The sequence below is a fragment of the Bradyrhizobium sp. AZCC 1678 genome (genome assembly GCF_036924765.1).
In the GTDB taxonomy this organism is placed as follows: Bacteria; Pseudomonadota; Alphaproteobacteria; order Rhizobiales; family Xanthobacteraceae; genus Bradyrhizobium; species Bradyrhizobium algeriense.
Map to the genome: position 1 here is coordinate 7,442,065 of NZ_JAZHSE010000001.1, position 56,243 is coordinate 7,498,307.

At 63.1% G+C, this 56,243-nt stretch carries 56 protein-coding genes and 1 pseudogene (1 of these 57 running past the window's edge); 28 read left to right on the plus strand and 29 right to left on the minus strand.

Annotated elements, in window-relative coordinates; all coding sequences use genetic code 11:
- Positions 1–59: 59 nt before the first annotated feature.
- The 4 genes from V1294_RS35490 to V1294_RS35505 all read left to right on the plus strand — a co-directional run bounded on the left by V1294_RS35490 (position 60) and on the right by V1294_RS35505 (position 4,515).
- Positions 60–1,103, plus strand: a complete 1,044-nt coding sequence (locus V1294_RS35490) for a glycosyltransferase family 2 protein (RefSeq protein ID WP_334485286.1) — start codon at positions 60–62, stop codon at positions 1,101–1,103.
- A complete protein-coding gene (locus tag V1294_RS35495) occupies positions 1,100–1,942 on the plus strand; it encodes a ChbG/HpnK family deacetylase (RefSeq protein ID WP_334503829.1) in 843 nt (280 codons plus the stop codon). The genes V1294_RS35490 and V1294_RS35495 overlap by 4 nt, the downstream gene beginning before the upstream one ends.
- A gap of 129 nt (positions 1,943–2,071) precedes the next feature.
- Positions 2,072–2,923: a DUF2076 domain-containing protein gene (locus V1294_RS35500; RefSeq protein WP_334503831.1), complete on the plus strand. Its 852-nt coding sequence runs from the start codon at positions 2,072–2,074 to the stop codon at positions 2,921–2,923.
- A 242-nt stretch (positions 2,924–3,165) separates the two neighbouring features.
- On the plus strand, positions 3,166–4,515 hold the full coding sequence (locus tag V1294_RS35505; protein WP_334495671.1) for an IS5 family transposase: 1,350 nt from the start codon (positions 3,166–3,168) through the stop codon (positions 4,513–4,515).
- Positions 4,516–4,671: 156 nt separating this feature from the next.
- Here V1294_RS35505 and V1294_RS35510 read toward each other — a convergent pair whose 3' ends face one another.
- Positions 4,672–5,460, minus strand: coding sequence for a L,D-transpeptidase (locus V1294_RS35510; RefSeq protein ID WP_334503833.1), 789 nt, complete (start codon positions 5,458–5,460; stop codon positions 4,672–4,674).
- Between the two features lie 307 nt (positions 5,461–5,767).
- On the opposite strand from V1294_RS35510, the gene V1294_RS35515 reads away from it, so the two are divergent.
- Entirely contained in the window at positions 5,768–6,544 is a 777-nt protein-coding gene (locus V1294_RS35515) for a protein phosphatase CheZ (RefSeq protein ID WP_334485295.1), read from the plus strand.
- Between the two features lie 203 nt (positions 6,545–6,747).
- Here the strand turns inward: V1294_RS35515 and V1294_RS35520 are convergent, their stop codons facing one another.
- A complete protein-coding gene (locus V1294_RS35520; protein WP_334485297.1) occupies positions 6,748–7,263 on the minus strand; it encodes a hypothetical protein in 516 nt (171 codons plus the stop codon).
- Positions 7,264–7,599: 336 nt separating this feature from the next.
- Between V1294_RS35520 and V1294_RS35525 the strand changes: the two genes are divergently transcribed.
- The 4 genes from V1294_RS35525 (at position 7,600) to V1294_RS35540 (ending at position 11,997) form a co-directional block, all read left to right on the plus strand.
- Positions 7,600–7,896 carry a co-chaperone GroES gene (locus V1294_RS35525; protein ID WP_057853021.1) on the plus strand — a complete coding sequence of 99 codons (297 nt, stop codon included), beginning with the start codon at positions 7,600–7,602 and terminating at the stop codon, positions 7,894–7,896.
- Positions 7,897–8,130: 234 nt separating this feature from the next.
- Positions 8,131–9,777 (plus strand): chaperonin GroEL, encoded by a 1,647-nt coding sequence (gene groL / locus V1294_RS35530; protein WP_334503835.1) that lies wholly within the window; start codon positions 8,131–8,133, stop codon positions 9,775–9,777.
- Between the two features lie 170 nt (positions 9,778–9,947).
- Positions 9,948–11,150, plus strand: coding sequence for a hypothetical protein (locus tag V1294_RS35535; RefSeq protein ID WP_334503837.1), 1,203 nt, complete (start codon positions 9,948–9,950; stop codon positions 11,148–11,150).
- Positions 11,151–11,307: 157 nt separating this feature from the next.
- On the plus strand, positions 11,308–11,997 hold the full coding sequence (locus tag V1294_RS35540; protein WP_334503840.1) for a hypothetical protein: 690 nt from the start codon (positions 11,308–11,310) through the stop codon (positions 11,995–11,997).
- Between the two features lie 32 nt (positions 11,998–12,029).
- Here the strand turns inward: V1294_RS35540 and V1294_RS35545 are convergent, their stop codons facing one another.
- From V1294_RS35545 to V1294_RS35555, 3 genes are all read right to left on the minus strand, one after another.
- The gene (locus tag V1294_RS35545; protein ID WP_334503841.1) at positions 12,030–13,013 is read right to left on the minus strand and encodes a hypothetical protein; all 984 of its coding nucleotides are present in this window, start codon (positions 13,011–13,013) and stop codon (positions 12,030–12,032) included.
- A gap of 11 nt (positions 13,014–13,024) precedes the next feature.
- The gene (locus tag V1294_RS35550; protein ID WP_334503842.1) at positions 13,025–13,441 is read right to left on the minus strand and encodes an META domain-containing protein; all 417 of its coding nucleotides are present in this window, start codon (positions 13,439–13,441) and stop codon (positions 13,025–13,027) included.
- Positions 13,442–14,130: 689 nt separating this feature from the next.
- Positions 14,131–15,795, minus strand: a complete 1,665-nt coding sequence (locus tag V1294_RS35555; RefSeq protein WP_334503843.1) for an L-lactate permease — start codon at positions 15,793–15,795, stop codon at positions 14,131–14,133.
- Between the two features lie 293 nt (positions 15,796–16,088).
- Here V1294_RS35555 and V1294_RS35560 point away from each other — a divergent pair, with 293 nt between their 5' ends.
- Positions 16,089–17,834: an ABC transporter ATP-binding protein/permease gene (locus tag V1294_RS35560; RefSeq protein ID WP_334503846.1), complete on the plus strand. Its 1,746-nt coding sequence runs from the start codon at positions 16,089–16,091 to the stop codon at positions 17,832–17,834.
- Positions 17,835–17,849: 15 nt separating this feature from the next.
- On the opposite strand, the gene V1294_RS35565 is transcribed toward V1294_RS35560, so the two are convergent.
- The 6 genes from V1294_RS35565 to V1294_RS35590 all read right to left on the minus strand — a co-directional run bounded on the left by V1294_RS35565 (position 17,850) and on the right by V1294_RS35590 (position 24,669).
- The gene (locus tag V1294_RS35565; RefSeq protein ID WP_334503849.1) at positions 17,850–18,362 is read right to left on the minus strand and encodes an HPP family protein; all 513 of its coding nucleotides are present in this window, start codon (positions 18,360–18,362) and stop codon (positions 17,850–17,852) included.
- A gap of 67 nt (positions 18,363–18,429) precedes the next feature.
- On the minus strand, positions 18,430–19,461 hold the full coding sequence (locus V1294_RS35570) for a TorF family putative porin (RefSeq protein ID WP_334503850.1): 1,032 nt from the start codon (positions 19,459–19,461) through the stop codon (positions 18,430–18,432).
- A gap of 414 nt (positions 19,462–19,875) precedes the next feature.
- The gene (locus tag V1294_RS35575) at positions 19,876–20,244 is read right to left on the minus strand and encodes a hypothetical protein (protein ID WP_334485314.1); all 369 of its coding nucleotides are present in this window, start codon (positions 20,242–20,244) and stop codon (positions 19,876–19,878) included.
- A gap of 220 nt (positions 20,245–20,464) precedes the next feature.
- The gene (gene glcF / locus V1294_RS35580) at positions 20,465–21,793 is read right to left on the minus strand and encodes a glycolate oxidase subunit GlcF (RefSeq protein ID WP_334503852.1); all 1,329 of its coding nucleotides are present in this window, start codon (positions 21,791–21,793) and stop codon (positions 20,465–20,467) included.
- Complete coding sequence (locus V1294_RS35585; RefSeq protein WP_334503854.1) at positions 21,790–23,028, minus strand: FAD-binding protein; 1,239 nt, start codon at positions 23,026–23,028, stop codon at positions 21,790–21,792. Before V1294_RS35585 ends, glcF begins: the two co-directional genes overlap by 4 nt.
- Before the next feature lie 147 nt (positions 23,029–23,175).
- Complete coding sequence (locus V1294_RS35590; RefSeq protein WP_334503856.1) at positions 23,176–24,669, minus strand: FAD-linked oxidase C-terminal domain-containing protein; 1,494 nt, start codon at positions 24,667–24,669, stop codon at positions 23,176–23,178.
- 228 nt (positions 24,670–24,897) lie between these two features.
- On the opposite strand from V1294_RS35590, the gene cycA reads away from it, so the two are divergent.
- Positions 24,898–25,290 carry a cytochrome c-550 CycA gene (cycA, locus tag V1294_RS35595; protein ID WP_334485322.1) on the plus strand — a complete coding sequence of 131 codons (393 nt, stop codon included), beginning with the start codon at positions 24,898–24,900 and terminating at the stop codon, positions 25,288–25,290.
- Between the two features lie 213 nt (positions 25,291–25,503).
- On the opposite strand, the gene V1294_RS35600 is transcribed toward cycA, so the two are convergent.
- Positions 25,504–25,797, minus strand: coding sequence for an antibiotic biosynthesis monooxygenase (locus V1294_RS35600; RefSeq protein WP_108519923.1), 294 nt, complete (start codon positions 25,795–25,797; stop codon positions 25,504–25,506).
- Between the two features lie 184 nt (positions 25,798–25,981).
- Positions 25,982–26,950, minus strand: a complete 969-nt coding sequence (locus tag V1294_RS35605) for an alpha/beta fold hydrolase (protein WP_334503858.1) — start codon at positions 26,948–26,950, stop codon at positions 25,982–25,984.
- 263 nt (positions 26,951–27,213) lie between these two features.
- Between V1294_RS35605 and V1294_RS35610 the strand changes: the two genes are divergently transcribed.
- On the plus strand, positions 27,214–27,393 hold the full coding sequence (locus V1294_RS35610; RefSeq protein ID WP_108519921.1) for a hypothetical protein: 180 nt from the start codon (positions 27,214–27,216) through the stop codon (positions 27,391–27,393).
- A 64-nt stretch (positions 27,394–27,457) separates the two neighbouring features.
- On the opposite strand, the gene V1294_RS35615 is transcribed toward V1294_RS35610, so the two are convergent.
- The 6 genes from V1294_RS35615 to V1294_RS35640 all read right to left on the minus strand — a co-directional run bounded on the left by V1294_RS35615 (position 27,458) and on the right by V1294_RS35640 (position 29,912).
- Positions 27,458–27,739, minus strand: coding sequence for a hypothetical protein (locus tag V1294_RS35615; protein WP_442895409.1), 282 nt, complete (start codon positions 27,737–27,739; stop codon positions 27,458–27,460).
- 98 nt (positions 27,740–27,837) lie between these two features.
- Positions 27,838–28,437: a tetratricopeptide repeat protein gene (locus V1294_RS35620; RefSeq protein WP_417021287.1), complete on the minus strand. Its 600-nt coding sequence runs from the start codon at positions 28,435–28,437 to the stop codon at positions 27,838–27,840.
- Between the two features lie 180 nt (positions 28,438–28,617).
- Positions 28,618–28,743, minus strand: a complete 126-nt coding sequence (gene ykgO / locus V1294_RS35625) for a type B 50S ribosomal protein L36 (RefSeq protein ID WP_002718645.1) — start codon at positions 28,741–28,743, stop codon at positions 28,618–28,620.
- 227 nt (positions 28,744–28,970) lie between these two features.
- Entirely contained in the window at positions 28,971–29,420 is a 450-nt protein-coding gene (locus V1294_RS35630) for a MaoC family dehydratase (RefSeq protein ID WP_108519918.1), read from the minus strand.
- Between the two features lie 14 nt (positions 29,421–29,434).
- A complete protein-coding gene (locus tag V1294_RS35635; protein WP_334503859.1) occupies positions 29,435–29,563 on the minus strand; it encodes a hypothetical protein in 129 nt (42 codons plus the stop codon).
- 10 nt (positions 29,564–29,573) lie between these two features.
- Positions 29,574–29,912, minus strand: a complete 339-nt coding sequence (locus V1294_RS35640; RefSeq protein ID WP_334503860.1) for an FAS1-like dehydratase domain-containing protein — start codon at positions 29,910–29,912, stop codon at positions 29,574–29,576.
- A 106-nt stretch (positions 29,913–30,018) separates the two neighbouring features.
- On the opposite strand from V1294_RS35640, the gene V1294_RS35645 reads away from it, so the two are divergent.
- The 4 genes from V1294_RS35645 to V1294_RS35660 all read left to right on the plus strand — a co-directional run bounded on the left by V1294_RS35645 (position 30,019) and on the right by V1294_RS35660 (position 33,240).
- Positions 30,019–30,903, plus strand: a complete 885-nt coding sequence (locus V1294_RS35645; RefSeq protein WP_334485334.1) for an amidohydrolase family protein — start codon at positions 30,019–30,021, stop codon at positions 30,901–30,903.
- Between the two features lie 249 nt (positions 30,904–31,152).
- Entirely contained in the window at positions 31,153–31,629 is a 477-nt protein-coding gene (locus V1294_RS35650; RefSeq protein WP_334485336.1) for a DUF302 domain-containing protein, read from the plus strand.
- A gap of 377 nt (positions 31,630–32,006) precedes the next feature.
- Positions 32,007–32,753 carry a haloacid dehalogenase type II gene (locus V1294_RS35655; protein WP_334503862.1) on the plus strand — a complete coding sequence of 249 codons (747 nt, stop codon included), beginning with the start codon at positions 32,007–32,009 and terminating at the stop codon, positions 32,751–32,753.
- A gap of 1 nt (position 32,754) precedes the next feature.
- Positions 32,755–33,240 (plus strand): YbaK/EbsC family protein, encoded by a 486-nt coding sequence (locus V1294_RS35660; protein ID WP_334503864.1) that lies wholly within the window; start codon positions 32,755–32,757, stop codon positions 33,238–33,240.
- Here V1294_RS35660 and V1294_RS35665 read toward each other — a convergent pair.
- The 3 genes from V1294_RS35665 to V1294_RS35675 form a co-directional block, all read right to left on the minus strand.
- Positions 33,237–33,608 carry a hypothetical protein gene (locus tag V1294_RS35665; protein WP_334485342.1) on the minus strand — a complete coding sequence of 124 codons (372 nt, stop codon included), beginning with the start codon at positions 33,606–33,608 and terminating at the stop codon, positions 33,237–33,239. The genes V1294_RS35660 and V1294_RS35665 overlap by 4 nt on opposite strands.
- A gap of 125 nt (positions 33,609–33,733) precedes the next feature.
- Positions 33,734–34,723, minus strand: coding sequence for a tripartite tricarboxylate transporter substrate binding protein (locus V1294_RS35670; protein WP_334503865.1), 990 nt, complete (start codon positions 34,721–34,723; stop codon positions 33,734–33,736).
- Positions 34,724–34,982: 259 nt separating this feature from the next.
- Positions 34,983–35,891 (minus strand): LysR family transcriptional regulator, encoded by a 909-nt coding sequence (locus tag V1294_RS35675; protein ID WP_334503866.1) that lies wholly within the window; start codon positions 35,889–35,891, stop codon positions 34,983–34,985.
- Between the two features lie 115 nt (positions 35,892–36,006).
- On the opposite strand from V1294_RS35675, the gene V1294_RS35680 reads away from it, so the two are divergent.
- The 4 genes from V1294_RS35680 (at position 36,007) to V1294_RS35695 (ending at position 39,495) form a co-directional block, all read left to right on the plus strand.
- Complete coding sequence (locus tag V1294_RS35680; RefSeq protein WP_334503867.1) at positions 36,007–36,759, plus strand: SDR family NAD(P)-dependent oxidoreductase; 753 nt, start codon at positions 36,007–36,009, stop codon at positions 36,757–36,759.
- A gap of 73 nt (positions 36,760–36,832) precedes the next feature.
- On the plus strand, positions 36,833–37,531 hold the full coding sequence (locus V1294_RS35685) for a pirin family protein (protein WP_334503869.1): 699 nt from the start codon (positions 36,833–36,835) through the stop codon (positions 37,529–37,531).
- Between the two features lie 144 nt (positions 37,532–37,675).
- Positions 37,676–38,275, plus strand: coding sequence for an NAD(P)H:quinone oxidoreductase (gene wrbA, locus V1294_RS35690; RefSeq protein ID WP_334503871.1), 600 nt, complete (start codon positions 37,676–37,678; stop codon positions 38,273–38,275).
- Between the two features lie 272 nt (positions 38,276–38,547).
- Positions 38,548–39,495, plus strand: a complete 948-nt coding sequence (locus V1294_RS35695; RefSeq protein WP_334503873.1) for a DUF5996 family protein — start codon at positions 38,548–38,550, stop codon at positions 39,493–39,495.
- Between the two features lie 108 nt (positions 39,496–39,603).
- Here the strand turns inward: V1294_RS35695 and V1294_RS35700 are convergent, their stop codons facing one another.
- The 3 genes from V1294_RS35700 to V1294_RS35710 all read right to left on the minus strand — a co-directional run bounded on the left by V1294_RS35700 (position 39,604) and on the right by V1294_RS35710 (position 42,113).
- Complete coding sequence (locus V1294_RS35700; protein ID WP_334485354.1) at positions 39,604–39,798, minus strand: hypothetical protein; 195 nt, start codon at positions 39,796–39,798, stop codon at positions 39,604–39,606.
- 179 nt (positions 39,799–39,977) lie between these two features.
- Complete coding sequence (locus tag V1294_RS35705; RefSeq protein WP_334503875.1) at positions 39,978–41,168, minus strand: GNAT family N-acetyltransferase; 1,191 nt, start codon at positions 41,166–41,168, stop codon at positions 39,978–39,980.
- Between the two features lie 12 nt (positions 41,169–41,180).
- On the minus strand, positions 41,181–42,113 hold the full coding sequence (locus V1294_RS35710) for a cupin-like domain-containing protein (RefSeq protein ID WP_334503877.1): 933 nt from the start codon (positions 42,111–42,113) through the stop codon (positions 41,181–41,183).
- Between the two features lie 224 nt (positions 42,114–42,337).
- Here V1294_RS35710 and V1294_RS35715 point away from each other — a divergent pair, with 224 nt between their 5' ends.
- Positions 42,338–43,429, plus strand: coding sequence for a hypothetical protein (locus tag V1294_RS35715; RefSeq protein ID WP_334503878.1), 1,092 nt, complete (start codon positions 42,338–42,340; stop codon positions 43,427–43,429).
- A 3-nt stretch (positions 43,430–43,432) separates the two neighbouring features.
- On the opposite strand, the gene V1294_RS35720 is transcribed toward V1294_RS35715, so the two are convergent.
- From V1294_RS35720 to V1294_RS35730, 3 genes are all read right to left on the minus strand, one after another.
- A complete protein-coding gene (locus V1294_RS35720) occupies positions 43,433–44,746 on the minus strand; it encodes an O-antigen ligase family protein (protein WP_334503879.1) in 1,314 nt (437 codons plus the stop codon).
- Positions 44,743–45,744 (minus strand): glycosyltransferase family 2 protein, encoded by a 1,002-nt coding sequence (locus V1294_RS35725; RefSeq protein ID WP_334504965.1) that lies wholly within the window; start codon positions 45,742–45,744, stop codon positions 44,743–44,745. The genes V1294_RS35720 and V1294_RS35725 overlap by 4 nt, the downstream gene beginning before the upstream one ends.
- Before the next feature lie 262 nt (positions 45,745–46,006).
- On the minus strand, positions 46,007–46,993 hold the full coding sequence (locus tag V1294_RS35730; protein ID WP_334485364.1) for a glycoside hydrolase family 26 protein: 987 nt from the start codon (positions 46,991–46,993) through the stop codon (positions 46,007–46,009).
- A gap of 592 nt (positions 46,994–47,585) precedes the next feature.
- On the opposite strand from V1294_RS35730, the gene V1294_RS35735 reads away from it, so the two are divergent.
- The 7 genes and pseudogenes from V1294_RS35735 to galE all read left to right on the plus strand — a co-directional run bounded on the left by V1294_RS35735 (position 47,586) and on the right by galE (position 56,141).
- Entirely contained in the window at positions 47,586–49,061 is a 1,476-nt protein-coding gene (locus V1294_RS35735) for a lipopolysaccharide biosynthesis protein (RefSeq protein ID WP_334503881.1), read from the plus strand.
- Entirely contained in the window at positions 49,061–50,272 is a 1,212-nt protein-coding gene (locus V1294_RS35740; protein WP_334503882.1) for a hypothetical protein, read from the plus strand. Before V1294_RS35735 ends, V1294_RS35740 begins: the two co-directional genes overlap by 1 nt.
- 40 nt (positions 50,273–50,312) lie before the next feature.
- The gene (locus tag V1294_RS35745; protein ID WP_334503884.1) at positions 50,313–51,098 is read left to right on the plus strand and encodes a class I SAM-dependent methyltransferase; all 786 of its coding nucleotides are present in this window, start codon (positions 50,313–50,315) and stop codon (positions 51,096–51,098) included.
- A 4-nt stretch (positions 51,099–51,102) separates the two neighbouring features.
- Positions 51,103–51,855 carry a polysaccharide deacetylase family protein gene (locus tag V1294_RS35750; protein ID WP_334503885.1) on the plus strand — a complete coding sequence of 251 codons (753 nt, stop codon included), beginning with the start codon at positions 51,103–51,105 and terminating at the stop codon, positions 51,853–51,855.
- 156 nt (positions 51,856–52,011) lie between these two features.
- A pseudogene (locus tag V1294_RS35755) lies at positions 52,012–54,317 on the plus strand (exopolysaccharide transport family protein).
- Positions 54,310–55,134: a WecB/TagA/CpsF family glycosyltransferase gene (locus V1294_RS35760; RefSeq protein WP_108519897.1), complete on the plus strand. Its 825-nt coding sequence runs from the start codon at positions 54,310–54,312 to the stop codon at positions 55,132–55,134. Before V1294_RS35755 ends, V1294_RS35760 begins: the two are co-directional and overlap by 8 nt.
- On the plus strand, positions 55,131–56,141 hold the full coding sequence (gene galE, locus V1294_RS35765) for a UDP-glucose 4-epimerase GalE (RefSeq protein WP_334503887.1): 1,011 nt from the start codon (positions 55,131–55,133) through the stop codon (positions 56,139–56,141). The genes V1294_RS35760 and galE overlap by 4 nt, the downstream gene beginning before the upstream one ends.
- A gap of 34 nt (positions 56,142–56,175) precedes the next feature.
- On the opposite strand, the gene V1294_RS35770 is transcribed toward galE, so the two are convergent.
- Positions 56,176–56,243: the 3' portion of a 3-keto-disaccharide hydrolase gene (locus V1294_RS35770; protein WP_334503889.1), read on the minus strand. Its footprint extends 535 nt past the window's final position; only the last 68 of its 603 coding nucleotides appear in the window; its start codon lies beyond the right edge, outside the window — the gene reads right to left on this strand; it ends in the stop codon at positions 56,176–56,178.

The window sequence follows — 56,243 nt, forward strand, 5'->3', positions numbered from 1 at the left end:
ATCGTTGCGACAGACTCTGGCAGGTAACATATACGATTGGATGATCTGGGACCTGATCGATGACGCTGGGCTCTGACGTTTCCCGCCTGTCGACGACCGCAGCCAGCGCCGCGGCGCAAGGCCTGTCGATCGTCGTACCGCTGTACAACGAGGCGGCAGGGCTCGCTTTGCTGCACGAGCGGCTGGTCGGCCTCGCCCGCACGCTGAAGGCACGTTTCGGCCTTGCCAGCGAAGTGGTCTATGTCGACGACGGCAGCGCCGACAATACGCTTGCGATCGCGCGCACGCTTAACGCTGATGCGCTCGACATCCAGGTGGTGTCGCTGTCGCGCAATTTCGGCAAGGAAGCGGCGCTGATGGCGGGGCTGGACCATGCCCGCCGCGGCGCTGTCCTGTTCATGGACGGTGACGGCCAGCATCCGCCGAGCCTGGTCGAAAAGCTGGTCGCGCACTGGATCGATGACGGCTACGACGTCGTCTATACGGCGAAGGCTAATCGCGACAATGAATCGTTCCTGCGCCGCCAGGCGGTGCACGGCTTCTACGCGCTGATCAACTGGGGCGCACGGCAGAAAATCCCCGAGGACGCCGGCGATTTCCGCCTGCTGTCGCCACGCGCCGCCGCCGCACTGCGGCAGCTTCCCGAGCGCAACCGCTTCTTCAAGGGACTGGCGAGCTGGATCGGCTTCCGCCAGATCCGCGTCGATTATGAACCGGCGCCGCGCGCACACGGCGTCACCACCTTCAGCCCCGGCCGGCTGGTGGGGCTGTCGATCGAGGGATTGACGTCGTTCTCGGTGGCGCCGCTGCGCTTTGCGAGCCTGTTCGGCGTGCTGCTTGCCGTCGGCGCCTTCCTGTTCGGCCTGACTATTCTCTGGGAAGTCTGGACCACCGGCAAGCAGGTCCCTGGCTATCCCTCGCTGGTGATCGGCCTGATGACGATCGGCGGCGTGCAACTCATCATGATCGGCATCGTCGGCGAATATATCGGCAAGATCCTCTCCGAGCTGAAGGCGCGGCCGATCTACTTCGTCGCCGAGCATTCCGAAAAGCGCGCCGATGGCGAGACCACGGCCAGCGTCGAACGGACCGCCGCCGAATGAACGACGCTGCGCTGCGCCGGATCTGGCTGTGCGCCGACGATTACGGACTGGCCGAGGGCGTCAACCGCGCCATTCGCGATTTGATCTCCCGCGGCCGTCTCAATGCCACCTCGGTGATGGTGGTAGGCTCAGCGATCGGACGCAGCGAGGTCGCCGCGCTGCAGGATCTCGCGGTGAACAGCCCGCACTGCGCGATCGGGCTGCATGCGACGCTGACCGCGCCGTTTCGTCCGCTGACGATGCACTTCCGCCCCACCGACGGCGGCCTGTTTCTGCCGTTTCCGAATCTCTTGCGCGCGGGCCTGCTGCGGCGGCTCGACCCTGAAATGATCGAAGACGAACTTCTGGCCCAGCTCGCGGCGTTCAAGGAGCTGTTCGGCTGCGCGCCCGATTTCGTAGACGGCCATCAGCACGCACAACTCTTTCCACAGGTGCGCGACGCCTTCCTGCGCGCGGTGAAGGAAGCCGCCCCCGCCGCCTGGGTACGCCAGGGCGGGCGCCTCAAGCCGCTGGTCGGGCTGCTCGGCGCCCCCAAGGCGCTGGTGCTCGACGTTCTCAGCGCGCAATTCCGCAAGCGCGCCACCCGTGCCGGCATCCCGTTCAATCCCGCCTTCGCCGGCGCCTATGATTTTTCAAAAGAACCCGATTTCGCGGTGCTGATGGGTGAGTTCCTTCGGGAATTGCCGGATGGCGCGCTCGTGATGTGCCACCCTGGATTCGTCGACCAAACGCTCGAAAGCCTCGACCCCCTCACCGCCCAGCGCGAGGCGGAACATGCGTATCTCGCAAGCGATCGATTCCCGGCATTGCTGGCGGCGAATAAAGTTACATTGAGTTGATAAGACTCAACAAATCCCGGCGTTTTGTCGCATACCAAAATTTAATTCGGCCACCCACTACTTGCGACACAAACCTCGTCCTACATCTCTCCGGCGCGTTGACGACGATCCGACGCGAGGGAGAGGGCCATGACACCGCAAGAACGCCAACTGATTGACGGTCTTTTCGACCGGCTCACCAAGCTGGAGAACGCCCCGCGCGATGCGGAGGCGATGTCAGCGATCATGCAGGGCCTGCGCAACGCGCCCAATGCGGTCTATGCGCTGGTGCAAACGACGCTGGTGCAGGACGAAGCGCTGAAGCGCGCCGACATGCGCATCCAGGAATTGGAAGCGGCAGCAGGTCAGCAAAATCAATCCGGCGGCTTCCTCGATTCGATGCGCGATGCGATCTTCGGGCAAAACCAGCCGCAAGGTTCGTCACATGGTTCGGTACCCAACGTTCGTGCGCCCGAGATGGGCGGCAATTCGGGCGGCAGCCGTCCGGCGTGGAACACGGGCCAGGTGCTGCAGCAGAGCCAACCGCCCGGGCAATATAATCAGCCGTCCTATGCCCAGCCCCAGCCCTATGGCGCGCAGCCGCCGCAGCAGTCGCCGTTCGGCGGCGGTGGCGGCTCGTTCCTCGGCACCGCAGCGGCGGCCGCGGTCGGCGTGGTCGGCGGCTCGTTGCTGGCCGGCAGCCTCCGTTCGATGATGGGCGGCGGCGGCAACCACCAAAGCTTCGGCGACACGGCCAACCATAGCGGCGGAATCGAAGACCGCAGGCCGTGGGGCGACCAGTCCGGCGGCGACCTGGCGCGCGACGCCGGGATCAACGACATCGGTTCGCGCGGCTCGTCCAGCCAGCGCGCCGACAGCAACGACAACGATTCCGGTTCGCGGCAGGGCTTCTTCGATCAGGCCTCGCATGACGATGACGACATGGACCACGATGCCGACGGCTTCGACGGCGACGATGGTGGTGATGGCGATTACGCGTGAGCGGTGTCTGAGTTGAAAAGTCAAAACGGCCGCCCGATCAGGCGGCCGTTTTTTTGTTGGGACGGATCGTAGTCGGCCGTGAAAAATTTCCCAAGCCGTTGAGAGGGAGTCGATTTTCCTGGCTCGGCGGCTTTTGAGATTGCCAGCTTTTGGGGCTTGATAGCGGGAAAGCTTGCAATTTTGTTTTTTTGGTTTCCCTCGAATCGGGGGTCGTGATTCTCTTGGTGGCATCGGAGGGGACGATGCGGCCAAAGGAACGACGAGAGACGGGACAGAGCGACCTTCTGCGCTCGCGGCTGGACGCGATCATCGATATGGGCCACCCGCTGGTGAAGCTGGCGCGGACGATCGACTGGCCCTTCCTCGAGCAGAAATTCGGAGCGGTCTACGAGGACAAGCCCGGCCGGCCGGCATTGCCGACGCGGCTGATGGCGGGGCTTGCGATCCTCAAGCACACCTACGACCTCTCCGATGAAGTGCTGTGCGAGCGCTGGGTGGAGAACCCCTATTACCAGTTCTTCTGCGGCGAGGAGTTCTTCCAGCACCGCCTGATGTTCGACCGCTCCTCGCTGACGCGCTGGCGGCAACGCATGGGCGAGGAGAAGTTGCAGGCCTTGCTGCAGGAGAGCCTTGCGGTGGCCAGCAAGACCGAGGCGATCAAACCGGCCGATCTTAATCGGGTCATCATCGACACGACGGTGCAGCCCAAGAACGTGATGTTCCCGACCGATGCCAGGCTGCTGAACCGCGCCCGCGAGATCCTGGTCCGGCTGGCGAAACGATATGGTGTCAAGCTGCGCCAATCCTATGCCAGAGTGGGCAAGTTCGCGCTGATCAAGCACCAGCGTTATGCCCACGCCAAGCAGTTCAAGCGCGCCAACAAAGCCTTGAAGAAGCTCAAAACCTATCTCGGCCGTATCATCCGCGACATCGGCCGCAAACTTGGTGGCAACGCCGACTTGCTCGGTGGGATCGTGTTGGAGCGCATGCTGGCACGGGCGCGACGCGTGCTTGAGCAGAAGCAGCACCAGCGTGGACCGAAGGTCTACTCGCTGCACGCGCCGGAGGTGGAATGCATCGGCAAGGGCAAGGCGCACCGACCTTACGAGTTCGGCGTCAAGGTCTCGGTCGCCACCACGCTGGCGCACGCCAAGGGTGGGCAGTTCGTGACCCATGTGAAGGCGCTGCCCGGCAACCCCTATGACGGCCATACACTTGCAACCGTCATCCCCGAGATGGAGGAGCTGATCGGCAACACCATCGAGCGCGCGCTCCTCGACAAGGGCTATCGCGGCCACAACGCCCCGCCCGATTACAAGTTCAGGGTGTTCATCTCAGGACAGAAGCGGCGGGTGACACCACAGATCAAGCGCGAGCTCCGACGGCGTTCCGCCGTCGAGCCGGTCATCGGCCATCTCAAATCCGAGCACCGCATGGGCCGCAATTACCTCTGGCATCGCCAGGGCGATGCCACCAATGCCGTCATGGCCGCCGTCGGCTACAACTTCCGCCGCCTCATCCGGTGGCTGAGCTTTCTGCTGTTCGAAATCCTCTCTCGGCTCAGCCTCAAATTGCGGCTCAGCCCAGCCTGAAATCCCGATTCTTCACGGACGACATCGTAGCCCGGATGGAGCCAACGGGTCGCGCGAATGCGCGCCCGATGACAGGCTCCGCGCAATCCGGGACAGTCGTTGTACTGAGACAATCCCGGATTTCGCTTCGCTCCATCCGGGCTACGATCAAAACAATCAGATCACCACGACCCTGGCGCCGACGCCGACGCGGCCGTAGAGATCGATGACGTCTTCATTGCGCATACGGATGCAGCCGGACGACACGTTGGTGCCGATAGTCCAGGGCTCGTTGGAGCCGTGGATGCGATAGAGCGACGAACCCAGATACATCGCGCGCGCGCCGAGCGGATTTTGCGGGCCGCCTTCCATGTACCGCGGCAGATCGGGGCGCCGCGCCAGCATCTCCGGCGGCGGCGTCCAGGCCGGCCATTCCTTCTTCGCGGAGACGGTCTTGACGCCTGACCAGGTGAAGCCGGGGCGGCCGACGCCGACGCCGTAGCGCAGCGCCTTGCCGTCGCCCTGCACCAGGAACAGGAACTTGTTCGGGGTGTCGATCACGATGGTCCCTGCGCTTTCCTTGCCGTAATACTCGACTACCTGCTTTTCGTATTTCGGATCGAGCGGACGTTGTGCGGGGTCGATCTCCTCCTCCCCGCGCATCGACTGCTGCGGATCCATCGGCGGCAGCAACGCGCGCCGCCCGCCATAGCCGTAATCGGGCTGCGTCTGATAGGCCGGCTGTTGCTGATAGCGCCCGTCCTGCGGCAGGTCGCCGAACAGGAATTCGATGAAGCCGCCGCCCATGTTGGCGCGTTCGGCAGCAGCCATGCGCACCGGCGCGGGCTCGCGGGCGTATATCACGGCGGGTTCGGCAATTGGCGAGGCGTCGATCGCAAAAGCCTCACTGGAGAAGCAAAGGCAAGACGCGCTCGCAAGGAGCGCAAGGGAGATTTTTCCGGACATCGACGTACTCTGTACTGATCGTCATTGCGGGTTGGCGGCAGCGGCGCGACGAGCACCGCTGCACGCGATCAATACAAATCAAAACCTAATCGGTTTGGTAAACAGATCGGCCGTTTCGATTCACCATTTCGGCAATCGCGCGCTGATTTGCCCGCTAGCGTTTATTTTGCATGAACGCCGCCCCTCATGGTTAATCGTTGGTATGCGGCCGCGGGCAAACCGCTACCATGACGCGTTCCGGCGTGAACCTCACGTTAAATCGCATCGGTCTAGAACACACACGGAAGTGAAGGGGTGGGAAAAACTCATGTCGGTCAATCGCAAGCGTTTTCGTATTGAACAAGCCCTTCTGGGCGACGCGCCAATTATGATGCCTGCCGCCGAAGGCGGCGAGATCGGTCCGATGCATCGTGAGATCATGGCCGAGCTGCGCGCGATCCGCGCACAGATGGCGGGCTTCGGCCACACCCGCGACGGTTCGACTGTCGCCACGGATATCGCACGCGAGACCGCGGATGCCCACGCGTTGCTGGAAACCTACCGCGCCCAGATCGAGCAGTGCGCGAAGCTGAAAGTCGAGCTCGATCTCATTCACGACGCCATCAACCGCACCAAGCGCGAAATCGCCACCCTGCACGGCAACAGCTTTGACGGCCAGGAAATGGCCAAGGTCAATGGCGAGCTCGGCGCCGTCGTCGGCGGCACTGAACAGGCCACCCAGCAGATTCTCGAGGCCGTCGAGGCGATCGACCAGGCCGCCACCGCATTATCCAAGAACATCTCGCCCGACCAGCAAAAGCTGCTCAGCGAGGAAATCCAGGAACGCGTCGTCGCGATCTTCGAGGCCTGCAATTTCCAGGACTTGACGGGCCAGCGCATCAGCAAGGTGATGACGACGATGAAATTCATCGAAAAGCACATCATCGAGATGATGGAAATCTGGGGTGGCGTCGATGCCATCAAGGCGCACGCCCCGCCGATCGTCGATACCCGCGAAGGCGACGCCAAGCTGCTGAACGGCCCGAAGCTGGACGGCGACGACGGTCACGCCTCGCAGAACGACATCGACGCGCTGTTCGATTGATCGGACTGGTTAACGCAGACTAAATAAAAACGCCGGCTAGATGCCGGCGTTTTTTGTTGATTTTTGCGCGGTCATTCCGGGATGGTGCGTTAGCACCAGACCTCAGATGCGCAATTGCGCATCGGGGAATCTCGAGATTCTCAGGTGCGCAATTGCGCACCATGGTTCGATGCTTCGCATCGCCCCGGAATGACGGCGTCTAATCACGCCCGCGGCGCGCAGCGGACATAGACCATGTTGCCGTAACGGACCGCGGCATCCTTTTCGATGAAGCGGGTCACGAGCACGCGGCCGTCGAACGAGACGATCTCGCGGTCCTGCTCGCCGGGCGTCGGGCCGGGCGGACCGATATAATTCTTGCCGCTCGGGCTGCCCTTGAGGCGCAGTTCCTGCGGGGTGGCCTGGTCGGCCAGATGCATGACAACACCGCCGGAGGTGCCGGCGCCGATCACATAGGGCTGCTTGCACTGCCCGCGCGCCGCGGCTTCGGTGCGGGCGCGGTCGTTGGGATTCTGGAACGAGGCGAGGCCCCAGCGGCCGACGATCTCGTCGGAGCGGATGGTGGCCGGCATATCGGGCGCGACGCCGGGCTCGGCCTCGGGCGCCGAACTGGACGACAGCGACGGCAGGCTCATGCTGCTGCACGCTGCCAGCAAGATCGTCAGCGCCGATGCGATCGCCAGATTGGCAACCGTACGCGCATTACGTGAGCTGATCATCGTATTCCCCCGAGCAATTCCTTGGCCGCTCCCGTCAAGCAGCCAATCGTAAAAAGCCTGCCGGAGCAATGACGTCCGTTAAATTACGCCGCTGCGCCGATTTGGTTTCTGTGGGACCATCCTATATTGGCCTCAAGAAGGCCTTAACCCCCTTGTTTGCTTGACAGGATCAGCGCCAAGCCATATTCCCCGGCCCCACGTTTAGCACTCAAATCCGACGATTGCTAAGGGTCATGCTGTCCCGCCCGGGGCGGCGTCGAATACGCGGCATTATCAGCCATTTTCGTGGCACAGACCTGAAACCACGCCTTCCATGGAACTTCAAGAGGAGACGTCATGGCCAAATCCAAATTCCGTCCGCTGCACGACCGCGTCGTGGTCAAGCGCATCGATGCCGAAGAGAAGACCAAGGGCGGCATCATCATTCCCGATAGCGCCAAGGAAAAGCCGTCGCAGGGCGAAGTCACCGCCGTGGGCCCGGGCGGCCGCGACGAGGCCGGCAAGCTGATTCCGATCGACCTCAAGGTCGGCGACCGCGTGCTGTTCGGCAAATGGTCGGGCACCGAGGTCAAGCTCGACGGCGAGGAACTCCTGATCATGAAGGAGAGCGACATCATGGGCGTGCTGAGCTGACGCACGCTCCGGCCGTCGCACGTCAGTCGTCGGCGCTGACTTCTTCCCTTCTCCCCTTGTGGGAGAAGGTGGCGCGCAAAAGCGCGCCGGATGAGGGGTCTCTATCCGCGGAGACAGACCCCTCACCCGTCCGCGATGCTTCACATCGCGTCCACCCTCTCCCACAAGGGGAGAGGGGAAGAAACCCGGCGGTGACGGCAACCAATCGTACCCAATCATTCAGGAGTCCAAATCATGGCTGCCAAAGACGTTAAATTTTCCGGCGACGCCCGCGACCGCATGCTGCGCGGCGTCGACGTTCTCGCCAACGCGGTGAAGGTGACGCTCGGTCCGAAGGGCCGCAACGTCGTGATCGAGAAGAGTTTTGGCGCACCCCGCATCACCAAGGACGGCGTCACCGTCGCCAAGGAAATCGAACTCGAGGACAAGTTCGAGAACATGGGCGCGCAGATGCTGCGCGAAGTCGCCTCCAAGACCAACGACACCGCCGGCGACGGCACCACCACCGCCACCGTGCTGGCGCAGGCGATCGTGCGCGAAGGCGCCAAGTCGGTCGCCGCCGGCATGAATCCGATGGATCTGAAGCGCGGCATCGACATCGCGGTCCACGCCGTCGTCAAGGATCTCGAAAAGCGCGCCAAGCCGGTTGCCTCTTCGTCCGAGGTCGCCCAGATCGGCACCATCTCGGCCAACGGCGACACCGCCATCGGCAAGATGATCGCCCAGGCAATGCAGAAGGTCGGCAATGAAGGCGTCATCACGGTCGAGGAGAACAAGTCGCTCGAGACCGAAGTCGACATCGTCGAGGGCATGAAGTTCGACCGCGGCTACCTGTCGCCCTACTTCATCACCAACGCCGAAAAGATGACGGCCGAACTCGAAGACGTCTACGTGCTGCTGCACGAGAAGAAGCTGTCGGGCCTGCAGTCGATGCTGCCGGTGCTGGAAGCCGTGGTGCAGTCCGGCCGTCCGCTTTTGATCATCGCCGAGGACGTCGAGGGCGAAGCGCTGGCGACACTGGTGGTCAACCGCCTGCGCGGCGGCCTGAAGGTCGCCGCCGTCAAGGCGCCGGGCTTCGGCGATCGTCGCAAGGCAATGCTGGAAGACATCGCGATCCTGACCGGCGGTCAGCTGATCTCGGATGAACTCGGCATGAAGCTCGAAAGCGTCACCATCAACATGCTCGGCCGCGCCGGCAAGGTGGTGATCGACAAGGAGAACACCACGATCGTCAAGGGCGCCGGCAAGAAGAAGGACATCGAAGCCCGCGTCACGCAGATCAAGGCGCAGATCGAGGAAACCACCTCGGACTACGACCGCGAGAAGCTGCAGGAGCGCCTTGCGAAACTGGCGGGCGGCGTCGCCGTGATTCGCGTCGGCGGCGCGACCGAAGTCGAGGTCAAGGAAAAGAAGGACCGCGTCGAGGACGCCCTCAACGCGACCCGCGCGGCCGTGCAGGAAGGCATCGTGCCGGGCGGCGGCGTGGCGCTGCTGCGCGCCAAGAAGGCCGTCGGCCGCATCAACAACGACAATTCCGACGTCCAGGCCGGCATCAATATCGTGCTGAAGGCGCTGGAAGCTCCGGTTCGCCAGATCTCGGAAAACGCCGGTGTCGAAGGCTCGATCGTGGTCGGCAAGATCCTCGAGAACAAGTCCGAGACCTTCGGCTTCGACGCCCAGACCGAGGAATATGTCGACATGGTCGACAAGGGCATCATCGACCCGGCCAAGGTGGTGCGGACGGCGCTGCAGGACGCTTCGTCGGTCGCGGGCCTGCTGGTGACCACCGAAGCCATGGTCGCCGAACTGCCGAAGGAACCGGCAGCCCCGATGCCCGGCGGTGGCGGCGGCATGGGTGGAATGGGCGGCATGGGCTTCTAAAGTCCGGCTTTTTCCGATCGATCCATCGAAGGCCGCCTCCAGGCGGCCTTCTTTTTTGGCTTTTTGGCGATAGCGCGGGCCGATCGGTCCAGGACGTGCTTGGCTCGAAAACGCTGCCGGGGTTTGCTACTTACGACCCCTGCCTATTCCATCGTTTCAGGGAATTTCATATGCGCGCGCGGTTCCTTCTCCTGCTCGGTCTGGTCACGGTCTCCCCGGGCCTCGCTTTCGCCCAGATGAAACTTCCCTCCAAGACGGCCCCGGGCGCCATCGAGACGCGCTATTTCACCGCGATCGACGGCCTGATGGACGGCAATGCCGACGTCATCCTGAAGGAAACCCGGCAGGGCAAGAACGTCATCGCAGCTACCCTCGACGTCTGCTACCCCGTCGCGAAGGGCTCCGACCGCAAGGACCGCTTCGTCGCCAATCTCGCCGTCCTCAACGGGCAGAACCTGACGGGCACCACGCAGAGCCTCGGTGACAAGCAGCCGGTCATCGTCAAGCTGTCGCGTAAGCCTGTCGGCGACACCTTCGAATTCCGCGGCCAGATCACGATTGGCCAGACCGTGACCGAAGTGACCTCGACTGATAATTCCGATCTCAGCGAGAAGGAATTCCTCGACAACCAGACCAGCGACGACGGCATCACCCCTGCGCCAAAGGATTTTACCGACGTTTCGCCGGAGGCGTTCGGCGTGCGGGTCAAGCTCGACGCCGCGCTCGATTTCCTCAAAAGCCTGAAGGGCGAGGCTGTCGAGGTCGGACTATCGAGCCTTTCGATCTCCTGCGATGCGCTGCGCGCCGGCGAGCAGACCATCAACCTCACGGCCGATCCGGAGCGCACGGCCGCGCTGATTGCGAAGGCCAAATCGATGCCGGGCGTGGTTGCGGCGGGATGGACCAGCGGCTCCGTCGAGATGGACCGCACCATCCGCTTTGCGGCCGCCGAATGGCGCGACGGCGACAAGATCAACAAGGACAAGATCGCATCGGCGCTGTCGGCCGTTCTCTCCAGGACGCTCGCAGCCAAGGCGGCGGGCGCCGACTGGGACGCCAATACCGGAAAACTGACATTGACCTTGAAGCGGCCGAGCCCGGTCTATCCGCCGCTCGCGCTGACCGAAAGTATTGAAGTCACCGCGCTGGTCTCGCCGGACAAACCGGGCGCGTCCGACAGGCTGATGCTGTGGATCTCGAGCCCGGTGATCACGACCGCAGATGAAGGCACAGGCCCCAAGCTGAACCTGTCGGAAGAGTCCACCGGCGACGAGGAAGGTGGCGAACCGAAGGATGACAATGGTTCGGTCGAGGCCCTGGCCAAGGAGTTCAAGGGCCAGCGCTGGGACGCGGACAAGTCGGTGTGGAAGTGATCCGCATGCCGGCACGATAGGGTGACCGGCAGGCTGCGCACGCATCAATGCCCCCATAGCGGACCAGTGCGCAAATGATCTGGTCCCGGGCTTTGATTGTTAAGATTCGATTCAGCTTCCGGGAACATCATCGGTTCACCGAAAATTGGGTCACGCCATGCAAGACCGCGAGCCGAGTACCTTTGAAATTTGGTCGGGGAATGTGGTTCGCGACCGGCGGCCGCAGCCACCCGCGGGCCTGTGGAATTTCCTCAAATCCGATCGCGACGAAGTATTGGTGGTGCGGGAGCCATTTGGCGATCGGGCACGCGCCACCGTGCTGGTCACTGTCGCACTGCTGGCAAGCTTTGGACTGGGATGGGCCGGCGGCCTGAACTGGCCGCAGTTCGCAAGCGAGCTCGGTCTTGTGGAAGTCGCACAGAAAGAGACGCCCTCGCCGCGAATTTCCGAAGCACGATCAAGCGGCAAGAGCGAAGGCACGCGAAAGACGGCATCCGCGTCGGATTCGCCCGCCATTGTTGGAAGCATTCCCAAGCCATCCACCCTGCTGCCCGCCGGTGCACGCCCTTCTGCGAGCCCGGCCTCCCAGGCCAATGCGGGCCCTTCGGCCGCTGCGCTCGCGATGCGGCAGCCGGTGGTGGCGCCGCCGGAAACCAGGCCGGCGACGATTCCAGGCTGGACGGTTGTCGACGTTCGGGACGGCACCGCCGTTCTCGAAGGTCCTGACGGAATCCGGATGGCCGCACGCGGCGATACCATTCCCGGTCTAGGACGCGTGGAGTCCATCGTGCGCTGGGGCAACCGCTGGGTCATTGCCACCGCCAGCGGATTGATCGCGACGCAGTAATTCCCGCGAACGGGAGCGTCATCTCACAAGGCTTAAGCCGGATGGCCGCGGGGTGCCGGCTGCCGCACGGGATCAGTGAGGCCCGCGAGACGAATCAATTCCAGCTCATCCGCGTCGAAGAGCTTTGCCTGAAACAGGCTGAGAAACTCCTCCGAAACACCTTGGCCGAAAACCAAGACGTCATCCGTGTTGACGGTGACGATGACGCCAGCATCGAACAGCCTTCGCATCGGATGGACAGCCAGTGTCTCGACCCTCCCAAGCATGACGTTCGATGTCGGACAGATGTTCAGGCGAATACGATTGTCCGCAAGGAAACGCATGACCGGCGCGGAATCAACCGCCGCGATGCCATGCTGGACCTCGTCGAGTTCGAGTTCCTCGGCGGCGCGCCAGACCGAGTCCCCGTCGCCCCATTCGCCGACATGCGCCTTCAGTCTCAGACCTGCCGCCTTGGCCATCCGGTACACCGGCTTGAACACCTCGATTGGTTGAGCAAGCTCGTCTCCGGAAAGATCCAGCGTCCGGTAGAAGCCGAGTTCCAGAAACGGCTGCAGCCAGTTGGTCAAACTCGAAACTGAACAGTGTCGCGACATTCCGAGTTGCGGTATCCATTCAAGATCAGGTGCCACGCGCTCGTGAATCTCCCGCAACCTGGCCGTTAATCTGGCGGCATCCCGATCGAACAGGGTGATGGCCCATACGTCCTCACCAACCTCTAGTCGCGTGATGCCGTCATGTCGCGCCTGGACCAGCGTCGCCCCGAAAGCAGTGAGACGGCCGATTGGCCCGTCGAACACCGAGCCGATATGGCGACCAACCCATTCGTGCATCTCTGCCATTGACTGAAGCGGCGTGTCGAGCGGCGCGATATCGCGCCCGGTCACGCGAGAAATCCAGCCGCGGTTGCCGCCACCGAACGCATGATTATGCAGATCGCTCTTTGGAACCGTCCGGAGCGCTTGCAGACTGCCGATCCTCAGTGCCTCCTGAAATGAAATCATGGCTGAAGCCATGCATGCGCACCCTAGTTCGTGTTGATGCGAAACCGCAGCGTCTTCGCGCCGACGAACGACACGAAATCGCCCTGCCGCTTCCAGGTGCCCGCTTCCGTCAGCGCCGCGATCAACTCGTCATCGGCTTGCGCCCGGTCCGGCGGACAGGGCCGGTTTTGCATCGCGCCGGCGACGAAGATCACGGTGTTGCCGGCCACCGAAAACTGGCCCTTGCCGCCCTTGCACCAAAGTTCGAGCACCACCTCGCCGGCATCGCCGATCTCCAGATTGGGTATCCGCTTGGAGCCGGGCTGGCGGTTCACGTCGAGTTGCATTTCCGTTCCGAACGGAAAGCCGTCATCGGCCAGCGCCGGGCTGAAATGCAGGGCGGTTGCGATCAGCAAGAGCGAAGCGGCGCCCGCCTGAAACATACGTGCGAACGAAATCATGCGACCTCTCGAACTCAAACCCAACACCGCACGCCGTTCTAGTGAACAACGACGCGATTGGCTAGAAGCTTTCGAATATGCCGCATGTCGGCGATGCAAGGCGAGGCGCGACTCTTCGGCAGCCAACGTCGATAGCGGGATGATCCCTCCGAATTGATAGTCTGGTCTCTAGCTGCAGCAGTTGCAGCGTGGGATCGACTTGACGGCCCGCCCGGCATATCCGCGTTGTTTCAAAGCCGGACCGTCCGCGTGCGGTGGCACTTCAGGCGCTAGAACCGCGTGATTTCACAAGCCATACCAGGGCAATAGCCACTATGCCGGTGCCGATTACAAGCCAGAGCGAGGCCTGTCTGCCGGTGAGCGTATAAGCTATCAGGAAGCACATAAACCACATTGCGCCGACAGCCGGCGCGATAGAGCGGAGTTGAGTTGGCATAGGGGGCACTGAACCACCTTTGATTGTGCTTATGCGCCACCTATAGCGTGTCCTCGCGGGTTGAAAAAGCAATATCAGGCAAGTTGTGGCTGCAAAGAGCCGTAACCAACATTTTATATTCGCGATTTGGACTAATACTGCCGCGACACGCAGCAACCTCGGCAATGGGTCAACCCCGAAAGTGCGGACACACGTTGAAGACCCGGGGATGTCGGCCGCGCGGGGGTCATGTCGGTTGCTCTTGATGGCGTCGCTATTTCAAAACCATCATCGTGAACGGATGGACGTAGGCCTGCAGCGTCACCAGCACGCCGACGAGGCAGGCCAGCACGATCGAATGCAGAAACACATAACGCAGGATCGAGCCCTCGTGGCCGTACCAGTTGGTTGCGGTCGAGGCGACGACGATGGATTGCGCGTCGATCATCTTGCCCATGACGCCGCCGGAGGAGTTGGCGGCGGCCATCAGCACCGGAGACAGGCCGAGCTGTTCGGCGGTGATCCTTTGCAGATTGCCGAACAGCACGTTGGAAGCGGTGTCCGATCCCGTCAGCGCCACGCCGAGCCAGCCGAGCAGCGTGCCGAAGAAGGGATACAGCACGCCGGTAGCGGCAAAGGCGAGGCCGAGCGTGGCGTCGACGCCGGAGAGCCGCGTCAGGGTGCCGATCGCGAGCATCGCCGAGATCGTGATCAGCGAGATCGCGCACAGCTTGATGGTGCGGCCGTATTCGCCGATCATCTTCGCCGGCGAAAAGCCCATCAGGAAACCGGAAATGATCGCGGCGATCAGCATGCCGGTCCCGGTGAAGGACAGATAGGTGAAGTCGAACAGCGCAGCTTCGGGCGTCGGCTTGGCGGCCACCGGCGGCATCTTGTTGATCATGTTGTGCAGCTCAGGCACCTGATACTTCCAGACGAAGATCGAATTCGCCCAGGTCTTGAACGCGCCGCTGCCCCAGATCAGCATCACCGCGCAGACGATGATCCACGGCAGCAGCGCGCTCCAGAGCTGTGCCTGGCTGAGCTTCGCCGTATCCAGCGGCTTGGCCGGCGCCATGGTCGCAGCCGATTCATCTTTTCCGCGCAGCGCCGGCGACAGCCAGAGCTCCCGGGGTTGCCACACCTGAAGGAACAGGATCAGGCAACCCATCGAGATCAGCGACGCGCCGATGTCGACGATCCACGGGTTGATGTAATTCGAGATCACGAATTGCGGGACCGCGAACGAGACGCCGGTGACGAGAACCGCCGGCCAGATCGCCATCATGCCGCGCCAGCCGGCGAACGCCCAGATCAGCCAGAACGGCACGATCAGGGAGAAGAACGGCAATTGCCGTCCGACCATCGCGCCGAGGATATAGGGATCGAGGCCGGTCACGGACGCCAGACCCTGGATCGGCGTGCCGAGCGCGCCATAGGCGACCGGTGCGGTGTTGGCGATCAGCGAAAGGCCGGAGGCTGCCAGCGGCGAGAAGCCGAGGCCGATCAGGACGGCGCCCGTGATCGCGACCGGCGTGCCGAAGCCGGACGCGCCTTCGAAGAACGCGCCGAACGCGAATGCGATCAAAAGCAGTTGCAGCCGGCGATCGGTGGTGACGCCGCCGATCGCCCGCTGCAGCAGCTCAAACCGGCCGGTCTCGACCGTGATGCGGTAAAGGAAGATGACGTTGAGCACGATCCAGCCGATCGGAAAGAAGCCGATCACGACGCCGAGCAACGAGGCACGGATCGACATGTTGGCGGGCATGGTGAAAATGCCGATGGTGATGATATTGGCGACGACCAGCGCGATGATGGCCGCGAGATGCGCCTTGACCTTGCCGCTGGCGATCAGCACCAGCAGCGTGACCACAGGCACGGCGGCAGCGATCGTCGACAGCCCAGCGTTGCCAAGCGGATTATAGTGTTGGTACCACATTGCGGTTCTCCCACATTGTTATTGGCGCGCCCGCCAGCGTGGATGGCCAGACACGAGTTGAGCGATTCGCGGGAACAACCGTGGAAAAGCGGGGTTGAGCCGCCTTGGCATCGCCAACGCTCACAACCTCGCGAAGTTCGATGGCCGCCGCCCCTCGCCGTCACAGCCATGCTAGGGTCTGGCCGGAAGCCGCGACAAGTCGCCGCAGGCAGCCAATTCCATAACCTTAGTAGTAGACCCTAATTCCTGCATCCCTTCAGGGCTTTAAGCCCCATTTCCGGAGACGGTGATCTGTGAACAACCTCCGCCCGACGCTCGCCACGGTGTGGCGCATCTCCGCCCCCTATTTCCGCTCCGAAGACAAATGGGCCGGCCGCGGACTGCTGGCCGCCGTGATCGCCATTGAGCTTGCGATCGTCTACCTGACGGTGCTGCAGAACCAATGGAATCTGCGCTTCTACAACGCGCTGCAGGACTACAATTGGGACGTCTTCGTCTATGAGACGATCTACTTCACCGTCCTGGCCACGGTCTGGACGGTGTGCGTGGTCTACCAGCTCTATCTCAATCAATGGCTTCAGATCCGCTGGCGGCGCTGGATGACCGAACACTATCTCGGTGAGTGGCTGCATCACGCCAATCACTACCGGATGCAGCTTCAAGGCGACGCGGCCGACAACCCCGACCAGCGCATGACCGACGACGTCAAGCTGTTCGTCGATCGCACGCTCAACATCGGCCTCGGATTATTGAACTCGATCGTCACACTGGCGTCCTTCGTCACCATCCTCTGGGGCCTTTCGAACGCCGCGCCGCTGCATCTGTTCGGCCAGGAATATGCGATTCCCGGCTACCTCGTCTGGGGCGCGTTGATCTACTCGGTGCTCGGCACGGTGCTGACCCACCTGATCGGTTGGCCGCTGGTCGGCATCGATTTCAAGCAGCAGCAATATGAAGCGGATTTTCGCTTCAACCTGGTGCGCGTGCGGGAAAACTCCGAGCAGATCGCGCTATTGCACGGCGAGCAGGCCGAGCGCGAACGCCTGCTGATCCGCTTCGGACGCGTGGTGCAGAACTGGCTCGCCATCATGAGCCGGACCAAGAAAATAACGTGGTTCACCCAAAGCTACTCGCAGGCGGCGGTGATCTTTCCCTTCATCCTGGTGGCGCCGGCCTATTTCGCCAAAAAGATCCAGATCGGCGGCATGATGCAGACCGCGTCGGCATTTGGGAGCGTCCAGGGCGCGCTGTCGTTCTTCATCACCGTCTATCGCCAACTGGCGGAGTGGCAGGCCGTGGTCAACCGCCTCGACGGGTTCGAGAGGGGAATCGCGGCGGCGGGAGAACTCGCAAGTCGCAGCGAGCGAATTCACGTCGTCAAGGCGGGCGACGGCGCCATCGACCTCAAGGAGCTGGCGCTGCGGCTGCCGAACGGAACGCCGCTGGTGAACGCGAGCGGACTGAGTTTGCGCAAGGGCGAGCGCACGCTGGTGACCGGGCCCTCGGGCTCCGGCAAATCGACGCTGTTCCGTGCCATTGCCGGCATCTGGCCGTTCGGGACCGGCTCGATTTCGATTCCAGCCGGGGCAACAATGATGATGCTGCCGCAGCGACCGTATTTCCCGACCGGATCGCTGCGAGGCGCGATCGAGTACCCCGCCAAGGAAGGGACGTTCACCGACGGGCAAATCGGCGGCGCGCTCGAGCAGGCAGGACTGCCGAGGCTCGCGTCGCAACTCGACGAACACGGGCACTGGAACCGGACGCTCTCGCTCGGAGAACAGCAGCGCCTTGGACTGACCCGCGCGCTGCTACACACGCCGCAGTATTTGTTCCTGGACGAAGCGACGGCGTCGCTCGACGAACCATCGGAAGCAGCACTGTATCAACTGCTCGAGAAGAAATTGCCGGCGACCACCATCGTCTCGATCGGCCATCGCTCGACACTGGATGCCTTCCATCAGCGCAATGTCAGCCTGGTGCGCGATGGTGAACGGTTTGCGCTACGGGACGAAAAGCCGACCGCACGAACGACATAGACCCGTAGCCCGGATTTACCACCAGCGCCGCGGCCAGGGCTGCCGGCGCACTCCGCGGTGCCAGACGTAGCAGAACGCGGTCAAAAGCAGCGCGCCGGCAAGCACCGGCGCCAGCAGGAACGTCGAGGGCAGATTGCCTGATACCACCAGCAGCGGGTTGATGCCGGCCGGCGGGTGAAACGTCCCGGTCACGTACATCGCCAGAATGGCAAGGCCGACGGCGGCGGCCGCGGCCCAGGCCTGCGGCCCGGTCAGCTTCAGTACGGCAAGCCCGACCAGCGCCGATATCAGATGACCGCCGATCAGGGCGCGCGGTTGCGCCGGCTCGACGTCCGGCGAGCCGATCACCAGCACGATCGAGGTGGCGAACGGGATAACCGCGAGCGGATAATGCGCGGCGAACGAGAACAATTCCATGACGCCGATGGCGATCGCGCCGCCGAGGCCAGCGATCGCGCCCGCCACGACGCTGCGGTGATCGTTGCGGGAGATCGCTTGCCGCACTACGCGCCGCCAATCCCGTTTCATCCGCGCCACCCAAAAGAGAAGGGGCGGCAGATCGCTCTGCCGCCCCCTCGTCTTCGACAGGAAGATCTTACTTCAGGTTGGTCATCGCGGTCAGGTCAGCCGAGAGCTTGACGATACCGGCCGCGCCGCACCAGTTCGAACCGACGCCCGACGGATTGATCGGGGTCACGAACGTGCCGAGGTTGGTCCCGTTGATATTGCCACGGGCCGAGAAGTCGCTGGTGAAGGCGTTGCAATCACCCTTCGACAGGTTGGTGTCGGAATAGCGGAAGTCCAGCGTGAACACCTTGTAGGTGAAGCCGACACCGATGTTCCAGGTATTGTAGTCGGCGTAGTTGATGCCATTCGGGAACAGCGCGGTGCCGTAGAACGAGTCCGAGGTGCCCAGCCACTGGCGGCCGAATTCACCCGACACGTACATGCCGATGCCGCTGGCGCCAAACCAGGTGCTCGGCGCGATCGCCTTGCCGACGATCGAGGCGTAGGTGCCCTCGGCGCCGCTGTTAAGGAAGCTCGGCGTATAGTAGACGTTGCCGCCCAGCGAGAAGTTGTCGTTGAAGGTGTAGTTCACCTTGCCGTAGACTTCGAAGAAGCTGACGTCCTTTTTCAGAACGTTGCTGTTTACTAGCGCGTTCTGCAGACATTCGGCGCTAAGCGGAACGCCGGCGGCATCAGTCGTCCCACCATTAAATGCGTTGACTGCGCCGTATTGGCAGGTGCCGCCCGGATACAGATAGCCCCAGGCACCGACGTCGAAGGCGAACTGGCCGACCGTCAGGCGGGCGCCGCCGTAGGCGTCGACTTCAGCCGCCGCGCGGTTCGGGAACGAGATGCTCGCTCCGCCCAGACCGACATAGAGCTGGAAGTCCTTGGTGACGTTGTAGCGCGGCTCGAAATAGACGTTGACCGACGGCTTGTGGTTGGACTGGGTGATGCCGCGGAAGATGTAATCGTTGGTGATGCCGCCGCCGAAGGCGAAATCCCAGGGATCGAAGGCCGGCGGCGGCGGCGCCTTGACGGCCTTTACCCGCAGATCCGCAGCGAGAGCCGAACCCGATACCATTGCCAGCGCCGTTGCTAACAAAACCAGTTTCTTCATGACGATCCCCATCCACCCTTCTTGACAGTCCCGTTCCGGCCCCCCAGGGCAAACGACAACCGACTGCGGCCAAATGTCTTAACGTGGTCACACAGTGGTCTGCGGCATCATGATCGTGAAGCAAAAAAGGCAAGCATGTGCCGCCTTTTTAGGCGCTTTGACCATTTCGATAAATCTTCTCCGCGTGTGTTGCATTCTCACAACAATTTTTAGGGTTTCGTGCTGTCAGGGCGACATGCGGAACTGAAAAAAAGCAGCAGCGGCGAAATATCGGAGGACGCCTTTTTGCGAATCAACCTTCCCATGAAAATACGGCTCCGGTCGCTCGGGACACCTCACCAAACAGCCCGCACGAAAAAGGCCGCAGCGCTGGACGCTGCGGCCTCTAGAAACGTTATTCCAGCAGGCGACCGTCTAGTTGTGGTCGCCGCCGTTGGACGAGCCGGACCCCCATGAGGGTGCGGACGGCTCCGGGGTGGCCCAGCTCGGTGCAGGCGCGGGTTCCGGCTCTGGCGCGGCCATCGCGGGCTCCGCCTTGGGCGCGGCGGGCTTGGCAGCCGCCTTCTTTTTCTTCGCCGGGCTCTTCTTTGCAGCCTTCTTCGGTGCGGCAGCCTTTGACTTCTTGGCGGCCTTCTTGGCGGATTTCTTTGCGCCCTTCTTGGCAGCCTTCTTCGCCGATTTCTTCGCGGCCTTCCTTGACGCCTTCTTGGCGGACTTCTTTTTCGCCACTACGGCCTTCTTGGCCTTCTTAGCCTTCTTGCCCTTCTTACTCTTCTTCGCCATCTGGTCCTCCTGTTGCCGCTGTCCATGTCTGTCGAGCGCTTCGAATAGTCCGTGGGCCAGACCGGGACGACACTTCTTCGAAGTGCCCTCCTACTCTATCCCCTGTCCGGGCGCGATCTCCGGGCAAACGCTTCGCGTCTGTCCCGAGGAAACCGGATGCCGATCCCGCCATCCACACGCGGGGGGCAGACGTTCCGGATCTTGCCCGTAGGCCGATCGATCAATTCAATCCCTGGCCGATCGATCCAGGCTTTGGACCTCCTGTCGCCCAATCGAGAAGCTCAATCGTGTGCACCACAGGAACTGATGTACCGCCGGCAATCTGAACCATGCATCCAATATTGCCTGCAGCGATCATGTCCGGTTTGACTGTCGCAATATTGGCGATCTTCCGATCGCGCAATCTGCTCGCAATGTCGGGCTGGAGAATGTTGTAGGTCCCCGCCGAACCGCAACACAAATGGCTCTCGGGCACATCTTTCACCACGAATCCATTCTTGGAAAGCAATTCTTTCGGAAGGCCTGTGATTTTCTGCCCATGTTGCAGCGAACAGGCGGAGTGATAGGCGATTGTGACGTCGCCTTTTTGTGTCGTTGGCGCGAGTTGAATGCCGCCGAGAAACTCCGTGATATCCTTTGCCAGCGCGGAGATTTGCGCTGCGGGGCTAGCGAAATCGCGGTCCTCGCGCAGCATGAAACCATAGTCCTTGATGACCGTGCCGCAGCCCGATGCCGTGATCAGGATGGCGTCGAGGCCGCCTTGTTCCGCCTCCTTTTTCCACACGTTGATGTTGGCGCGGGCCCGCGCCAGCGCGTCGCCGTCCTGCCCGAGGTGATGGGTGAGCGCGCCGCAGCATTGCTCGTCCTTGACCAGGACGACTTCGATGCCATGGCGCGTCAGGAGACTGATGGCGGCCTGGTTGATGCGTGGCGCCAGCACCTGCTGGGCGCAGCCCTGCAGCAGCGCGACCCGTCCGCGTCGCTCGCCGATGGCCGGAAAGACGCTGCCGCCCGAGGGTCCCGGCGCCGGGAGGCCGTTCGGCGCGAGCGCCAGCATCGCCTTGATCCGCCGCAACAGGCCGGGTGTCGCGGCCGCATTTGACGCCGGCAGCAGGGCCGCAAACGGCCGGGCGAGCCGCGCCATGATCATGCTGGCGCGAAACAGCTTTGGCCGCGGCAGCACCAGCGCCAGCACCGCGCGCAAGGCCCGCTCGGCCAGCGGCCGCGAATAGTCCCTCTCGATCCGGACCCGCGCCTGATCGACCAGGTGCATGTAGTGCACGCCCGACGGACAGGTCGTCATGCAGGCAAGGCAGGACAGGCAGCGGTCGATATGCTTGACCACCTCCGCTGTCGGCGGCTTGTCCTTTTCCAGCATCTCCTTGATCAGGTAGATGCGCCCGCGCGGGCTATCGAGCTCGTCGCCGAGCAGCACATAGGTCGGACAGGTCGCGGTGCAGAAGCCGCAATGCACGCAGGCGCGCAGGATCTTGTCGGCTTCGGCGATATCAGGATTGGCGAGCTGGGCGAGCGAGAATTCGGTTTTCATGTCGCTGTCATCAGCAGCATACGGCCGCGGTTGAGGATGATCTTGGGATCGAAACTGTTGCGCACGCGCTGGCTTAGCGCGGCGAGGCCGCCGGCCTGCGGATGGAAGACGTCGACATTTCGCCTGGTCTCTTCGGGCGCCCGGAGCAGCGAGGCGTGGCCGCCGGCCGCCTCGACGCGCTGACGCACCAAAGCCGCCCGTGCGTCCGGCTTGGGTGGCAATGCCGCCCAGATCAGGCCGCCGCCCCAGTCGTAGATCACATCGCCCCCGCTATCGCGCGCCAGAGCCTGGCCGAGCGCGCCGCCGGAAGCCGGCGGACAGACGATCCGCCACACCGGCCAGGCGCCGAGTGCGCCGCTGGCGGCAAAGGGTTCGACGTCGCGGATGGCGCCCCACGCCGCCGCCGAGGCCGCATCCTGCAGCGTTTCCACAGACCCGAACGGCGACAGCGTCTTGGCCAGTGAACCGGCGCGATCCGCGACCGAGGCTGCGATGCCTTCGAGCCGCAGCAGCGTCGCCGCCCGCCCCTGCGCCGCCAAACCCGCGAGCGCGCCGGTCGCGGGCCGGAATGCCGAGTTCGGCAGGTGCGCCGCGCCCGAGACGTCGTAAGGCGAGCCCAGCGCCGTGGTCATCGCCCGGTTCGCGGTCACGTCGTCCAGCCCGGCCAGCACCAGCGTGCGCTCGCTCTCGGGCTTGGGCATCACCTTCAGCGTCACTTCCGTCATGACCGCCAGCGTGCCCCACGACCCCGCCAGCAGCTTGCAGAGATCGTAGCCGGTGACGTTCTTCACCACCCTGCCCCCGGTCTTAAAACTGTCGCCGAAGCCGGACACCGCATGCGCGCCGAGCAGATGATCCCGCGCGCCGCCGGCCTTAATACGGCGGGGACCGGCGAGCCCCGCCCCGATCATGCCGCCGATGGTGCCGTTGCCGGGCACGCCCAGCAGCGCGGAAGTGTCGATCGGCTCGAAGGCGAATTGCTGGTTCTTGGAATCGATCAGCGACTGCACGTCGGCGAGCGGGGCACCCGCCTGCACCGTGATGATCAACTCGTTCGGCTCGTAGGCGGAGACCGCGTTCAGGCCTGAGAGGTCGAGCACGGCATTGGTCGCCATAGGATGGCCGATCAGCCGCCTGGTGCCATGGCCAATGATCTCCAGGGGCTGGTCGCTGGCGATCGCCGCCCGCACCACCTGCTCGACGTCCCTGGCGTCACGTACTTTTAGGGTATCCACGGCGTTACGCCTGCCCGTTGCCGTCATCGTCCGCGAAAACGGACGATCCAGTACTCGCAGCGGCCGGCGATAGATTTCGGCGGCGCGGCGTACTGGATACCCCGCCTTCGCGGGGTATGACGATTGAAAAATCGGAGAAGGCCATCATCAAAATCTCGGAATATCCGGAAACGCGAGCTTGCCCCCGTGCACATGCATGCGGCCGAGCTCGGCGCAGCGGTGCAGCGTCGGGAACACTTTTCCGGGGTTGAGCAGACCCTGCGCGTCGAACGCACATTTCAGGCGCTGCTGCTGGTTGAGGTCTACTTCCGAAAACATCTCGCCCATCAGGTCGCGCTTCTCGATGCCGACGCCGTGCTCGCCGGTGAGCACGCCGCCGAACTCGACGCAGGCACGCAGGATGTCGGCGCCGAAGGCTTCCGCCCGCTCGATCTCCCCGGGCTGGTTGGCATCGTAGAGAATCAAAGGATGCAGATTGCCGTCGCCGGCGTGAAACACGTTGGCGACGCGCAGATCATATTTGGCCGAGAGGTCGCGGATGCGCGCGAGCGCCTTCGGCAGCGCGCCGCGCGGAATGGTTCCGTCCATGCAGAGATAGTCGGGCGAGATCCGGCCCACTGCCGGGAATGCCGCCTTGCGGCCGGCCCAGAACAAATTGCGCTCGGCCTCGCTGGTGGAGATCTGGCAGGTCGTCGAGCCGCAGGCTTGCGCGATCGCCTCGACCCGCTTGATCAACTCGTCGACCTCGACGCTCGGACCGTCGAGTTCGATGATCAAAAGCGCCTCGACGTCGAGCGGATAGCCGGCATGGACGAAGGCTTCGGCGGCGTGGATCGCGGGCTTGTCCATCATCTCCATGCCGCCTGGAATGATGCCGGCGCCGATGATGGCAGCCACGCATTCGCCGGCGGCCTCGACCTCGGCGAAACCCACCATCAGGGCGCGGGCCGTCTCCGGTTTCTGCAGGATCCGCACCGTGATCTCGGTGATGACGCCGAGCAACCCTTCCGAACCGGTGATGATGCCCATCAGGTCGTAGCCTGAGTTCTCCGCCGCCTTGCCGCCGATCCGCAGGATCTCGCCGGACATCAGCACGATCTCGCAGCCCAGCACGTTGTTGGTGGTCATGCCGTATTTCAGGCAATGCACCCCGCCGGAATTCTCCGCGACATTGCCGCCGATCGAACAGGCGATCTGCGATGACGGATCGGGCGCATAATAGAATCCGGCATGCGCCACCGCCTGGCTGATGGCGAGGTTGGTGACGCCGGGCTCGGTCACCACCACGCGGTTGTCGAAATCGATCTCGCGGATGCGCTTGAACTTGCCGAGCCCCAGCAGCACGCCGTCGGCCAGCGGCAGCGCGCCGCCTGAGAGCGATGTGCCGGAGCCGCGTGGCACTACCTTGATGCCCTGCTCGAAGCAGTATTTCAGGACTTTGGAGACCTGTTCCGTCGTGTCCGGCAGCACCACAACCATCGGCGGCTGCCGGTACGCCATCAGGCCGTCGGACTCGTAGGGCAGCATTTCGGCCGCGCTGTCGATCACGCCCTCGCCCGGCACGATCGCGCGCAAGGCTGTGACGATGGCGTCACGGCGATCCAGGACCGCCTGATCGGAAGCCGGCATCATGATGGCCATGCGTATCCTCAAAGCCTCGCGAATGAATTTGTGATGCCAAATCAAGCACGTCTACCAAGGTTTGGGTAGGCCATCCGAAAGTTGGATTGCCGTCCCTCCGAACGATGAGTTCTCTCTGGGACAAGCCGGCCATGGGCAAAACTGTCAAAGTTTCGTGGCTTGTCCAATTCAAGCGGTCCTGCCACAAGAAATCCGCCTCTCTACCCGGGAAGAAACAAAGAGCACCACATGAAAACATCGACTTTGAGCGCGCTGGTTGTCGTTACCTCTTTGGCCACAGCAACGGGCGCGCTGGCGCAGGACGCTGCCGCCGGCAAGTCCTCGTTCAACAAATGCCTGGCCTGCCACGCAATCGGCGAAGGCGCCAAGAACAAGGTCGGCCCGGTGCTGAACGGGCTCGACGGCCGCAAGTCCGGCACCGTCGAGGGCTATAATTATTCCGACGCCAACAAGAATTCCGGCATCACCTGGAACAAGGACGTGTTCCTCGAATATATCAAGGACCCGAAGGCGAAGATTCCCGCCACCAAGATGGTGTTCGCCGGCATCAAGAACGAGAAAGAGGCCGGCGATCTCTGGGCCTATGTCTCCTCGTTCGACAAGGACGGCAAGACGAAGTGAGAGCTGTTTCTTCACCCTCCCCTGGAGGGGTCCGAGACGAGCGGAGCTCGCTCGTGGGTCGGCTCACATGGAGCGCAGCGAAATGTGAGACGGGGTGGGGTGATCTCTCCACTCGGTCACTGTTGGGTGTGGAGAGACCGTCACCCCACCCCGCCGCTACGCGGTGACCCTCCCCCTCCAGGGGAGGGTGAGACGACGCCCGAGTTCGCCCGTTCAAGCCAGCGTGTGCACGATCACCGGTCCGGCCATCGCGGTGGCCGGCCCGGTCAACAGCGGCGCCAGATCGTGCTCGATCCATGCCAGCGCGCGCTTGTTGGATTCTTCGGCGGCCGCAAAGTTGTTGAACAGGCTGATCGCGATCACCGTGTCGTCGGGCGCATAGACCACGTAATAAGCCATGAATCCCTCGACCCCGCTGATGACGGGAATCGCGCCTTCCTTGATCCTGCGCGTGAGCTCTTCGGCCTTGCCGGCCTTGGCCTTGCCCTGACGAATGGCGGCGTACATGGCGCTCTCCCTCGAAGGTCGGCTGCCCGATATCGCGACTCTTAAGGTTCATCCACGGCGGGACGAGCAGCGGAATCCCGCGCACAGCGATCGTACCCCATCCGGAGCCGTCAGGCCACGCGCGGCGTCACCGTCGCCTCTGATCGCGCAAAAGCGCGTCGATAGAACCGGGCTCCCGCACCCGTCAATCGGCCGCCGCTGCCGCCCTCGGCGTCATCGCGCTCATCATCGCCTCCACCTCTGCGATCGCGAGATCGGGCGCCGCTTGCTGAACCATGTGGCCGACGCCGGGCAGCACGATCAGCTTTGCATTCGGCGCAGCGGCAGCGAGCGGTCGCGAATGGATGCGGGTCGAGACCGTCTTGTCGGATTCATCGCCCGTGATGATCGTGATCGGCGCCGTGATCTCGGCATAGCGCGGCGCTTGCTCGGCCACAGCCGCCTTTAACGTCACGAAGTCACGCGCATTGGCGATGAATTCGCGCGGCCGCAGCAGCAGCGGCGTCGCAGTGTCCCTGACAAAGTCGTCCGGCATGGTCTGCGGCAGGAACACGACGCGCGCGCCGCGTTCGGCCAGCAAATGGCCGAGCGGCAGCGTGATTGTATAGGCGAGCAGCGGGCCGATCACCGGCGTCGCGATGATCTTGTTGTATCGCCCGACGCCGCCCGGCCAGGGATAGGCGACCGGCGCCAGCATCACGAGACCCGCCACAGTTTGCGGCTCATCCAGCGCCATGCGCAGGCCGAGGGCGCCCGCCCAGGAATGCACGACGAAGATCGCCTGGCCAACGCCGAGCTTTGCCAAAGCCTCCCCGATCATCCGGCCCTGAATTTCGGGCGTCGAATCCTCCAGCCGGAGGCGGGTGCTCCAGCCATGCCCGGGACGGTCGATCAGGATCACGCGGTGCTTTCTGGCAAGCCGTTCCCCGACCGGCCGCCGCATCACCTCAAGATTGGAACTCGCGCCATGCAGCATCACGATCGGCGGGCCGGCCGCATCGCGCGGGCCGAGATCGAGGATGTGGAGGGCGCCGCCCGCCACCTCAACTATCCTGCCCCGAGCCGGATGGGCCCGTTCGCTGAGAAAAACGCCGACTTGCGTGACCAGCGCCAGCAGCGCCGCCAGCGCCGCCACTACTATCACTACCGCCATCGAGAATTTCCGGCTGATTTTCTGCACCGGCGAGCTACGGCCCGGATCGGTTGCGGGTTTCGGGATTGTCCACAGGGCCTCGAACCTGTGGATAGCGGGGTCATACTGCTGTCATCGGCAAATTTGTACAGTGACGCTGACACTTTCGCCATGTGTGCGCGTGCCTGATTAGGGGGTAGCCGGGCGCCTGCATTGTACCCAACATCCACAGGAACAAGGGCGCTCACTACAAATTGTTCCAGCGTATCATCGGAGGATGCCCCATGATTTCCGACGCAAGCGAAGCCGCCATCGATCAGATCGTAGCGAGTTGCAATGGCGACATCCGCGGCGCACTCAAGGCCCTGCTACGGGTAAACGAGCAACTCGAGGCGGAATTGGCGCAATTCTACGCGGCCGTAGGCCTCGACGGCATGGCCCGCGGCAGCAACGCGATACATTAACGCGGTACATGAGAGCCTTTTGGGTCGACGCGTTTTCCTGACGCGAAACGGCTGGAAAAACGCTCTAGTTGGATTTGTCCTCGTCACCCGGCGTCTTTGCGGGCGGTTCTTCCACCGCCGGGCACTGGCTGATGGTCGAACGGGCGAGCTTGGCGTCGTCGATCGACCTGTAGGGTCCGGATCCAAACCAGATATTTCCGCCGACCTGGGCGATGATGACGGGATTGCTGGTGACAATCTCGCATTTGGCGGTGGCACGGTTGCCGACCACCCAATAGCCGCTTTGCGCCAAAGCGCAGGTTCCGGTCGCAACGGTCATTGCGCTGGCCAGCGGCAATGATTTCACGGCTCGCTCCTGTCACGCAGTCAGCCGATAATACGCGTTAGCGACGCGCTGTTCCTGCCTGACATAAATCGTCAGGGATCAGGGTTAACCGCGAAACATCAGATATCGCGGCCTTCGACCTTTTCGGTGAGGGTCTTGACTAATTCCGGCACCTTTTCGAGATGCGGATTGACGGCCAGCGCCTTGCGAAACGCCTCGAGCGCGCGCCTTTCGTCGCCGAGGTCCTGCATGATCATGCCAAGGCCCGCCAGCGCGCCGAAATGCCGGGGCTCGCGAATCAGCACCTGCCGGATGTCCTCCAGCGAATGGGTATAATCGTTCTTCAGGTAATGCAGCGTCGCCCGCCGGTTCCATGCCTCGACATAGTCGGGACGCAGCTTGATGACGGCATCGAGCAGCTTCAGCGCGACGTCGACCTTCTGCGCTTCCATCGCGGCCTTGGCGCGCAGCATCAACAGCGCAGCCGTGTCGCTCGGGGTCTGCAGCCACAGCGCCCAGATCCGCGCCTCGACATGCTTGGCGCTGGCTTCATCAGGGGCGGCCTTCAGCGCGCCGAACAGGAAATCCAGCCCGCGGGTGCGATCGGCCCCGACCTTGGGAAGCTTGCTCGGCGCTTCCGGCAATTTCTTCTGGGCTTTCGGCGGGGGAATGACCCTGGGGTCATCCTGGGCAAAAGCGGCCACCGGCACGGCTGTCATGACAGCGGCGAGGACCACGATCCGGCAGTTACGGGCACCCGGGAATCTTAAAATCATAGGCCAAGTCTAGACGCGCAAAATCGCGCCGCAAAGCGGTACGTCGTCAAAGACCTGTGAAACGAGGAAGAAAAAGCCGACTCAGCGCCCAAGGCTTTGCCATGGCGGCTTACCCTTGGCGGCTTAGCCCTGGCGGGCCTTGAAGCGGCGCTGCACCTTGTTGATCACGTACACCCGGCCCTTGCGGCGGACCAGACGGTTGTTGCGGTGGCGACCACGCAGCGATTTCAACGAGTTACGGACCTTCATGGGACAATCCTGATGCTTTGAAAGGCCGTGTTGAAGGCCGAACCTGAGCTACCCGAAAGTGGCAAAATGGGATTTATCCCGAAAGCGGCCAACCGCCCGGGACGGGGCGGTTTCTAAGCCATGGCGGGACCGGATGTCAATCCGAATGGGCCCGTTTTCGGGCCCATCTGTCCCGTTCCGGCCCTAACGCCGGGTGGGTTGATACTTGTCCGTAGAACTCTTCGGAATCACTGGCAAAACAGATCGCGCGGGAATTCGACCAGGGCCTCGCCGGTGGCGACCTTTTCGCCCGCCTGGTTCTTCACCACCACGTCGATCAAAACCCAGCGGGATTTTTCAGTCGTCTGCTTGGCCTTGATGATCCCCGTGGGCTGGATGGTATCGCCGGGCCGGACCGGCTTGACCCACCGCGTCTCCAACCGCCGGTGGACCGCGCCGGCGGGGCAGGCCCAATCGGTGAGCATTCGGGAGATCAGCCCGAAATTGTTCATGCCGTGCATGATGATGCCCCCGAAATTGGTCTTGCCGAAATTGCCCTTCATGTAGTCGTCGTCGAGATGCAGCGGGTTGTAGTCGAGCGAGGCATCGCAGAACAGGCGGATCGATTCGCGTGAGACCGCGAATTTCGGGCCGTCGATGACGTCGCCGGCGGAGAGATTGTCGAACGTAGCAGTCATTGATCGCTCCCCTCTCACATCGGCCGAATCGTCCAGCCGCGGCCGGAACAGATTACATCGCCACGCTGGTTGAAGAACACGTTGTCGTGCACCACGAACAGCCGCTCGCGCTTGATGAACTTGTCGAGGGCACGGGCCTGCAAGGTGATGACGTCATTGGGCCGCGCCGGAATGTTTGTAGCTCCAGGACTGCCCGGCATTGACGGTGCCGGGCGAGCGCATCCAGTCGTCGGCCGGCGTGCAGGAGAACATCAGGAGGATATGGATCGAGGGCGGCGCGATCAGCCCGCCATAGCGGGTGGTCCTGGCATAGGCCTCGTCGAAATAGATCGGGTGATCCTCGCCGACGGATTTGCAGTAGAGCTCGATGGCTTCCTTGGTCAGCGTGTAGGGAATGGTCTTGCGCGGCTCGCCCGGGACGATGTCGTCCCAGACCTTTCGCAAATTGGCGTCTTTCCAGAAATCGGTCTCGAAGGCCTCGGCCTGGGACATCTTGCGCTCCCTTATTTTCCGGCTTTTGTTTCTGCCGCCTTGCGGAATTCGTTATATAGTATAATCAATTTTCCAGACCCAAAAATCAAGCCGGCGGGAAACCCAGATGCCCAAGCTCAAACTGCCCGATATCGAGAAAGTCGTCGCGATCGACATCCACACCCACGCGGAAGAGCCCTGCGGCATGCACGGCGACGACGGCTACGACGATTTCCAGGAGCGCATGGCGGACTATTTCAAGTCGCCGCACAAGCATCCGCCGACCGTGCCGGAGACCGCGGCCTATTACCGCTCCAAGAACATCGCGGCCGTGATCTTCCCGGTCGACGCCGAGCGCGAGACCGGTTTCCGCCGTTACAACAATTACGAGATGCTGGAAGTCGCGTCCGATAATCTCGATGTCCTGATCCCCTTCGTCTCGATCGATCCGCACAAGGGCAAGCTTGGTGTGCGCGAGGCGAGGAAGCTGATGGAGCAATACGGCGTCCGCGGCTTCAAATTCCACCCGACCATGCAGGGCTTCTATGCCAACGACCGCATGGCCTATCCGCTGTACGAGGCGATCAATGACGGCGGCGCGATCGCGCTGTTCCACACCGGGCAGACCGGCGTCGGCTCGGGCATGCCCGGCGGCATGGGAATGCGCTTAAAATATTCCAACCCGATGTATATGGACGATGTGGCGGCGGATTTCCCCGACCTCAAGATCATCCTCGCGCATCCTTCCTTCCCCTGGCAGGAAGAGGCGCTGTCGGTCGCGACCCACAAGCCGAACGTCTATATCGACCTCTCCGGCTGGTCGCCGAAATATTTTCCGCCGATTCTGGTGCGCTACATCAACTCCATTTTGCAGGACAAGATGCTGTTCGGCTCGGACTGGCCGGTGATTACGCCGGACCGCTGGCTGGCGGATTTCGCCAAGCTCGACATCCGGGAGGAAATCAGGCCGAAGGTGCTGAAGGCCAACGCAAGGAAGATTTTGGGTATATAAAGCGACGTCCGTCTCGAGCTTTTGAGCTAGAGGCCATCGTGTTCGGTGCCGGCGGCACGCCCTGCGACATCCAGCCGATCGCCGCCGTCGCCGAGGATGCGCCATTGGCCCGAGTGGCGGGTTGGCAGCTCACGATGTATTTATTGCCGCCGACAACCCATCAACTGATTATCAGTGTGCGTTGTCGCACGGCGATCGATACGGTGCGCGTGCAGTCCGGATCGGCCACGCCCGCGGAGGATCATCGACATGCTCTCACGAAACACGATAGTTGCAGGAATATTGGTCGCGATGTCGTCGTCACAAGCGTTCGCCGACAGCGGCCTGGTCACGAAGCAGAGCAAACACACAGTTCAGGAAACCATCGAAAAGTTCGAAGCAGCCATCAAGTCGAAAACTCCAGGCGGATGGATGATCTTCGGCCGGATCGATCACGCCTCCGCGGCAAAGGAAGCCGGGTTGGAAATGCGGCCGCGAACGGTCGTCATCTTCGGTAATCCGAAGGCTGGAACGCCGCCGATGATGAAGGGCGCGACGCTCGCGATCGACCTCCCGATGAAAGCGCTGGTTTGGCAGGACGACCAGGACAAGGTCTGGCTGACTTATAACTCGAGCGAGTACGGTGCGAAGCAAATTTTTCCCCGTCACGGCCTCAATGTGCCAGATGACGCAGCCAAGATGCTTGAAAAATTCCTTGCAGATGCCAGCGACCAGGCCACGCAATGAGTATTGAGGTATCGGGCCTTGCCAAGGCTCATCCAAGAGCTGAAGGAAATTCGGCGAGGACACCGATCCTGATTGCCAGTGTGTACCGGAACCTGGCGTACTGACCGCGTTACCTTGCGCTGGTGCGGACCGTGCTGGCTCCGCCGCAGGCGGACGGCAGCTTGAGCGCGCTGACGCGCGCGGCACGTGCGTTGAGTCTGCCCACGGCAAATACGTGCGCCCCGCCTTATCCCCGGCCCTCCGCCGGACACGCTGGATGTGGCGCTTGCATCGTGCCGGCTGCTCGTCGACATCCGATCGCTCGCATAACGGGTATCTGCGCCATCGTCCGGCGTGCTACACTCGAATAAACCCGTCCCCATATTTGAAGTGTGCTCATGACCATCAAAGCCGTTGTGTTCGACGCCTATGGCACGCTCTACGACGTCCAGTCGGTGGCTGACGTCACCGAAGACGCGTTTCCCGGCTATGGCGAAATCATCACCCAGGTCTGGCGCATCAAGCAGCTCGAATACACCTGGCTGCGCTCGCTGATGCAACGCTATCAGGACTTCTCCGAGGTGACACGCGACTCGCTGGCTTACACGCTCGGCAGCCTCGGGCTGCAATATGACGACGACACTTTTGCGCGCATCGTCGACAAATATCTGCATCTCGAACTCTATCCGGATGCGCTTGCGGCGCTTTCGGCGATGAAGGACCGCAAGCTCGCGATCCTGTCCAACGGCAGCCCCGGCATGCTCAACGCGCTGGTGCAGAGCAGCGGGCTCGACCGCGTGCTCGATGCGGTCATCAGCGTGGACGCGAAAAAGATCTTCAAGCCAAGCCCCGAAGCGTACATGCTGATCGAGGAGGTGCTGCACGTGCCGCCCGCCGAGGTGCTGTTCATATCAGCCAATCCGTGGGACGCCTGCGGCGCCAAGGCGTTCGGGCTCAACGTCGCCTGGATCGAGCGGGTGACGCCGGAAGCGATGGCGCTGGCTTGCCTCGAAAGCGAGACGCTGCCACCATTGACGATGTTTTGGGCGTTGCGTACCCAGATGGATGAACTCGGCGTCGTGCCCGATCACCGCATCCACGGCCTCGCCGAGCTCCCCGCCCTGGTGTCTGCCCAAAGGTCCTGAAATGAGTCTTGAGTCCGTCCGCGCCTTCTTCGCAGAAAAGGCGCCCGATATCTCCGTGATCGAATCCAGCATGAGCTCCGCCACCGTGGCACTGGCCGCCGAGGCCTATGGCGTCGAGCCGGCGCGGATCGCAAAAACGCTGAGCTTGCGCGTCGGCGACCGCGTGGTGCTGATCGTAGCCGCCGGCACGTCGCGGATGGACAACAAGAAGGTGAAGGCGCTGTTCGGGGGAAAGCCGAAGATGCTCGGCCTTGAGGAAGTCGCCGAAATCACCGGCCATGAAGTCGGCGGCGTCTGCCCGTTCGGATTGAAGACACCGCTGCCGGTCTATTGCGACGTGTCGCTGAAGGCGTTCGACGTCGTGGTGCCGGCAGCGGGCTCGACCCATAGCGCGGTGCGGATTACGCCCGCACGCATGGCCGAACTGACGGCGGCTGAATGGGTCGACGTCTGCGAACTCAGGGCCGAGCGCGAAGCTGTGACCTAATTGTCTTCCTCATAATAGGGCGGAGGCTGCATCGGCCGCGGCCGTACTGCCTGCGGCTGCCCCGGCTGCGGGGCACGGGCACGTGGCGCGTTTTGCTGCAGTCCGCGTGGCGCCGGCGGATGCTGCGCATCGGCCTGCGATTCGAAGACCGCGCGGCAATTGCTGGAGAGCTGCGGCGTGTTCTGCCGCAAGCAGGCCACGATCCGGCTGACATCCGGGATCTGGTCGCCGCAGAGCCGCCAGACGTCGGGCGTGCAGGCCATCTGCTGTTCCCAGGTTCCGCGGTATTCCTGCGACGACGCGGGAGCGATCACGCCAGTTCCGCCGATCGCGATAGCGAGGCCGAGGACAATCCGCTGCGTTTGCATGGATCAGGTCCTTTCTCTTCGATTTTCAAGTTGGCGCGGAACTCCGCGCGGCGGCGGCGTTCAGCCTGTCGAATGAATGCGGCCACGCCACGTTAGTGAGAACAAAAAAATGTGAAGCAGGTTCCCTACTCCACCTTGCCAATCTTCTTCACCGCCGCGACCAGTCGCGCGCTGTCTTCCGCGACGAACTTTGCAAATTCCGGCGCGTCCAGATAGGCAACGGGGCTGCCGGCGGTCTCGAAGGTCTTCACCACCTCCGGCGCCTTCGCCGCTTGCGCCATCGCTTCGCGCAGCCGTGTCATGATCGGCGCCGGCAAGGCTACTTGCGCGAACAATCCAGCCCAGATGTAGAACTCGACATCCTTGTAACCGAGTTCGCGAAAGGTCGGCAGGTCGGGGAAACTCTTGACGCGCTCGGCGCCCCAGTTGGCGAGCACGCGCATCTTGCCGTCATCGACCTGCTGCTTCAGCGTGCCCGGCGCTGACGCCATCGCCTGCACGGTGCCGCCCAACAGCGCGGCCAGCGCGGGGCCTGCGCCGCGGAACGGCACGTGCAGCAGCTTGATGCCGGCACTCGCCGCGAACATTTCCATCGCCACATGCAGCGTGCCGTACGGACCGGACGAGCCATATGGAATCTGCCCGGGACGTTTTTTGGCGTCGTCGACAAAATCCTGCAGCGTCTTCCACGGCGCCGAAGCCGGCACGGCGAGCAACGTGGGATCGGCGAGCACGCGCGCGATCGGCGCGAACTGCGAGACTTCGTACGCCACCGGCCGATCGAACAGCCGGTCGGCTTCCGGCAGCACGGCCAGCGAGGACAGCGTCATCAGCAGCGTGTGGCCATCGGGCTCGGCGCGCGCCGCCGCCGCATTGCCGACCGACCCGCCACCACCGCCGGCGCGGTTGTCGACGATCACGGGCTTGCCGAGGATCCGCTCCAGCGCCTGCGCGACGGGGCGCGCCGCCAGATCAGCCTGGCCGCCCGGCGGGAACGGCACGATCATGGTGACGTTGCGCGAGGGGTATGGGGTTTGTGCGAAGGCGGTGTTGGAGAGTGCGGTCTGCGCCAGCGGCAATGCGGCGGCGGCCTTCAGGAGTTCGCGGCGGTTCATGGTGGTTTCTCCCCGGCATTTGTTTTCGTTGTTGAGGACAGCCTAACCTGAAGCTAGCGACGTTGCGATAGCCGGACGCTTCACCCTCCCCTGGAGGGGGAGGGTCGCCGCGTAGCGGCGGGGTGGGGTGACGGTCTCTCCACGTCTAACAGTGCCCGAGCGGAGAGATCACCCCACCCCGCCTCACATTTCGCTTTGCTCAATGTGAGTCGACCCTCCCCCTCCAGGGGAGGGTGAAGAAGACCTCGCCTCGCCGTTACTACCGCTTCTTCGCCTTGGAAAAATGCTTCGCCAAAAATTCCGCCAGCACTTCGACGCGCGCGGGCCGCGGGCCGCCGGGCGGGGTGACCAGATGCACGGCGCCTTCCGGCTGGTGCCAGCCTTTCAGGATCACTTCGACTTCACCCGACGCAATCGCGTCGCCGACGATGAAGTCCGGCAGGTCGGCGATGCCGAGGCCGGCGATGACGGACGGCAACAGCGCCTCGCCATTGTTGACGCGGAGCTGGCCCGCGGGCCGGACGCTGGCCTGCTCGCCTGATGCGTTGGTGTAGTGCCAGACGCCGGGTGTCGAGAGATAGGCGTAGCCGAAGCATTTATGCTGGGCGAGATGCATCGGATGCGTCGGCCTGCCGTGGCGCTTCAAGTATGACGGCGCCGCCACCGTGTAGCGCGGCATCGCGCAGAGCCGCCGCGCGATCAGGGAGGAATCCGGCAGCCGCGCGATGCGCAGGCCGGCATCAAAACCCTCGCCGATCAGGTCCACCGTTGCGTCGCTCAGGTGCAGATCGATCGAGACTTCCGGGTAAGCCGCGAGAAAATCCGGCAAGATCGGCGCCACAGCTTTGACCCCGAACGTCATCGGCACCGCGAGCCGCACCAGCCCGCGCGGCGCCATCGATTGCGACAACGCCTCGTTCTCGGCGTCCTCGCCATCGGCGAGCAGGCGTGCCGCGCGCTCGGCCAGCTTTTGCCCGGCATCGGTCAGCGCCAGCCGCCGCGAAGTGCGGTTGAACAGCCGCGCGCCGAGCCGCTGCTCCAGCCGGCTGACCGCCTTGGACACCGTGGCCTTGGACAGCGCCAGTTCGGTGGCGGCCGACGCAAACGACCGTAACTCCACGACTTTTGCGAAAATCGCGAGCGCTTCGAAATCCGGGAGCTTTGACATTCGGATCGTCTCCAAGCTCATTTTTGGAAACAATGAATTTCAATAGTTTCTATTTCTATACCACGCCGGGCGGCATATCCAATGGCCATCGGAATTCAAGCAACGGAGAAATCCCATGACCAAGAAGCTCTCAGGCAAGGTAGCCCTCGTCACCGGCGGTTCGCGCGGCATCGGCGCGGCTTCTGCCCGCGCCCTCGCCGCAGAAGGCGCCAACGTCGCGATCAGTTATGTCGCCTCCCCCGACAAGGCGGAAGCCGTCGTCGCCGAACTGAAGGCCAAGGGCGTCAACGCCCGCGCCTACAAGGCCGACCAGGCCTCCTCCGTCGACGTCGACCAACTGGTCAAGAAGGTCGCCAAGGATTTCGGCCGGCTCGACATCCTCGTCAACAATGCGGGCGTTACCGTCGGCGGCGCGGTCGACGATCCCAACGCCGATACCGCGGCATTGGCTCGGCAGAGCGCCGTGAATGTCGATGGCGTCATCACCGCGATCCGCGCGGCGGCGAAGCTGATGGGCAAAGGCGGCCGCATCGTCACGATCGGCTCCGATATCGCGACCCGCGCCTCGTTCCCCGGCCTCGCCGATTACGCCGCCACCAAGGCTGCCGTTGTCGGCTACACCAAGGGCGCAGCGCGCGACCTCGGTCCCCGCGGCATCACGGTCAACGTGCTGCAGCCGGGCTCGATCGACACCGACATGAACCCGGATGACGACCGCGACTTCGCCGACCTCCAGCGCAAGCAGCACGCGCTACAGCGTTTTGGCAAGCCGGAAGAAATCGCCGCCGGCGTGCTGTTCCTCGCGAGTCCCGAAGCCTCGTTCGTGACCGGCACAGTGCTCAACGTCGATGGCGGCTTCGGCGCGTAACTCAAATCCAGCGAGGCCGGGCGCATGCCGCGCGGCCGCTTAGTTCAAAAAACTTGCAACGAAGGAATATCCCATGATCGAACTCAGACCATTTGCAAAACTCGGCAGCGCCGACCACGGCTGGCTGAAGGCAAAACATCACTTCTCGTTCGGCAGCCACTACGACCCTGATAATATGGGCCACGGCTCCTTGCGGGTGTGGAACGATGACGAGATCGCGCCGAACACCGGCTTTCCCGCCCATCCCCACGCCAACATGGAAATCATCACCTATGTCCGTGAAGGCGCGATCACGCACCAGGACTCGCTCGGCAACAAGGGCCGCACTGAAGCCGGCGACGTGCAGGTGATGAGCGCCGGAAGCGGCATTCGTCATTCCGAATACAATCTGGAACCTACGAAGACGAAGATCTTCCAGATCTGGATCGAGCCGACGACGCGGGGCGGCCAGCCGACCTGGGGCGCAAAACCGTTTCCGAAGTCGGATCGCTCCGGCAAGCTCGTCACCATCGCCAGCGGCATTGAAGGCGACAAGGACGCGCTGCCGATCCGGGCCGACGCGCGGGTGCTCGCCACCACGCTGAAGGCCGGCGAGAGCGCTGAATACGCTCCGCACAAGGCGCGTCACCTCTATCTGGTGCCGGCGGCCGGCAGCGTCGAAGTCAACGGCGTGCGCGTCAATGCTCGTGACGGCGCCGCGATCCGCAACGAGGCGAAGTTGACGATTACCGCGCTGGAAGATTCCGAACTGGTGCTGGTCGACGCGGCGTAGCGCTGCTCGTCATGCCCGGGCTTGACCCGGGCATCCATCCTCTTCGGAAGAGTCCTTGTGAAGATTGATGGATTGCCGGGTCAAGCCCGGCAATGACACCTCAATAATCAACACGTCCCCCGTACAAACCAAAGGAAAGCCATCATGGCCAAAGTACTCGTGCTCTATTATTCCGCCTACGGTCACATCGAGGCGATGGCGAATGCCGTCGCCGAAGGCGCGCGCAAGGCCGGCGCCACCGTCGACATCAAGCGCGTGCCGGAGCTGGTGCCCGAAGCGGTCGCCAAGGCGTCGTATTACAAGCTCGATCAGGCTGCCCCCATAGCCAAGATCGAGGATCTCGCCAATTACGACGCGATCGTCATCGGCACCGGCACGCGCTTTGGCCGGATGGCGTCGCAGATGGCGAACTTCCTCGACCAGGCCGGCGGCCTCTGGGTCAAGGGCGCACTGCACGGCAAGGTCGGCGGCGCCTTTACTTCAACGGCGACCCAGCACGGCGGACAGGAAACCACGCTGTTCTCGATCATCACCAACCTGCTGCACTTCGGCATGACCATCGTCGGCCTGAACTACGGCTTTGCCGGCCAGATGAAGCTCGACGAAGTCACCGGCGGCGCGCCCTATGGCGCCACCACGATCACCGGCGGCGACGGCAGCCGCCAGCCGAGCGAAAACGAACTCGCCGGCGCGCGTTATCAAGGACGCGTGATCGCGGAGACCGCCAGCAAGCTGCATGGCTGATGCGACGTGGGCGGCATTCTCATTCGGGAATGCCGCCCTATGTCGTCCCTCATGGGACGACTGAAACAATGATGGTCGAAATTCTTTTTATCGCTCAACTGGCGCGACGGCCGCTGCAGGCCATGGCGCGACGCTGGTGGTGCAGTAGCCTCTACCGCGCCTCGCGCGGACAGCGGCGCTGCCGTGAATGCACGAAATCGTGAGCCACTGGTTTTAAGGCCCCCGTGGATTCGTGCTACGCGTTCCGGGGCAGGCACGCACAAGGTTCTGGCATGAGCAGTAATTCACAGACCCCGTGGCCGGAACTGCCGATCGCGGCGTGGCGCGACACCTGTGCGACGCTGCAGCTCTGGACTCAGATCGTCGGCAAGATCCGGCTGGCCAAATCGCCCTGGCTCAATCATTCCTGGCATGTGACGCTCTACGTCACGGCGCGCGGATTGACGACGTCCCCGATGCCCGACGGCGCGCGAACGTTCCAGATCGATTTCGATTTCATCGACCATCGCTTGCGCATCTCGACCAGCGACGGCACGCAGCGGCACCTTGCGCTGCCGGATCACTCCGTCGCCAGCTTCTACGCCGCCGTCATGGCGGCGCTTGCCGAACTCGGCATTGCCGTTGCGATCGACGAGATGCCGAACGAATTGCCCGATCCGATAAAATTCTCCGAAGACACCGCGCACGCCTCCTACGATCCCGACGCCGTCGGGCGCTTCCTGCAAATCCTCGTCAACTGCGACCGCATCTTCAAGCAATTCCGCACCGGCTTTCTCGGCAAGGCAAGCCCGGTGCATTTCTTCTGGGGCAGTTTCGATCTCGCGGTGACGCGCTTCTCGGGCCGTCGCGCGCCGCGCCATCCCGGCGGCGTGCCGCATTTACCCGATGCGGTCGCCCACGAAGCCTATTCGCATGAAGTGAGCAGCGCCGGCTTCTGGCCAGGCGGCGGCGCGATCGATTATCCCGCGTTCTATTCCTATGCCTATCCCGAGCCATCAGGCTTCCGCGCGGCGAGGGTGCGGCCGGACGCGGCGCTCTTCAGCGAAGCGCTCGGCGAATTCATTCTGCCCTACGACGCGGTACGAACGGCGGCCGATCCTGACAAGGCGCTGCTCGATTTCCTGCAAAGCACCTATGAGGCCGCAGCGATCGCAGCGAAGTGGGATCGCGACGCGCTGGAATGCGATCCGGGCAAGCCGAGCGTGGTGCGGCAGGTTTGATGCTGCGCAGGGTGAGCAAAGCGCAGCGTGCCCACCATCTTCGGCTTGCGGAAAACATGGTGGGCACGGCGCAAACGCGCCTTTGCCCACCCTGTACGGATCCGTCACCTAGTGCCGCGATTCCGGCTTCACAATGGTCTGGCGAACCTGGGCGCCGCAGTCGGCGCACTCATAGGTGAAGTCGATCTTCGCCATGCTCCAATGCGGCTCGACGTCACGCACATACATCGGAATTCCGACGCAGCTCGGACAGATGACAAAGGCGGGTTCGGTATCGTCGTGATGATGGATATAGGCTGGCATGTCGGCTCTCCCCAAGAAGACACCCAAGAAGGCATTCACCAGTAATCCCTGACCCGAAGCGAATCATACGCCTCTGGCGTGCAGGCGATCATGAACTCTCGCGAACACAGGCAGAACGTCCACATAATCCTGATATGTGTGGCATATTTGCACAACCGTGGCCGCGCCGTTCCGGCGCGTCAATTCTCTTCGCGTGACAGCGGCTTACCGCGCGCGCGTCTCAGCCAGGCGTCGAGCCGCGGATGGTTACGCACTGCGCGCACCATATGGTCGCGCTGTGCGGAGGGCCATCCGCGCCAGCTCAAGGCGGCGCTGATGTCGATCAAGGACAGGGGCGTCACGCCGAAGCGGCGCTTGTACGCGTAATTGCCGACGGAGAAGTCGAACTCGCGCACGCCGTCCTTGTGAAGGGCAGCCATGGTGCGCTCGATGATCAGCCGGCCCGGCGAACAGTTCGACCATTTCTCGCCGGCGTTGCTGATGCGGACCATCACGTAGCGTGAGCCGGTCCTGATGCCGACCAACGTCGCCACGATCTCGTCGCCGGCGGCCGTGAGCACCGAGACCAGCGCATAACCATTGCCGACACCATCGCGCACCAGGTTGCGGTAAAACGCCGCGCAGGTCTCGTCATTGAGGACGTAGTTCCGCCCGAGGCTCTTCATCCGCGCGCCTTGCTGAACCTCGGTGGTCGCGAGAATCCGCAGCGCTTCACTGATATCGGTGACGATCGCAAAGGAAGCGGCGGGATCGCGCGTGAAGACGCGCCAGCTCCGTTGCAGCTCTGTGCGCACGGCTTTTTGCAGCGTGTAGCGCCAGGCGTCGTAATCCTCGCCGGTGGTGACGAGATTGCCGTTGAGCAAGCACGGACCGCCGGTATCGAGCAAGGCGAGCGGATTGGGCCTGCCATCGAGATCGATGGGCACCTTGCGAAGGCGGATGAGATCGGCCGCCTCAGGCATGCGGCGCAGCGCCGACAGCAGGCTGCGCCACAGCGCGCGCATCGCTTTGGCATCACGCGGCGCGGCGCTGCCCAAGATCGGCGCGTTGTAGTCGGTCAGATTGAGATCGGCGAATTCGACCGTTGTGATCTTGTCTTGTCGGCAGCGGATCAGCGGCAGCAGCATCGCCGGCTCATGGGTCGATGCATCGGTGACAACAGCGATCAAAGGCGCCACGCCCTCGGTACCGTCGAAAGCGGCGTACCACGCGTCATACCACTGCGGATGCTGGAACGGCGTCGACGGGCTGATGTCGTGCCAGCGCGCGAGGGCCTGTTGCCAGTTGCGCAGCAATTCGACGCGGAATCCGGCCGCACGGCTTTTCGGCCGCGCCGCCAATTGCCCCGCACTGGTCGTCAGCACCGTCATCGGCGTTGCGATCTATGCCGCCTTCGGCAGATCGACGATCTTGCCGGGCTCAGTGGCGTCGAGGCGGAAATCGATCGCGCGACGGGCATTGCGCTCGCGCTTGACCCACTTGCTGTCGCGCACGAGTTTTTGCAGCACCTTCTTGGCGAAGAACGACGGCCCGCGCAGATTGCTGGTCTTCGGCGTATAGCCGAAGCGATGACGCAGCAGGCCGTTGGCGAGGTGCACGATCTGGGCGCGGCGGATCTCGTCGTTGCCGTAGGATACCGTCATGGAGATATTGACGGTGCCGAGATTCTCGACGCGGTGCGGCGCGTTCAGCGGCCAGTTCAGCATCTGGCCGGGTTCGAGATCAAACACCTGCGCATGGGCGTCGTACCAGGGCGCGTAAGGCAGGTCGACCTCGACGTCGAACAGCGCGATGTCCTCGAGGTGTTGCGGCTTGATGAAGGGCGCGGTGTTTGGATAGACGTAGACCCGCTTGCGACCGGCAATCTGGATCAGGCCCTGCCCCGGCAGATCGGCATGATAATAGACCTGCGCGTCCGGCGAGGAGATCAGAATGCCGGCCTGGTGGTTCGGAACCACGAACCCCGGAACCTTGGCCGCGATCTCCTCGAACATCCGGTCGACCGGCTTGCGGTAACGGCTATCGACCGCGCCGACATCGCGCATGTTGAGCCAGAGCCCGCCCCGGGAAATCGCTTCGATGACCTGCCGGCCGGAGAGGTTGCCGATATCGCCCTCGCGCCACACGCGGCTGGATCCCCTGGCGCCCGTCTTGACCAGACTGTAATGCTCGCGCGGATAGCTCTCGATCAGCTGCGCGAGTTCGTCCATCGAGAACGCCGGCGACTTGTGCATCTCGTGCTCGAGCCGGATCGGCTGGTGGTTCCAAAGCTCGGAATGGGTCTCATCCCATCTGCTGAAGATCTTGCCTGTCATCGCCGCGCTCCTGCTGACTTCCGTTGCCTGCGCCGTATTCCGGCTGTCCCGAAATCGCGCCCTGCCGCCATTGCCGTCACCGCCCGATGTCCCGTAATGAGACGGCCGGACGCTCTTCATGGTCGAATTGGCAAGAACGGTGCCGGACGGACGCTGCCGCTTACGGGAAGCTAATGTCTGGGATGTATGGCTAACGCCGACCGCTCCTGGAAACCCGCCGCACGATGACTGGAGAAACCCGATATCGGGCGCTGTTTCTCGGCGCAGGGCCGCAGATGCATTGCGGCGTCGGCCAGTTCACCCGCCTGTTGCAGGAGACGATCGAAAAGCTCGAGCCCGGCACCAGCGCGACATTAACGCTAACGCGCAGTGAAGGCTCGCTTGCCGAGATCTGGCGCGCGGTCGGCGCGACGCAAAGCGTGGTCTGCAACTTCCCGATCGTGGCCTGGAAGCGCGTGATGTTCACGCCGCTTCTGGCAATGGCGATTGCCCGGCTGCGCCGGCGCAAGGTCGTCCTGATCCAGCACGAATGGACCGGGCTGCATTGGCTGCGCCGCATCACCTACATGCCGGCGCTGCTGCTTGCCGACACCATCGTCATGTTCTCGCCGCTGGTGCGGCGTGAGCTGGCGGACGATCCCCTGCTCGGCCGGACCGCCAGAAAGAGCGTGCTTGCGCCGCTGCCGCCGAACATCGAAGCCCCTGTGGGAATTGAAGATTCGAAATTGCGGCACCGCCTCATCGCCGCGAAGCGCGACGGACGGCTGCTGATTGGTCACTTTGGATCGATCTATCCGGGCAAGCAGCCCAATGCGCTGCTCGAGATCGGCGCGATCCTGAAGCAGCGCGGGCTCAAGCCGCTGATCGTCTACATCGGCTCCTTCATTCGCGGCGTCGACAAGGTCGAGCAGGAGTTTCATGCTCGCGCCAGAGAACTTGGCATCGCCGACGATGTGATCGTCTCCGGCTTCGTCGCCTCCGATCACGAGGTGTTCGGCCTGTTCAGCGAGATCGACGCATTCTGCTACCCGCTAGATGAGGGGCTCACGGCGCGACGCTCCAGCATTCTCACCTGCGTGCAGTCCGGCCGTCCACTGATCGTCGCAGGTCCCGCGCTGCCGGAGGAATTCGACCACCATCCGCGCTTCAAGGAATTGATCGCGCGTGGCGCCGTCGTGCTGGTCGCGCGCGGCGCTGATAACGAGACCTATGCCGACCGGATCGCCTCGGTAGTCAAACGGCCGCCGGTACACTGGCCGTTCGATTTCGACGGCTGGTGGAAGGATATCGCCGAAGCGGTGCGGGCGCAGCTCTGAACCTCAGGCTTTCGCCCGGAACCGCGCGAGATAGTGCAGGCCGAATACCGCCAACAGGAACGTGAACCACGAGGGCTCGGAACGGTCGAGGAAGAAGCTTTCCATCGCCGACAGATAGAGCCCGAACAGCCAGATCCGCAGCAGCATCATGGCGAGCGGACCGTTGTTGCCGCCCTCATCCGCCCGCTGAAAATTCCTTAAAGGAAGGATCACCAGCACCAGGATGAGCAAGGCGAGCCCGGGCAGGCCCGTGCCCAGCGCAGTGTCGAGATAGCCATTGTGGCTGTGCGCGGCAAAGCCAGCCCACTCCTTGCCTTCCGGCAGATTTTGAATGGCGCTGCTGCCCCAGAAGGACGCAAAGCCATAGCCGGTGAGCAGCCGCGCATGGAGCGACTGCAATGCAAACGCCCAGATGTCGGTGCGGCCGGTAAATGTCGAATCGAACGGCAGCAACCTGGAAATCCCGGCGAGGCCCTCAGACATCACCGCGCCGATGCTAAGCAGGTTCAGCAATACCAGCGGCGTGAGCAAGATGATCGCGCGAAGCCAGAGCGCGCGGATGAAAGAGATTGTCGACGTCAGCAGCAGCACCACAAAGCACAGGGTCAGCGAGCTCTTTCCGGCCGAATACAGCAGAAACAGCGAGGCGAGCACGATGATGGCGGCACCGGATAGCCACAGGCCGGAGCGGAGGACGTAGACGCCGAGAAACAGCACCACCACCATGATGGACGCGGCCTGGTTCTTGTGGCCGAACGCGCCGCGCCAGTTGCCGGCGAGGCCAGGCTCCTGCGGATCGGTCGCCAGGTGAATCGAAAGATCGGGGGCCAGCAGTATTCCGAGATAGCAGATCGCCAGCAATGCGAGCGCCGCGATCGTGAACCAGTGCATCAATTCCTGCTGCGACTTCGGCAGCAGCATCAGCGCGGCGGTCACCGCGACGACGCAGATTGTCAGGGAAAGGCGCTTGATCGACGTTGTCGGATCGAGCGACAACACGACGGTCACCATTAGCCAGGCGCCGAACAGGACAAACGCCGGCGACAACAGCGTCGCCATGCCCCGCGCGTCGTTTCGCAATGCCAATGCAACGGTCAGCACGCTCAGGGCGCCGAACACCGCATAGGTCGCCAGCTCGTTTCCGGTGCCGACGTCGCCGATCTGCAGATCGCCGAGACTGACGAATGGATGCAGCGATATCCAGCCCAGCAGCAGCGTTCCAACGAATGTCGCGCCGCGGACGATGTCCATCACCTGCTGCCGCTCTATCCCGGCGGCCAGGCTGCGGATTTCGGATGCGTCGACGAGCTCACTCATGAGACGATCTTCGAGGCCTTGTAGGGCTGCGGTTCGAGGCCGAACGCCGCCAGCGCGCTGCCGATCGCCACCGTCACGGGATGCATGGCAATGGTCCGCTCACGCTCGGTCAGGATGGCGCACACGGCATAAACGAGCGAAAACGGCAAGGCCGCCAGCAATTTGGCGGTCAACTTCGCCCGCAGCCAGATCGTAGGCGTCGCCTTGCGCTGAACGTGATAATTGATTGCGCCGATCCGCAGGCCGCGCGTCACCAGCCATCTCAGGCTGGTGCGGCTTTGCGGCACGGTCTCGCTGATCACGGCTTCAGCCACCCAGTGAAAGCGCAAACCGAGCCTCATGCAGCGGTAGAAGAAATCGGTATCGCCGCCACCCAGAAAATTGAAACGAAGGTCGAATGCCGGCATGCCGAGCCGCGTGAACACCGAACGCCGGATCAGGCAATTGCCGCAGCCATAGATCACCGGCACCGGGCCTGAGGCCTCATAGGCCGGCGCAAAAGCCGGGTGGCGCCGCAACCCGCGCTTCCGTGCGTCCTCGAATTCGGGGAATACCGGTCCGCCGACGATGTCGGCGCCGGTCGCACCGGCGGTCCTTACCATCTGCTCCAGCCAGTCCGGCGACGCGATTTCGTCATCGTCGATCATCAGGAAACTGGTTGCCGCCGGGAACATCTGCAGCGCCGTCTCGAAGGCGGCGTTGATCGCATGGCAATTGCCCTGCCGCGGCTCGATCACGCATAGCCCTGCGAATTTTCCCGATGCGAGGTACTCGGCCGCAACCGGAACGCTCTCGCTCTTCGAGGCATCGTTCTCCACCATGACGACGGCGAAGCGACGGTGGGTGCGCTGCGCGGCAAGCGACTCCAGCGTCCGGCGCAGGTACTGCGGCCGGCGGAAACAGGGGATGCAGACGACGGTTTCGGTTGCGGGATCGAGCGCCGGCGAAGCCGCCACCAGCGCGCGCAAACCCCTGACCGACGGATCAAGCCCGTCCATCCAGAGATCGCTGGTCGAAGGCTGTGCCATGACGTTCACGTCGTTCACGAATCTGTCTCATCGTCCCGAAACGGGATGGCCGGCGTAATCGCGGGACAGTACCGTCTCGATAAAGTCGTTCGTTCCGGGGTTGATCCGGCCGTTCCGAACGTAACGCGGGCAGCGGTGCAATATTCGGTCCGATGCCGAAACGTGAAGCAGCGAACTTCGACGACGGTTAATGGACGGGGTTAATCCGCGCTGAACGAACGCTCGCCGCAAATCAGCGACTAAACAACTTTCGGAATAGCCGCTGCGAATTTGGAAACTGGCCGTTGTCGATCTGGGTAGGCCACGCACCGTTGACGTCGAAGTAGGCGGCGTAGGCAATGCTGCCTTCGTTCTTCATGAACCAGTCGTGCATCTGCTGAATGAAGAACGGGTTGTCGCCGGCATTACCCACGCCCCATTCAGGGTAGCTCATCGGCTTGCCGTGCTTGCGCGCAAAATCGCGGTGCCATTCCAGGCCGAATGGCGCCTTGACGTAGAAGGTGTTCCAGCGCTCCTCGGGCGTGCCCGCCTGCTTGAAATCGTAGACGTCGAGACCGATGTAATCGACGACGTCATCGCCGGGATAGCTCGCGTCCGCCGCCATCTCCTGCGGCCCCCACCCCGGACACCAGTCGAACTTGAAGCCGGTGGAGTGACGCCTGAAGATTTCCACGACGCGGCGGAACGCCTTGATGTAATCGGCTTCATGGCCTTTGGCGAACCACGCCATTTCAGCCAGATTCATCTCCCAGCCGAGCCGAATGACCGCCTGCGGATGCGCTTCCGAAATCGCCCGGGCGGCAGCCTCGAATTCGGCATCGTGAAGCCCATCGGCCACGTCGGCGAGAGGCGTCCCCTTCATCGTCAGCGGGATCGACCAGACCACATTGCGCGCGGGATTGAGCTTCTTCCATATGCCCGGAACCCAGCTCAATTTGGAAGAGTCCTCCCAAGTCGTCCCGCCATAGAAGTCGACGCCGAGCACCGAGGACGGCTTCTGCTTCAGCCATTTTTCCCACGCCTGTAGCGTATGCTCGCGACCTATCGGACCCCAATTGACGAAGGCCCCCGCGAATTTCGACGGGGTGGAAACGGTGCGCGAGGCGGCGTTGCTGTCGACATGAGCCAAAAGCAGCACGGTCAGCACAAAGGCCGCCAGAAACAGCACCAGCCGCTTCACGCTGTGCCCTTTGCGCCGCCTCGGATCAGTTCGAAACATCGGCTGTCCTTGCGTGCTTTCTGGCAAAGGCGGCCGACAGCAAGACGCCGTCGCGACAGTGAGCGCTCGCCGTAGCAAAAGGATACAGGCCGGACAGGGTGGCTGTATCAAAAAGAACAGGAGGCTCACAGCCCGCTTCTTGCGAAAAGGGTTTTCGTCGAAAATCCAACATCGGCAATCCATTCGTCGACGCGATCGACGATTCAGATCAGCGGCTTTGCAATATCGAGTCCAGTACGGGCACGCGCACGAATGGCGCGTTCGCCATGGTTACCGCAGTGCTGGAGCGGCCTCGGCCTGTCGCAAATGTGGACGCCGTGGGACGGGGCGGATGTACCGGAAATTGCCGGCCTCGTGTGGCCGCGGCGCTCCAGCCGTGAGATACGCGGGAAAACCGGCAGATTAACCACGCCGCCGCGCGACATGGTGCGTTGCGCCGGTTCGGCACCGATCTTGCTCAATGAGTACCGCGGGAGAATTGAGCCTGACAAACGGCGGCCTCCGGCAGATTGTTAGAGATGAATTGCAACGTGTCGTTAACCCTCACCCCATTGCCGAAGCGAAGTTCCGCGCTTCATAGGCCGAAAGCATAATGCTCAGCCAAACCTTCCATTACTCGGTCGCGAGCGTCGTATCGGCCGCGATCGGCTTGCTGAGCGCGGTCGTGTTCACGCGGCTGCTCTCGCCGGAAGAGTATGGAGTCTACGTCGTCGGTCTGAGCACGGCGGGTATCGTTTCGGCGCTGTTGTTCACCTGGGTTCGCGTCTCTGCTCTTCGTTTTCAGTCGGAAGGCGATGCGGTCGACGTCAGGAAGACCATTTTCGTCGCCTATCTCATTTCCGCCCTCGCCGCGCCGATCGCACTCCTTGTTGCCACGCTGACGACCTCGGTATCGCTGGAACGAAATCTCGCAGCGATCTTTTTCGCGCTGGGGCTCGGCCTGTTTGAGCTCGGACAGGAGCTGCTGAAGGCGCGGCTGCAATCCTTCGCGTTCATGTCGGCATCGATCATTCGCGCCTGCCTGGCGTTCACGCTGTGCCTGGCCGCGGCGCTATTGGGCGGCGGCGGACTGTGCCAGCTCGCGATGGTGACCATCACCTACTTCGTCACGACCATGCTGTTTGCCAGCACGATCCTGCGATCCCCCGTCGCCGGACCGAAGATTTCCGAATTGCGGACGTTCGCAGGCTTCGGCATTCCGATCACGCTGTCGGGCATCGTTTTTGCGCTCCATGCCGCGCTCGACCGGATGCTGGTGTTTCACTTCATGGGCGACCATGCGGCCGGCCAGTACGGCGCGTCGGCCGATCTCGTCCGGCAGATCATCCTGATTCCGGCGGTGAGCATCGCATCCGCGACGATCCCGCTGGCGGTACGCGCCTATGCCACCGGCGGCGCCGCCGAGGCGCGGCCGCATCTGGAATTCAGCCTCGAAATTCTGCTGGCCGCCGTCCTTCCGGCCGTCGCCGGCGTAGCGCTGACGAGCAGCTACATCGCCGGCGTGATCCTTGGCAGCGAGTTCAGGCAGACCGCAGCGCAGATCATGCCGATCCTGGCCTTTGCCTGGCTGTTTCAATCGATTTCCCAATCCTACATTCACGCGAGCTTTCATCTCGCCAAGACGCCGTTCATGATGACGACGCAAAGCATCGCGATGCTGACCGCGAACCTGCTGGTCATGCCGGTCCTGCTTGCCAAATTTGGCCTGGCCGGCGCGGCGGCTAGCCTCGTCATCGTGGAAGCCTTCGGCGCAGGCTTCGGCTGGTATCTCACGCGGAAAGCCTTTCCGCTCCCCTTCAACGCATTCCAGGTCATGCGGATCGTCGCGGCGACGGCGATCATGGCGCTGGTGCTGACATTCGCAAAACCGCTGCTTCCGATCGGCATCGTGTCGTTCGGCGTGCTGGCCGCAACCGGCTGCGCCGTCTACGTCGCCGCAGCCTTTGCATTCGACATCGCCGGCTTGCGCAAGGCCGTGATCGCCTATGCCGCGCGGCGCAATCTCCCGGCCCCGTCCATCGCCGCCCCGTCCACCGGACTACCCAGCATGTCGACAAGAGAACCATGATGCGGCTCGCCAGCAAAAATGCGGTCGTTGCAGCCGACAATCGACATGTCATCTGTCGAACCAATTCAGCGTCGCTGTCGGACTTCACCGACAAGCGGCGCGAGGCGACGCGTCCGTCCGCGTTTCGGGGCGAGAATTTCGAGCGCGACTTCGACAGCAATACGCTGTTCTACGACGCGGTGCAGGTCAGCAAATCAAAGGTTGCGCTGTTTGCGCCGCCATTCTTCAACCTCGCGCGCGACGTCGCGACGACAACGTTCATCAGCGGCGCGGGGACCCGCAAGGCGCGGACAAGGCGCCTCGACCGCCACGCCCAATTGTGGCTGGACATCCCCGAGCATGCCGGCCCGATCCAGGCATTGGGCGAACTGGGGAGTTTTGCATTCCCGGTGTCGCCGAACGAGTCGGAGATGTTCCGGGATCGCCGTGTCATCTTCACGATGTCGAAGGACAATCCGATCGAATGGATCCTCGACTGGGTGCGGTTCAACCGGGACAGTCACGGCGCGGATGCCGTCCTCATCTATGACAACGGCTCCAGCGCCTACGACAGCGCCACGCTGAGCGCCGCGCTCCGTTCAGTCGAAGGCATCCGATGCTCGGTCGTGATGGAGTGGCCTTTCAAATACGGTCCGCAGGGCGCGAACAGCTGGGACCACTGGGATTCCGATTTCTGCCAACTGGGAGCCTGGGAGCACGCAAGATGGCGCTTCCTGCAGAATGCCCGGAGCGCGATGAACTCCGACATCGACGAGCTGGTGCTGTCGAAGTCGGGAAAATCGGTGTTTGAGGCCGCCGAGCAATCCTGGACCGGGCTTGTCCGATATCGCGGGCGATGGATCATCGGCATCGATGACGGCATCCGCGACAACATGCACAAGGCTCCGCATCGGCACGCCGACTTCTCGATTCTGATGCCGCCGAAATATCAGTTCTCAAGGCTCGTGATGCGGCGCGACGCAAACGAGTGCCTGCCGAAATGGACGGTGGTTCCCGCCCGGTGCCCCACGCATGCGCAATGGCACGTCCATTCGATCTTCTCCTGGTGGGCGTCTTATTTCTGCACCGGGGATTTTTCGTTTCGGCACTTCCGCGAGATCGGCAGCAACTGGAAGTACCAGCGCACCAACCGTGTGCCGTTCGATCCGTCGATTCACAGGGAAGACCGCGCCTTGATGGACGCTTTTAAGCGCGTCGATTGGGACAACTAGAATGAACAAGGCAACCCCCACGTCAGAATGGATGAAGCCGATGCCCAAGGCAGTCACGATCGACCACACTCAGGCGACTGAGCCCGTGCAGCATCCGCAGGCGCTGCTCGAGCTGGCACATGGCGAAGCGCGGCAGAGCCTCTTGACCGTTCACGGCATTCTCGAAGCGAGACTGCCTGAGGGCGAACTGTCGATCTACGAAGCCGGCGGCGGCTCGACCAGCTTCCTGCCGCTCAAGGTGCTGCATCGCGCCCACGTCACTGTGGTCGACATCGACGAGGACCAGATCCGCAACAACGACTATGCGCAAAAAGCGATCCTCGGCGACATCCAGACCCATCGCTTCAAGCCCAACAGCTTCGATCTCGTGATCTGCTACAACGTGATCGAGCACGTGCCCGACGTCGAAGCCGCCCTGCTGCACTTCTACGAGTCGCTGAAGCCGAACGGCATGATCCTGATCGGCGCGCCCAATCCGCGGTCGCTGTCCGGCGTCGTTACCAAATATTCGCCGCACTGGTTCCATGTCTGGTTCTACCGTCACGTCCGCGGCGACAAGAAAGCCGGCTTGCCCGGCCACGCGCCGTTCCCGACGCTGTTCCATCCGCTGGTCACGCTCACGAACCTTGAAGCGTTCGCCGAGCAGCACGGCCTGCAGATGATCTATCGCAAACAGTATGAGAGCCCGCGCTATCCCGAGATGCGACTGCGTATGCCCGCGTTCGCGGCGCTCGTCGATGCCGTCGCGCGCGCGATGAACTTCTTGCTGCCTGGCCGCACCGACGTGCGGCACGGCGACTACCACGTGATCCTGCGAAAGCGTTGAGACCATGAACGCGATGTTGTCAGAGGCAAGAGCGAAGGTCGGCCACCGGCTGGCGATGCATCTGCGCGTCGACCTGTTCCGGCTGCGCAACAGTACGCCGATGGTCAGCTTCACCTTCGACGATCTGCCAAAGAGCGCGGCGACGACCGGTGCGCAGATGCTCGAAGCGCATGGCGCGCGCGGGACGTTCTATGTCTCGGGCAGCCTGGTCGGCGTTGACGCGCCGGACTGGGTGGCGGGCGAGGCCGACGACGTGGTCTCGCTTCACCGCAGGGGTCACGAGATCGGCTGCCACACGTTCTCGCATCAGCGCGCTTGCGACCTCGACGAAGCGGCGATGCGGCAGGAAATCACACGCAACAACGCTTACCTTCGCGCGCTCGATCCTTCGATACAGGTCGACAGTTTCGCCTATCCGTTCGGATACGGTTCCTACGCCCGCAAGTATCAGCTCAGGAAGGAATTCCAGACCTGCCGTAGCATCGTGCAGGGCGTCAACGCCGGCAGCGTCGACTTGCAGTTCCTGCGCGCCATACCGCTGATCAATCGCGAGATGGATTTCGACGGGATCGACCGCGCGTTCGACGAAGCCCAAACCAATAATGGATGGTTAATTTTCTACGGCCACGACGTCACCGACCGGCCGAGCCCCTATGGCTGTTCGCCCGCTTTGCTCGCCCATGCGCTCCGCGCGGCAGCGAAGCGGAAGATTCCGGCCCTGACCATGGCGGAGGCGATGCGATGCGCCCGCGCTTAAACGCTTTGTTTGCCAATTCGGGGAATAGTCCCTCAGTGAGTATGGTTAATTTTCCCTGTTGCGTTTGTTCAGCGCTTTATTTCAGCGCCCGTGGCGTGACCCGAAGAGTAACCCCTCAGCCGATGCGTGCGGCAGTTCGAATGAAAGCTGGGGTCGATGCTTATCTATGACCAGCCGATAGACCGGGCAAAGCCTGAGGTCGGCCCCGCGGCGACAGCCGCGCCGGCGGGCTTCAGCGTGCTCGACCTGGCCCAGCTCCTGTGGCAGCGCAAGGTCGCGATCGTCTCGGCGGCGCTGATTTCCGCCTGCGCCGCGGTTGCGGTCGGCAAGAGCCTGACACCGAAATACACGGCGTCTGCCCAGCTCTACGTCGATCCCCGCGAACTGCAACTGGTCGATCGCGAACTGACGCCGCGCGCCCAGGATATTTCCGGCCTCGCGATGGTGGTGGAGAGCCAGGCGCGCGTCATCACCTCGAACAACGTGCTGCTGCAGGTGATCCGCGACACCCATCTGGAAAAGGACCCGGAGTTCGGCGGCGGCGATTCGAAGGGCATCCTGGGATCGCTGCTCGGCCTGTTCGGGATCGAGATGCGCCCCACCGCCGAGCAGCAGAAGCAGATCCAGATGGGCGCGCTGGAAGCGCTCAATCGCCATATCAACGTCAAGAAAACCGACCGCACCTTCATCGTCGATATCGACGTCTGGTCGTATGAACCGGCCAAGGCGGCGATGCTTGCCAATGCGATCTCGAAAGCCTATCTCGCCGAATCCAAGCAGTCGCAGGCCGCCGCCGCGCGGCGCGCGACCAGCGACCTTTCCGGTCGCTTGAAGGAATTGCAGGAACGGCTTCGCAATGCCGAGAACGCACTCGCGGTTTACAAGGCGCAGAACAATTTCGTCGGCAGCCAGGACACGCTGATCAGCGACCAGCAACTCTCCGCCAGCAACCAGCGGCTCGCCGCCGCCCGCGCGCTGACGCTGGACGCGCAGGCCAAACTCGACCAGATCGAAGCCAGTCGCAAGGCATCCTCCGACGCCGGCGCCATCCCCGAGGCACTGCAGTCGCAGACCATCGCCAATCTCCGCGCGCAATATGCCGAAGCGCGGAAGCGCCAGGCGGAGTTGCACAGCGAACTGGGGGGCCGCGTCATCCGGCGCTGCGCCAGATGGAGCAGCAGGTGCAGGACCTGCGCCGCGCCATCAACGAGGAGGTCGAGCGCTTCGCGCAGTCCGCGAAGAACGACCTGATCCGCGCCCGCGACTATGAAGCCTCGCTCGGCAAGGCGCTGGAGACCCAGAAGCGCCAGAGCGTCCAGATGAGCCAGGCCTCGGTGCGCCTGCGCGAACTCGAACGCGACGTGGAAGCAAGCCGCGACGTCTACCAGTCGTTCCTGAAGCGATCGCGCGAAACCGAGGAGCAGGAGAGCCTGAACACCTCGAACGCACGCATCATCGGCGAGGCCACCGTGCCGCAGCGGCGTACCTTCCCGCCGGCCATGAGCCTGCTCGCGATGATCGGTTTTGTCTTTGGCGGGCTCGCTTCCTCCGGCTGGTTCATCGCACTGAACCAGTTGATGCCGGGCACGAACCCGGTTCAGCCACGGGACAAAGCGCCGGCAGAAACGCCGAAGCAGCCGCCCGCTCCGGCGGCCGAGAAGCAGCCACCTGCCGCGCCACCCCAGCCGCAACCCGCGGTCAGCCTGATCGAAAAGCCGCTGATCGCGCGGCTGCAGGAAGCCGACGTGATGCGTACGCTCGGCGGCATCCTTGCAACTGATAGCACCGCCGACGTCACGCGGCTGAGCTGGCCGACGCTGCGCGCGGGCTTTCCGCTAATGACTGTCCTCAATGCCCTGCGCGAGATGCGCGCGGCGCTGGCCAGACGCGCCGGCGGGGAAACCCTGCCCGTGATGGCTGTGATCGGCGCTGGAGTGGATCAGGACCGCAGCATCGCCGCGCTGAACATTGCGCTCGCCGCGGCGCGTGACGGCGCCAAGGTGCTGCTGATCGATGCCGACCTTAAGGAGCGCGCGCTATCGAACAAGGTGAGCCATCTGGCAAAGAGCGAGCCCAGCCGTTTCGGCTGGCTCGGCATCGGCGCCAGGGCCGCCCGCGCGATTCCGACCGCCAACGGAATTTCGATCCTGCCGGCCGTCAATGCCACCGACGCGAAAGCCGGCGACGCCATCCGAAAGGCGATTGCGCAGGCCCGTTCCGCCGGTGGCTATGACCTCGTGATTCTCGACGGGCCGGCGATGCCGTGGAGCCCGGCCGACGGCAAGCTGCTCGACATCGCCGAGGGACTCGTTGCGATCCTCCCGGTGCATCTCGACATCAACGACAGCATGGAAGACATCATCGCAGCCCTCGGCGGGGCCGAGCGCAAGCTGGTCGGTGTCGTCCTCAGCGAAGTCAACCCAACGGCCGCGAGCCCGCAGCGGGACAAGCAATATGCTTGAGCGTCGCGTAAATCCCGTCGGCAGAGCGGCCACGGCCAGCGTGCCTCGCATCACGCTGGGCGGGTTGCGGCTTGCCGTGCTGGATCTCGAGCAGACCGCGAACTTCATGATCGACATGGTGTTCCCGCAACGCCGCCTCAATCGCCCGCTCTACCTGACCTCGGCCAATGGCGAGGTGCTGGCGCGCTGCTCGACCGAACCGATGACCGACCGGCTGTTTCGGGCCGCCGATCTGATCAATGCCGACGGCCAGCCGCTGGTGACCGTATCGCGGTTCAGATCAAAGACGCCGCTGCCCGAACGCGTTGCGACCACCGACCTGTTTCACGTCGTTGCCCGCAAGGCACAAGCGGCCGGCCTGACCTTCTACATGCTGGGCGCGGACGACGCGGAGAACGCCGCCGCGGTCGCCAGCGTTCGCGAGCAATATCCCGATCTCAAGATCGTCGGCCGTTGCCACGGCTTTCTGCGGGGCGAAGCGCTGCGTGCCAAGGTCGCCGAAATCAACGCGCTGGCACCGGACTATCTCTGGGTTGCGCTTGGCGTTCCCTATGAGCAGGCTTTCGTCGAGGAATACACACCCAACCTCTCCAATGTCGGCGTCATCAAGACGTCAGGCGGGCTGTTTAACTTCCTGTCGGGCAGCCGCGTCCGCGCGCCGCGGTGGATGCAGCATGCGGGCCTCGAATGGGCGTGGCGCATCTGGCTGGAGCCGCGCCGCCTGTTCTGGCGCTATTTGACGACCAACCCGCGCGCGCTCTATTTGTTGCTGAACAGGGGCCGATCGACTGACATCGGCGGGACACACAATCAATGAGCAGCCGTCCAGCCATTCTCGTCACCGGCGGTGCCGGCTATATCGGTTCGCACTGCTGCAGGGCACTGGATGCGGCGGGTTACCGGCCCGTCACCTATGACAACCTTTCAACCGGCCACCGCAGCTTCGCCGCCGGCGCGCTGGTGGTCGGCGACATCGCCGACAAGGCCACGCTGGCGCGGACCTTTGCCCAGCACGACATCGTGGCCGTGATGCACTTCGCTGCGTCGAGCCTGGTCGGCGAATCCGTTGCCGATCCGCAGAAATACTACGTCAACAACCTCGCCGGCACGCTGTCGCTGCTGGCTGCCATGCGCGAGGCCGGCTGCAATCGCCTGGTGTTTTCGTCGACCGGCGCGGTCTATGGCAATGCCGACAGCAAGGCGCTACGCGAAGACTATCCCTGCGCACCGATCAACCCCTATGGCGCCTCGAAATGGATGATCGAGCGCGTGCTGGCGGATTATCGCACAGCCTACGGCTTCGGCTCGTTCGCGCTGCGCTACTTCAACGCCGCTGGCGCCGATCCCGCCGGTGGCATCGGCGAGCTGCGTGAGGTCGAGACACACCTCATCCCCCGCGCCATGATGGCGCTGCAGGGGCATGTGCCGGACTTTGCCGTGTTCGGCGACGATTACGACACGCCGGACGGGACGGCGATCCGCGACTACATCCATGTGACGGACCTCGCGGCTGCCCACGTGCTGGCGCTCAAGCTGCTGCTCGAGGGTCATTCCGGCGGCGCCTTCAACCTCGGCACCGGCAACGGTTTTTCAGTGCGCGAAATCCTCGCGGCGATCGCGACCGAGACCGGCCGCGAAGTCCCGCATGTCGTCAAGCCGCGGCGACCGGGCGATCCGACCTATCTGGTCGCCGATCCCTCCGCCGCACGCGCGACATTGAACTTCCGTCCCGCTTATTCGGATCTGGCCACGATCATCCGCACCGCCTGGGCGTGGCACAGGAAGGCGCACCCGCTGAAGACGGGCGCGCCGGTCCACGAGTGAGCCGGCACAACCTCGCAAGAGAGCTCTCAGCGGCCTACAGCGGCTTGATCTGCACCTTGCGCCACTTGATCACGCCCGAGCCGTATTGCAGCGCGAACGGGC

Coding starts and splice junctions, on each gene's coding strand:
- V1294_RS35705 (WP_334503875.1), bottom strand. CDS start 41,168: ATGACGGTGCTGACGACCAGTGCGGGGCAATTGGCGGCGCGGCCGAAA.
- V1294_RS35555 (WP_334503843.1), bottom strand. CDS start 15,795: ATGTGGTACCAACACTATAATCCGCTTGGCAACGCTGGGCTGTCGACG.
- V1294_RS35490 (WP_334485286.1), top strand. CDS start 60: ATGACGCTGGGCTCTGACGTTTCCCGCCTGTCGACGACCGCAGCCAGC.
- glcF (WP_334503852.1), bottom strand. CDS start 21,793: ATGAAAACCGAATTCTCGCTCGCCCAGCTCGCCAATCCTGATATCGCC.
- V1294_RS35720 (WP_334503879.1), bottom strand. CDS start 44,746: ATGAGTGAGCTCGTCGACGCATCCGAAATCCGCAGCCTGGCCGCCGGG.
- V1294_RS35715 (WP_334503878.1), top strand. CDS start 42,338: ATGACTGGAGAAACCCGATATCGGGCGCTGTTTCTCGGCGCAGGGCCG.
- V1294_RS35510 (WP_334503833.1), bottom strand. CDS start 5,460: ATGTCCGGAAAAATCTCCCTTGCGCTCCTTGCGAGCGCGTCTTGCCTT.
- V1294_RS35570 (WP_334503850.1), bottom strand. CDS start 19,461: ATGAAGAAACTGGTTTTGTTAGCAACGGCGCTGGCAATGGTATCGGGT.
- V1294_RS35600 (WP_108519923.1), bottom strand. CDS start 25,797: ATGTACGCCGCCATTCGTCAGGGCAAGGCCAAGGCCGGCAAGGCCGAA.
- V1294_RS35710 (WP_334503877.1), bottom strand. CDS start 42,113: ATGACAGGCAAGATCTTCAGCAGATGGGATGAGACCCATTCCGAGCTT.
- V1294_RS35545 (WP_334503841.1), bottom strand. CDS start 13,013: ATGGCTTCAGCCATGATTTCATTTCAGGAGGCACTGAGGATCGGCAGT.
- V1294_RS35575 (WP_334485314.1), bottom strand. CDS start 20,244: ATGGCGAAGAAGAGTAAGAAGGGCAAGAAGGCTAAGAAGGCCAAGAAG.
- V1294_RS35730 (WP_334485364.1), bottom strand. CDS start 46,993: ATGTTTCGAACTGATCCGAGGCGGCGCAAAGGGCACAGCGTGAAGCGG.
- V1294_RS35700 (WP_334485354.1), bottom strand. CDS start 39,798: ATGCCAGCCTATATCCATCATCACGACGATACCGAACCCGCCTTTGTC.
- V1294_RS35745 (WP_334503884.1), top strand. CDS start 50,313: ATGCCCAAGGCAGTCACGATCGACCACACTCAGGCGACTGAGCCCGTG.
- wrbA (WP_334503871.1), top strand. CDS start 37,676: ATGGCCAAAGTACTCGTGCTCTATTATTCCGCCTACGGTCACATCGAG.
- ykgO (WP_002718645.1), bottom strand. CDS start 28,743: ATGAAGGTCCGTAACTCGTTGAAATCGCTGCGTGGTCGCCACCGCAAC.
- V1294_RS35525 (WP_057853021.1), top strand. CDS start 7,600: ATGGCCAAATCCAAATTCCGTCCGCTGCACGACCGCGTCGTGGTCAAG.
- V1294_RS35660 (WP_334503864.1), top strand. CDS start 32,755: ATGAGTCTTGAGTCCGTCCGCGCCTTCTTCGCAGAAAAGGCGCCCGAT.
- V1294_RS35550 (WP_334503842.1), bottom strand. CDS start 13,441: ATGATTTCGTTCGCACGTATGTTTCAGGCGGGCGCCGCTTCGCTCTTG.
- V1294_RS35630 (WP_108519918.1), bottom strand. CDS start 29,420: ATGACTGCTACGTTCGACAATCTCTCCGCCGGCGACGTCATCGACGGC.
- V1294_RS35670 (WP_334503865.1), bottom strand. CDS start 34,723: ATGAACCGCCGCGAACTCCTGAAGGCCGCCGCCGCATTGCCGCTGGCG.
- V1294_RS35655 (WP_334503862.1), top strand. CDS start 32,007: ATGACCATCAAAGCCGTTGTGTTCGACGCCTATGGCACGCTCTACGAC.
- V1294_RS35680 (WP_334503867.1), top strand. CDS start 36,007: ATGACCAAGAAGCTCTCAGGCAAGGTAGCCCTCGTCACCGGCGGTTCG.
- V1294_RS35495 (WP_334503829.1), top strand. CDS start 1,100: ATGAACGACGCTGCGCTGCGCCGGATCTGGCTGTGCGCCGACGATTAC.
- V1294_RS35535 (WP_334503837.1), top strand. CDS start 9,948: ATGCGCGCGCGGTTCCTTCTCCTGCTCGGTCTGGTCACGGTCTCCCCG.
- V1294_RS35675 (WP_334503866.1), bottom strand. CDS start 35,891: ATGTCAAAGCTCCCGGATTTCGAAGCGCTCGCGATTTTCGCAAAAGTC.
- V1294_RS35685 (WP_334503869.1), top strand. CDS start 36,833: ATGATCGAACTCAGACCATTTGCAAAACTCGGCAGCGCCGACCACGGC.
- V1294_RS35695 (WP_334503873.1), top strand. CDS start 38,548: ATGAGCAGTAATTCACAGACCCCGTGGCCGGAACTGCCGATCGCGGCG.
- V1294_RS35740 (WP_334503882.1), top strand. CDS start 49,061: ATGCGGCTCGCCAGCAAAAATGCGGTCGTTGCAGCCGACAATCGACAT.
- V1294_RS35760 (WP_108519897.1), top strand. CDS start 54,310: ATGCTTGAGCGTCGCGTAAATCCCGTCGGCAGAGCGGCCACGGCCAGC.
- V1294_RS35620 (WP_417021287.1), bottom strand. CDS start 28,437: ATGACAGCCGTGCCGGTGGCCGCTTTTGCCCAGGATGACCCCAGGGTC.
- V1294_RS35500 (WP_334503831.1), top strand. CDS start 2,072: ATGACACCGCAAGAACGCCAACTGATTGACGGTCTTTTCGACCGGCTC.
- V1294_RS35565 (WP_334503849.1), bottom strand. CDS start 18,362: ATGAAACGGGATTGGCGGCGCGTAGTGCGGCAAGCGATCTCCCGCAAC.
- V1294_RS35650 (WP_334485336.1), top strand. CDS start 31,153: ATGCTCTCACGAAACACGATAGTTGCAGGAATATTGGTCGCGATGTCG.
- V1294_RS35645 (WP_334485334.1), top strand. CDS start 30,019: ATGCCCAAGCTCAAACTGCCCGATATCGAGAAAGTCGTCGCGATCGAC.
- V1294_RS35605 (WP_334503858.1), bottom strand. CDS start 26,950: ATGGCGGTAGTGATAGTAGTGGCGGCGCTGGCGGCGCTGCTGGCGCTG.
- V1294_RS35665 (WP_334485342.1), bottom strand. CDS start 33,608: ATGCAAACGCAGCGGATTGTCCTCGGCCTCGCTATCGCGATCGGCGGA.
- V1294_RS35610 (WP_108519921.1), top strand. CDS start 27,214: ATGATTTCCGACGCAAGCGAAGCCGCCATCGATCAGATCGTAGCGAGT.
- V1294_RS35505 (WP_334495671.1), top strand. CDS start 3,166: ATGCGGCCAAAGGAACGACGAGAGACGGGACAGAGCGACCTTCTGCGC.
- V1294_RS35735 (WP_334503881.1), top strand. CDS start 47,586: ATGCTCAGCCAAACCTTCCATTACTCGGTCGCGAGCGTCGTATCGGCC.
- V1294_RS35725 (WP_334504965.1), bottom strand. CDS start 45,744: ATGGACGGGCTTGATCCGTCGGTCAGGGGTTTGCGCGCGCTGGTGGCG.
- galE (WP_334503887.1), top strand. CDS start 55,131: ATGAGCAGCCGTCCAGCCATTCTCGTCACCGGCGGTGCCGGCTATATC.
- V1294_RS35520 (WP_334485297.1), bottom strand. CDS start 7,263: ATGATCAGCTCACGTAATGCGCGTACGGTTGCCAATCTGGCGATCGCA.
- groL (WP_334503835.1), top strand. CDS start 8,131: ATGGCTGCCAAAGACGTTAAATTTTCCGGCGACGCCCGCGACCGCATG.
- V1294_RS35750 (WP_334503885.1), top strand. CDS start 51,103: ATGAACGCGATGTTGTCAGAGGCAAGAGCGAAGGTCGGCCACCGGCTG.
- V1294_RS35640 (WP_334503860.1), bottom strand. CDS start 29,912: ATGTCCCAGGCCGAGGCCTTCGAGACCGATTTCTGGAAAGACGCCAAT.
- V1294_RS35590 (WP_334503856.1), bottom strand. CDS start 24,669: ATGGCCATCATGATGCCGGCTTCCGATCAGGCGGTCCTGGATCGCCGT.
- cycA (WP_334485322.1), top strand. CDS start 24,898: ATGAAAACATCGACTTTGAGCGCGCTGGTTGTCGTTACCTCTTTGGCC.
- V1294_RS35540 (WP_334503840.1), top strand. CDS start 11,308: ATGCAAGACCGCGAGCCGAGTACCTTTGAAATTTGGTCGGGGAATGTG.
- V1294_RS35515 (WP_334485295.1), top strand. CDS start 5,768: ATGTCGGTCAATCGCAAGCGTTTTCGTATTGAACAAGCCCTTCTGGGC.